The organism is Pseudomonas sp. 25 R 14 (genome assembly GCF_900004755.1).
GTDB classification, from domain to species: Bacteria; Pseudomonadota; Gammaproteobacteria; order Pseudomonadales; family Pseudomonadaceae; genus Aquipseudomonas; species Aquipseudomonas brenneri.
In genome coordinates this window covers 102,507-156,467 of sequence record NZ_CVTS01000066.1, presented here as the reverse complement: position 1 = coordinate 156,467, position 53,961 = coordinate 102,507, and the positions used below count along the sequence as shown (strand labels likewise).

Annotated in this window: 59 protein-coding genes, 2 tRNA genes and 1 pseudogene (2 of these 62 running past the window's edge); 25 read left to right on the top strand and 37 right to left on the bottom strand. The window is 59.2% G+C overall.

Going from position 1 to position 53,961, the window contains the following annotated elements; translation table 11 throughout:
• Both BFQ03_RS29395 and BFQ03_RS26150 read right to left on the bottom strand, forming a co-directional pair.
• On the bottom strand, window positions 1-358 hold the 5' portion of the coding sequence (locus BFQ03_RS29395) for a GFA family protein (protein ID WP_082445565.1). Its footprint begins 44 nt before the window's first position; only the first 358 of its 402 coding nucleotides appear in the window; the start codon lies at window positions 356-358; the stop codon falls past the left edge of the window.
• Between the two features lie 120 nt (window positions 359-478).
• A complete protein-coding gene (locus tag BFQ03_RS26150; protein WP_065944323.1) occupies window positions 479-1,363 on the bottom strand; it encodes a LysR family transcriptional regulator in 885 nt (294 codons plus the stop codon).
• Window positions 1,364-1,476: 113 nt separating this feature from the next.
• Between BFQ03_RS26150 and argC the strand changes: the two genes are divergently transcribed.
• The gene (gene argC / locus BFQ03_RS26145; protein WP_065944322.1) at window positions 1,477-2,406 is read left to right on the top strand and encodes an N-acetyl-gamma-glutamyl-phosphate reductase; all 930 of its coding nucleotides are present in this window, start codon (window positions 1,477-1,479) and stop codon (window positions 2,404-2,406) included.
• Between the two features lie 177 nt (window positions 2,407-2,583).
• A complete protein-coding gene (locus BFQ03_RS26140; RefSeq protein WP_065944321.1) occupies window positions 2,584-3,624 on the top strand; it encodes a DMT family transporter in 1,041 nt (346 codons plus the stop codon).
• A 194-nt stretch (window positions 3,625-3,818) separates the two neighbouring features.
• Here the strand turns inward: BFQ03_RS26140 and BFQ03_RS26135 are convergent.
• Window positions 3,819-3,895, bottom strand: a tRNA-Met gene (locus BFQ03_RS26135).
• Between the two features lie 270 nt (window positions 3,896-4,165).
• Entirely contained in the window at window positions 4,166-4,486 is a 321-nt protein-coding gene (locus BFQ03_RS26130) for a DUF6124 family protein (RefSeq protein ID WP_065944320.1), read from the bottom strand.
• 427 nt (window positions 4,487-4,913) lie between these two features.
• Between BFQ03_RS26130 and BFQ03_RS26125 the strand changes: the two genes are divergently transcribed.
• Complete coding sequence (locus tag BFQ03_RS26125; RefSeq protein WP_032857819.1) at window positions 4,914-6,131, top strand: MFS transporter; 1,218 nt, start codon at window positions 4,914-4,916, stop codon at window positions 6,129-6,131.
• 37 nt (window positions 6,132-6,168) lie between these two features.
• Here the strand turns inward: BFQ03_RS26125 and BFQ03_RS26120 are convergent, their stop codons facing one another.
• Entirely contained in the window at window positions 6,169-6,720 is a 552-nt protein-coding gene (locus BFQ03_RS26120; RefSeq protein ID WP_032857816.1) for an RNA polymerase sigma factor, read from the bottom strand.
• A 261-nt stretch (window positions 6,721-6,981) separates the two neighbouring features.
• On the opposite strand from BFQ03_RS26120, the gene sctW reads away from it, so the two are divergent.
• From sctW to sctU, 11 genes are all read left to right on the top strand, one after another.
• Complete coding sequence (sctW, locus tag BFQ03_RS26115) at window positions 6,982-8,073, top strand: type III secretion system gatekeeper subunit SctW (protein ID WP_065944319.1); 1,092 nt, start codon at window positions 6,982-6,984, stop codon at window positions 8,071-8,073.
• Window positions 8,070-10,166, top strand: a complete 2,097-nt coding sequence (gene sctV, locus BFQ03_RS26110) for a type III secretion system export apparatus subunit SctV (protein WP_032857813.1) — start codon at window positions 8,070-8,072, stop codon at window positions 10,164-10,166. Before sctW ends, sctV begins: the two co-directional genes overlap by 4 nt.
• A 69-nt stretch (window positions 10,167-10,235) precedes the next feature.
• A complete protein-coding gene (locus tag BFQ03_RS26105) occupies window positions 10,236-11,141 on the top strand; it encodes an FHA domain-containing protein (RefSeq protein WP_032857811.1) in 906 nt (301 codons plus the stop codon).
• Window positions 11,138-12,496: a FliI/YscN family ATPase gene (locus tag BFQ03_RS26100; protein WP_065944318.1), complete on the top strand. Its 1,359-nt coding sequence runs from the start codon at window positions 11,138-11,140 to the stop codon at window positions 12,494-12,496. The genes BFQ03_RS26105 and BFQ03_RS26100 overlap by 4 nt, the downstream gene beginning before the upstream one ends.
• Window positions 12,483-12,908, top strand: coding sequence for a type III secretion system stalk subunit SctO (locus tag BFQ03_RS26095; RefSeq protein ID WP_032857808.1), 426 nt, complete (start codon window positions 12,483-12,485; stop codon window positions 12,906-12,908). The genes BFQ03_RS26100 and BFQ03_RS26095 overlap by 14 nt, the downstream gene beginning before the upstream one ends.
• Window positions 12,905-13,363, top strand: coding sequence for a type III secretion system HrpP C-terminal domain-containing protein (locus BFQ03_RS26090; RefSeq protein WP_065944317.1), 459 nt, complete (start codon window positions 12,905-12,907; stop codon window positions 13,361-13,363). The genes BFQ03_RS26095 and BFQ03_RS26090 overlap by 4 nt, the downstream gene beginning before the upstream one ends.
• Window positions 13,360-14,382, top strand: a complete 1,023-nt coding sequence (locus BFQ03_RS26085; protein ID WP_065944316.1) for a FliM/FliN family flagellar motor switch protein — start codon at window positions 13,360-13,362, stop codon at window positions 14,380-14,382. The genes BFQ03_RS26090 and BFQ03_RS26085 overlap by 4 nt, the downstream gene beginning before the upstream one ends.
• On the top strand, window positions 14,379-15,032 hold the full coding sequence (sctR, locus tag BFQ03_RS26080) for a type III secretion system export apparatus subunit SctR (protein WP_032857804.1): 654 nt from the start codon (window positions 14,379-14,381) through the stop codon (window positions 15,030-15,032). Before BFQ03_RS26085 ends, sctR begins: the two co-directional genes overlap by 4 nt.
• Before the next feature lie 7 nt (window positions 15,033-15,039).
• Window positions 15,040-15,303: a type III secretion system export apparatus subunit SctS gene (gene sctS, locus BFQ03_RS26075; protein WP_032857802.1), complete on the top strand. Its 264-nt coding sequence runs from the start codon at window positions 15,040-15,042 to the stop codon at window positions 15,301-15,303.
• Between the two features lie 10 nt (window positions 15,304-15,313).
• A complete protein-coding gene (sctT, locus tag BFQ03_RS26070; RefSeq protein ID WP_065944315.1) occupies window positions 15,314-16,102 on the top strand; it encodes a type III secretion system export apparatus subunit SctT in 789 nt (262 codons plus the stop codon).
• Window positions 16,099-17,196 carry a type III secretion system export apparatus subunit SctU gene (sctU, locus tag BFQ03_RS26065; protein ID WP_065944314.1) on the top strand — a complete coding sequence of 366 codons (1,098 nt, stop codon included), beginning with the start codon at window positions 16,099-16,101 and terminating at the stop codon, window positions 17,194-17,196. Before sctT ends, sctU begins: the two co-directional genes overlap by 4 nt.
• On the opposite strand, the gene BFQ03_RS26060 is transcribed toward sctU, so the two are convergent.
• The 19 genes from BFQ03_RS26060 to BFQ03_RS25980 form a co-directional block, all read right to left on the bottom strand.
• Window positions 17,193-17,555 (bottom strand): hypothetical protein, encoded by a 363-nt coding sequence (locus BFQ03_RS26060; RefSeq protein WP_032857798.1) that lies wholly within the window; start codon window positions 17,553-17,555, stop codon window positions 17,193-17,195. The genes sctU and BFQ03_RS26060 overlap by 4 nt on opposite strands.
• Window positions 17,556-17,560: 5 nt before the next feature.
• Window positions 17,561-17,764, bottom strand: coding sequence for an HrpT family type III secretion system protein (hrpT, locus tag BFQ03_RS29390; RefSeq protein WP_083204915.1), 204 nt, complete (start codon window positions 17,762-17,764; stop codon window positions 17,561-17,563).
• On the bottom strand, window positions 17,761-19,902 hold the full coding sequence (gene sctC / locus BFQ03_RS26055; RefSeq protein ID WP_032857797.1) for a type III secretion system outer membrane ring subunit SctC: 2,142 nt from the start codon (window positions 19,900-19,902) through the stop codon (window positions 17,761-17,763). The genes hrpT and sctC overlap by 4 nt, the downstream gene beginning before the upstream one ends.
• Before the next feature lie 14 nt (window positions 19,903-19,916).
• Window positions 19,917-20,309, bottom strand: coding sequence for a hypothetical protein (locus BFQ03_RS26050; protein WP_032857795.1), 393 nt, complete (start codon window positions 20,307-20,309; stop codon window positions 19,917-19,919).
• 1 nt (window position 20,310) lies between these two features.
• Complete coding sequence (locus BFQ03_RS26045; protein ID WP_032857794.1) at window positions 20,311-20,529, bottom strand: hypothetical protein; 219 nt, start codon at window positions 20,527-20,529, stop codon at window positions 20,311-20,313.
• A gap of 96 nt (window positions 20,530-20,625) precedes the next feature.
• Window positions 20,626-21,231 (bottom strand): type III secretion system stator protein SctL, encoded by a 606-nt coding sequence (gene sctL / locus BFQ03_RS26040; RefSeq protein ID WP_345788468.1) that lies wholly within the window; start codon window positions 21,229-21,231, stop codon window positions 20,626-20,628.
• Window positions 21,221-21,799, bottom strand: a complete 579-nt coding sequence (locus BFQ03_RS26035) for a hypothetical protein (RefSeq protein ID WP_032857791.1) — start codon at window positions 21,797-21,799, stop codon at window positions 21,221-21,223. Before BFQ03_RS26035 ends, sctL begins: the two co-directional genes overlap by 11 nt.
• Entirely contained in the window at window positions 21,771-22,580 is an 810-nt protein-coding gene (gene sctJ, locus BFQ03_RS26030; RefSeq protein ID WP_032857789.1) for a type III secretion system inner membrane ring lipoprotein SctJ, read from the bottom strand. Before sctJ ends, BFQ03_RS26035 begins: the two co-directional genes overlap by 29 nt.
• A gap of 6 nt (window positions 22,581-22,586) precedes the next feature.
• Window positions 22,587-22,952, bottom strand: coding sequence for a hypothetical protein (locus BFQ03_RS30885; protein ID WP_223232753.1), 366 nt, complete (start codon window positions 22,950-22,952; stop codon window positions 22,587-22,589).
• A gap of 116 nt (window positions 22,953-23,068) precedes the next feature.
• Entirely contained in the window at window positions 23,069-23,269 is a 201-nt protein-coding gene (locus tag BFQ03_RS30065) for a type III secretion protein (RefSeq protein ID WP_139115738.1), read from the bottom strand.
• Window positions 23,270-23,459: 190 nt separating this feature from the next.
• Window positions 23,460-24,383, bottom strand: coding sequence for a sigma-54-dependent Fis family transcriptional regulator (locus BFQ03_RS26020; protein ID WP_032857785.1), 924 nt, complete (start codon window positions 24,381-24,383; stop codon window positions 23,460-23,462).
• A gap of 402 nt (window positions 24,384-24,785) precedes the next feature.
• Window positions 24,786-25,886 (bottom strand): redox-regulated ATPase YchF, encoded by a 1,101-nt coding sequence (gene ychF, locus BFQ03_RS26015; RefSeq protein WP_032857783.1) that lies wholly within the window; start codon window positions 25,884-25,886, stop codon window positions 24,786-24,788.
• Window positions 25,887-25,908: 22 nt separating this feature from the next.
• Complete coding sequence (pth, locus tag BFQ03_RS26010; RefSeq protein ID WP_032857782.1) at window positions 25,909-26,493, bottom strand: aminoacyl-tRNA hydrolase; 585 nt, start codon at window positions 26,491-26,493, stop codon at window positions 25,909-25,911.
• Window positions 26,494-26,661: 168 nt separating this feature from the next.
• Window positions 26,662-27,258: a 50S ribosomal protein L25/general stress protein Ctc gene (locus BFQ03_RS26005; protein ID WP_065944311.1), complete on the bottom strand. Its 597-nt coding sequence runs from the start codon at window positions 27,256-27,258 to the stop codon at window positions 26,662-26,664.
• Window positions 27,259-27,396: 138 nt separating this feature from the next.
• A complete protein-coding gene (locus BFQ03_RS26000) occupies window positions 27,397-28,338 on the bottom strand; it encodes a ribose-phosphate pyrophosphokinase (RefSeq protein WP_003208392.1) in 942 nt (313 codons plus the stop codon).
• Window positions 28,339-28,383: 45 nt separating this feature from the next.
• Window positions 28,384-28,458 (bottom strand) — tRNA-Gln (locus BFQ03_RS25995).
• Window positions 28,459-28,495: 37 nt separating this feature from the next.
• On the bottom strand, window positions 28,496-29,344 hold the full coding sequence (gene ispE / locus BFQ03_RS25990; protein WP_032857779.1) for a 4-(cytidine 5'-diphospho)-2-C-methyl-D-erythritol kinase: 849 nt from the start codon (window positions 29,342-29,344) through the stop codon (window positions 28,496-28,498).
• Between the two features lies 1 nt (window position 29,345).
• Window positions 29,346-29,963, bottom strand: a complete 618-nt coding sequence (gene lolB / locus BFQ03_RS25985) for a lipoprotein insertase outer membrane protein LolB (protein WP_032857778.1) — start codon at window positions 29,961-29,963, stop codon at window positions 29,346-29,348.
• A 4-nt stretch (window positions 29,964-29,967) separates the two neighbouring features.
• Window positions 29,968-31,692, bottom strand: coding sequence for a tetratricopeptide repeat protein (locus BFQ03_RS25980; RefSeq protein ID WP_032857775.1), 1,725 nt, complete (start codon window positions 31,690-31,692; stop codon window positions 29,968-29,970).
• A 305-nt stretch (window positions 31,693-31,997) separates the two neighbouring features.
• On the opposite strand from BFQ03_RS25980, the gene hemA reads away from it, so the two are divergent.
• From hemA to BFQ03_RS25950, 6 genes are all read left to right on the top strand, one after another.
• The gene (gene hemA / locus BFQ03_RS25975; protein WP_032857774.1) at window positions 31,998-33,287 is read left to right on the top strand and encodes a glutamyl-tRNA reductase; all 1,290 of its coding nucleotides are present in this window, start codon (window positions 31,998-32,000) and stop codon (window positions 33,285-33,287) included.
• Window positions 33,284-34,366, top strand: a complete 1,083-nt coding sequence (gene prfA / locus BFQ03_RS25970) for a peptide chain release factor 1 (RefSeq protein ID WP_029295658.1) — start codon at window positions 33,284-33,286, stop codon at window positions 34,364-34,366. Before hemA ends, prfA begins: the two co-directional genes overlap by 4 nt.
• Window positions 34,367-35,203, top strand: coding sequence for a peptide chain release factor N(5)-glutamine methyltransferase (prmC, locus tag BFQ03_RS25965; protein ID WP_065944310.1), 837 nt, complete (start codon window positions 34,367-34,369; stop codon window positions 35,201-35,203). It abuts the gene before it with no gap.
• Window positions 35,197-35,952, top strand: coding sequence for a molybdopterin-synthase adenylyltransferase MoeB (locus tag BFQ03_RS25960; protein ID WP_065944309.1), 756 nt, complete (start codon window positions 35,197-35,199; stop codon window positions 35,950-35,952). Before prmC ends, BFQ03_RS25960 begins: the two co-directional genes overlap by 7 nt.
• Window positions 35,945-36,739 (top strand): glutamate racemase, encoded by a 795-nt coding sequence (gene murI, locus BFQ03_RS25955; RefSeq protein WP_065944308.1) that lies wholly within the window; start codon window positions 35,945-35,947, stop codon window positions 36,737-36,739. Before BFQ03_RS25960 ends, murI begins: the two co-directional genes overlap by 8 nt.
• Before the next feature lie 112 nt (window positions 36,740-36,851).
• Complete coding sequence (locus BFQ03_RS25950) at window positions 36,852-37,370, top strand: acyloxyacyl hydrolase (protein WP_032857767.1); 519 nt, start codon at window positions 36,852-36,854, stop codon at window positions 37,368-37,370.
• Between the two features lie 73 nt (window positions 37,371-37,443).
• Here the strand turns inward: BFQ03_RS25950 and BFQ03_RS25945 are convergent, their stop codons facing one another.
• The 10 genes and pseudogenes from BFQ03_RS25945 to BFQ03_RS25905 all read right to left on the bottom strand — a co-directional run bounded on the left by BFQ03_RS25945 (window position 37,444) and on the right by BFQ03_RS25905 (window position 45,250).
• On the bottom strand, window positions 37,444-37,749 hold the full coding sequence (locus BFQ03_RS25945) for a YkgJ family cysteine cluster protein (protein WP_032857765.1): 306 nt from the start codon (window positions 37,747-37,749) through the stop codon (window positions 37,444-37,446).
• 190 nt (window positions 37,750-37,939) lie between these two features.
• Window positions 37,940-38,113, bottom strand: a pseudogene (locus BFQ03_RS30060) (SAM-dependent methyltransferase); the annotation flags it as partial.
• A 48-nt stretch (window positions 38,114-38,161) separates the two neighbouring features.
• Window positions 38,162-39,409 (bottom strand): NAD(P)/FAD-dependent oxidoreductase, encoded by a 1,248-nt coding sequence (locus BFQ03_RS25940; protein ID WP_065944307.1) that lies wholly within the window; start codon window positions 39,407-39,409, stop codon window positions 38,162-38,164.
• Window positions 39,406-40,188: an SDR family NAD(P)-dependent oxidoreductase gene (locus BFQ03_RS25935; protein WP_065944306.1), complete on the bottom strand. Its 783-nt coding sequence runs from the start codon at window positions 40,186-40,188 to the stop codon at window positions 39,406-39,408. The genes BFQ03_RS25940 and BFQ03_RS25935 overlap by 4 nt, the downstream gene beginning before the upstream one ends.
• Window positions 40,185-40,607, bottom strand: coding sequence for a nuclear transport factor 2 family protein (locus BFQ03_RS25930; RefSeq protein WP_065944305.1), 423 nt, complete (start codon window positions 40,605-40,607; stop codon window positions 40,185-40,187). Before BFQ03_RS25930 ends, BFQ03_RS25935 begins: the two co-directional genes overlap by 4 nt.
• Window positions 40,600-42,039: a deoxyribodipyrimidine photo-lyase gene (gene phrB / locus BFQ03_RS25925; protein WP_065944304.1), complete on the bottom strand. Its 1,440-nt coding sequence runs from the start codon at window positions 42,037-42,039 to the stop codon at window positions 40,600-40,602. The genes BFQ03_RS25930 and phrB overlap by 8 nt, the downstream gene beginning before the upstream one ends.
• Window positions 42,040-42,966, bottom strand: coding sequence for a MerR family transcriptional regulator (locus tag BFQ03_RS25920; RefSeq protein WP_065944303.1), 927 nt, complete (start codon window positions 42,964-42,966; stop codon window positions 42,040-42,042).
• A gap of 3 nt (window positions 42,967-42,969) precedes the next feature.
• A complete protein-coding gene (locus BFQ03_RS25915) occupies window positions 42,970-43,941 on the bottom strand; it encodes a YbgA family protein (protein ID WP_065944302.1) in 972 nt (323 codons plus the stop codon).
• A 110-nt stretch (window positions 43,942-44,051) separates the two neighbouring features.
• Window positions 44,052-44,267 (bottom strand): TIGR02450 family Trp-rich protein, encoded by a 216-nt coding sequence (locus tag BFQ03_RS25910; RefSeq protein ID WP_065944301.1) that lies wholly within the window; start codon window positions 44,265-44,267, stop codon window positions 44,052-44,054.
• Window positions 44,264-45,250, bottom strand: coding sequence for an NAD(P)/FAD-dependent oxidoreductase (locus tag BFQ03_RS25905; protein WP_065944300.1), 987 nt, complete (start codon window positions 45,248-45,250; stop codon window positions 44,264-44,266). The genes BFQ03_RS25910 and BFQ03_RS25905 overlap by 4 nt, the downstream gene beginning before the upstream one ends.
• A 196-nt stretch (window positions 45,251-45,446) precedes the next feature.
• On the opposite strand from BFQ03_RS25905, the gene BFQ03_RS25900 reads away from it, so the two are divergent.
• Window positions 45,447-46,346, top strand: a complete 900-nt coding sequence (locus BFQ03_RS25900; RefSeq protein ID WP_065944299.1) for a TIGR01777 family oxidoreductase — start codon at window positions 45,447-45,449, stop codon at window positions 46,344-46,346.
• 14 nt (window positions 46,347-46,360) lie between these two features.
• Complete coding sequence (gene hemH / locus BFQ03_RS25895) at window positions 46,361-47,383, top strand: ferrochelatase (RefSeq protein WP_065944298.1); 1,023 nt, start codon at window positions 46,361-46,363, stop codon at window positions 47,381-47,383.
• A 117-nt stretch (window positions 47,384-47,500) separates the two neighbouring features.
• Here hemH and BFQ03_RS25890 read toward each other — a convergent pair whose 3' ends face one another.
• The 3 genes from BFQ03_RS25890 to algW form a co-directional block, all read right to left on the bottom strand.
• Window positions 47,501-48,220, bottom strand: a complete 720-nt coding sequence (locus BFQ03_RS25890) for a DUF4198 domain-containing protein (protein ID WP_032857743.1) — start codon at window positions 48,218-48,220, stop codon at window positions 47,501-47,503.
• A gap of 12 nt (window positions 48,221-48,232) precedes the next feature.
• Complete coding sequence (locus tag BFQ03_RS25885; protein ID WP_065944297.1) at window positions 48,233-50,338, bottom strand: TonB-dependent siderophore receptor; 2,106 nt, start codon at window positions 50,336-50,338, stop codon at window positions 48,233-48,235.
• Between the two features lie 75 nt (window positions 50,339-50,413).
• Window positions 50,414-51,568 (bottom strand): Do family serine endopeptidase AlgW, encoded by a 1,155-nt coding sequence (gene algW / locus BFQ03_RS25880; protein ID WP_032857740.1) that lies wholly within the window; start codon window positions 51,566-51,568, stop codon window positions 50,414-50,416.
• Between the two features lie 102 nt (window positions 51,569-51,670).
• On the opposite strand from algW, the gene BFQ03_RS25875 reads away from it, so the two are divergent.
• The 3 genes from BFQ03_RS25875 to cysN all read left to right on the top strand — a co-directional run.
• A complete protein-coding gene (locus tag BFQ03_RS25875; protein ID WP_032857738.1) occupies window positions 51,671-52,429 on the top strand; it encodes a Nif3-like dinuclear metal center hexameric protein in 759 nt (252 codons plus the stop codon).
• 260 nt (window positions 52,430-52,689) lie between these two features.
• Window positions 52,690-53,607 (top strand): sulfate adenylyltransferase subunit CysD, encoded by a 918-nt coding sequence (cysD, locus tag BFQ03_RS25870; RefSeq protein WP_032857736.1) that lies wholly within the window; start codon window positions 52,690-52,692, stop codon window positions 53,605-53,607.
• Window positions 53,608-53,616: 9 nt separating this feature from the next.
• Window positions 53,617-53,961, top strand: the 5' end (the start) of a protein-coding gene (gene cysN, locus BFQ03_RS25865; protein WP_032857734.1) for a sulfate adenylyltransferase subunit CysN. Its footprint extends 1,554 nt past the window's final position; only the first 345 of its 1,899 coding nucleotides appear in the window; its start codon is at window positions 53,617-53,619; its stop codon lies off the right edge, out of view.

The following is a 53,961-nucleotide window of genomic DNA, read 5'->3' as shown; positions in this document are numbered from 1 at the left end:
CTGTAGAGTCGATGTGAACGTGTTTTTGCTTTTCAGGCATGAAGGGCGTGTCAAGCGTGCCCAGTGCTATCGAAACCCAGTCGGCAAATTCGCCTTGAGACCGTGACCAGAACAACGTCGAACCACAGTGCGCGCAGAATTCACGTAACACCGTCTCTGAGGATGCATAGGTTTTGATGCTAGTGGCGCCGCCAAGTATTCGTAGCGCGTTGCGGGGAACGCTGCCGTACGAAGCGAATGCTGCCCCGTGAGCTTTACGACACTGGCTGCAATGACAATGACTCACTGCTTTTGGTGTGGCAGATAGCTCGTAACTGACGGCTGCGCATAAGCAGCTTCCTTGGTACATCGCAGCCATACGCTCTTCCGTGCATGCGAAAAATATCAGCTTAACCGTCAGGGCCGGTCTAATCCCAGTCACAGATACGAGAGTTTTCAGCCATACAGGTGGGGCTAGGCGTCGAACTTCGACATCCCCCTAGTCCACGCTCAACCCCCACAACACATCCAGCACATGTTGTGTAGGCCGTTCGACGTCCCCGCCACGGTGAGCAATGCCCAGTTGGCGCCATAGTAAGGGCTGTAATGGTCGCATGACGATCCGGGTATCAGGCAATGGCGTGGAGGCTTCATGCGGCAACAACGTAGCACCATAACCGGCCGCCACTAGGCTTTTGATCGCGTCGTTGTAGTTCAGTTGAATGCGTGGCACGGGCAGCAGTCCTTCGCTGGCGAACCAGTCTGAGGTCAGGCGCGAGAGTCGAGTAGTGTTGTCATTCAGAATTAATCGCTGAGCGGCCAGCCAGCCAGGGGTCACAATATCCGGGCACTCCCAGCGAGCCGGCAGGAAAGCCATGACCGGGTCCCGCCGCCATGGCTCGATCCGCAATTGCTTCACTGGTGTCTGTGGCAGTGCGACCAGACCGATATCCAATGAGCCCTCGACAAGTCTTCCCAGTGTTTCCTGCGACGTGAGCACCGCAACTTGCACATCGATGGCGGGGTGTCTTTGGCCTAATGTTTCTAGGGCTTGTGGCAGTAACTGTGCGATAGCCCCTGTGGAGGCGCCCAGCCGCACACGCCCGGCCAAGCCTAGTACCTGACGCTCCACGTCCTCAAGGGCCTGCTCCGCATCCGCCAACAGGCGCCGCGCACGGGCCACCAATGTTTCTCCAATCGCCGAGGGCTGTACACGCCCACGCGTGCGCGATAACAGCTTGCCGCCAACCCGCGACTCCAAGTCGGCAATATGCAAACTGACCGTAGGTGGCGCGAGGTGCAGTGCCCGAGCCGCTTCGGCAAACGAGCCCAGATCGGCAATGGCAACCAGCGTGCGCAGTCGGTCCAGGCTGATTTCGCGCATACGTCATTCCTTGTTCAGAAAAACTTAACTTCATCGTTTGGAAATTCAACTTTTCCTATCTTAGCTCGTCACTGAAGATTGGAGCTCCTGATTTCCTATACCGAGCGCATTCCATGGCAAGTCCTCTTATATTTATTGATGGCGACCAAGGCACCACCGGTTTGCAAATTCAGCAACGCCTATCCAACCGCAGTGATCTGCGCCTGATGACACTCAGCCCCGAACACCGCAAGGATCCGCAACATCGCGCCGAAATGATCAACGCCTGCGATATCGCGATTCTTTGTTTGCCTGATCAAGCCGCGCGCGACGCTGTAATGAGCATCGAAAACCCCGCCGTTCGGGTGATCGATGCGAGTTCGGCACACCGCACTGATCCAGACTGGACTTATGGTTTTGCGCAGATGAGCCCGCAGCAGGCCAAACAAATCGCCACGGCGCGGCGGGTCAGTAATCCAGGTTGCTATCCCACGGGAGCGATAGGGCTGCTGCGGCCATTGCTAGAGGCCGGGTTGCTGCCCAGGGATTACCCCGTAAACATTCATGCGGTATCGGGATATTCCGGAAAAGGGCGCGTCGGAGTGCAAGAGCATGAGGGCGAGTACGCATCACAAGCGCTCGCATATCAGGTTTATGGTCTGGGGCTGGCGCACAAACATGTTCCTGAAATTCAGCAGCAAAGCGGTTTGACGCAGCGGCCGATGTTTGTGCCGGCCTATGGGGCTTTTCGGCAGGGGATCGTACTCACCATACCGTTACAACTTCGGCTGTTGGCGCCGGGCGTGAACGCGGTGCAGTTGCATGCATGCCTTATGCAGCACTACCGCGATACCGAGCATGTGCAGGTGATGTCGATGCAGGAGGCCAGAGCGTTGACCTACCTTGATCCCCAGGCGCTTAACGGGACGGACAGTTTGCGTTTGGTGGTGTGTGAAAATGATGAGGCGGGGCAGGTTCTGTTGGCTGCCGTGTTTGACAATCTTGGGAAGGGCGCAGCTGGAGCGGCGGTGCAGAACCTGGACTTGATGATTGCAGGAGTATGACGTCGACTAACATTGGCTCTCAGGTGCGGGATGATCCGTTGCTGAATATTTCTCGCCCGCGAGCTACAGAGCCTGTCCAGAATCCAGGCAGTTAAGGGGCTGGCGCTCACATATTTCTTACTAGAGCAACGCTATGATGCTCTCCCGTATGCAGTGAGCCTGATAGGACGACCGATTATGAATGTGAGTGTCCTCTATGCATTAGCTGCTGCGGCGTTGTTTGGCGCCAGTACTCCGCTCGCCAAGCTATTGGGTGTGGATACTCCGCCCATTCTGTTGGCAGGACTGCTCTACCTGGGTAGCGGACTCGGCCTGGCCATTGTTCGTTTTGCTCGCGATCAACGCTGGCAACGGCCCGGGCTTCCTGCTGGAGAGTGGCCCTGGTTGATTGGCGCCATTGTCTTTGGGGGTGTACTTGCTCCCGTGGCTCTCATGTACGGTCTCACTCGGACGGCGGGAGCTACGGCGTCGCTGATGCTCAATCTTGAGTCGGTCCTCACAGCAGTGCTGGCGTGGGTCGTGTTCAAAGAGAACGCAGATCGCCGTATCGTTATCGGCATGATCGCTATTGTTTTGGGTGGGATTGTTCTGTCGTGGCCGCAAGGGCAGGCGACGACTCACGATTGGACTGGGCCGCTGGCCGTGGCTTTCGCCTGCCTCTGTTGGGCCATCGACAATAACCTGACCCGCAAGGTCTCTGCCTCCGATGCGCTTTTTATAGCGGGGAGCAAAGGCTTGGTCGCGGGCGTGGCCAATTGCTGTTTGGCGTTTGCCATTGGGTCACAACTGCCAGCCTTGGCGACGTTAGGGCCAATCATGATGCTTGGGTTTCTTGGGTATGGCGTGAGTTTGGTGTTGTTCGTTCTTGCCCTCCGGGGGCTTGGAAGCGCGCGCACCGGCGCATATTTTTCCACTGCTCCCTTCCTCGGCGCGGTCATCTCGATCCTAATCTTGGGCGAGTCGGTATCGCTGATGTTCTTGCTTGCTGCTGCATTGATGGCCATCGGTGTCTGGATTCACTTGATGGAAAATCATGCTCACGAGCATCAGCATGATCCCCTCAAACACGGCCATCGCCATACACACGACGAGCACCACCAACATGAGCACAGCTTTGAGTGGGACGGTACTGAACCGCATAGTCATCCGCATGAGCACGCACCGATCCAGCATAGCCATGCTCATTTCCCCGATATACATCACCGGCACAAACACTGATCTGGCTTTAGTGGATCACTGATCCCGCAGGCTGCAGGCGACGGTCAGTTCGGTATCGGAAAGGGGGCGGCGTTTTATCTCGGATCGCTTCATTTGGGCTTAGCGGGGATGATAGCCAGAAACAAGAAAGCCCGCACGAGGCGGGCTTCTTGAGGTGATTCATAGACTGCTGTAGACATCTATGGATCGGTACTTGGTGGCTACACAGGGACTTGAACCCCGGACCCCAGCATTATGAATGCTATGCTCTAACCAACTGAGCTATGTAGCCAAGTGGCGCGCATTATTCGCTCAGAACGAAGAAGCGTCAAGCGCTTTTTTTGAAAATTTATCTACGCTATCAACTGTTTAAGCAAAAACGCCGGGTGAGGCGACCAGTGGCTGGGGGTTTGCCCAGTTCTCCAGGCCGCGAAGATCTGAGTGTGGGAGCGGGCTTGCTCGCGAAGGCGGTGGGTCAGTCAACTCATGTATTGGCTGATCCACCGCCTTCGCGAGCAAGCCCGCTCCCACATTTGATCTGTGGTGTTCTACCGTCGGCGTACTAGGTTGCGCGCGGGTGCAGGCAGGTGATCGAGCGGTCGACCATGGCCTTGGCGATTTCCAGCAGGTGCCACACGGCGAGGACTTTGGCGCGTTCGGCGCTTTGCAGGTGCTCGCCACAGTCCATGGCGGTGGCCGAGGCGCTGTGCAGCAGGTCGGCGGTGTAGAGCAAGGCGTCTTCGAAGCTGATGTCGTCGCTGACGGTGTAGACGTGAGGTGACGGTTGCGGTGGGTCGGTGGGTAAGTAGTGGTCGAGCGCGCGGTTGAAGGCGGCGCGGTCTTTGGCTTGGTCACGGGGTGGGTCGGGGACAATCTTGAACATGGCATGGCTCCTGATTAATTTGGAGCCGACGCCCTTCGCGACTAAACGAATGGGTGGCGGCTGTACGCAGGTTAGTCGACCGGTTAATCAGGAACCCGGCGCACCCGGAGGTGCCCTGCGCACAGCCACCATGAAACCTCATGAGACCATGCGCCTGATATAAGTCCGGGCGACTAAACCCGATCACTGAAAACCAGCGACGGACCGAAGACTAGCCACCGACCCCACCAGGCACAAGGCCGAAAGATTCTCTAGGAAACGTCCCTCAAATTAAAGGGATTCATCTTGCTGGCCCTTTACAAGGCATGACCGCTGCATCGATTCATCTACTCGTTAGCCTCCTAACGGGATAGCCTTCCTGCCCCATTAAGTGGCACATTGTCACACCTGCACCTGTGCATCCATCTGCTGTACGGAAACGTTCCTCATGGCTCTTACCAATTCCCAGCCTTCAGTGGCTACGACACCGGCCGCCGGGCAATCGAGCCCCTTGGTCATGTCGATCATCGGCGCCGTGGCGCTGGCGCACTTGATCAATGACCTGATCCAGGCGGTGTTGCCCTCGATCTATCCGATGCTCAAGGAAAGTTATGGCCTGACCTTTACCCAGGTCGGCCTGATTACCCTGACGTTCCAGCTCACGGCCTCGTTGCTCCAGCCGTGGGTGGGGTATTACACCGATCGCCATCCCAAGCCATTCCTGCTGCCCTGCGGGATGATCTGTACGCTGATCGGCATTCTGATGATGTCCCAGGTCGGCAGTTTCCCGCTGATTCTGCTGGCGGCGGCGCTGATCGGCATTGGCTCCTCGACCTTCCACCCGGAGGCGTCCCGCGTGGCGCGCCTGGCGTCTGGTGGGCGCTATGGCCTGGCGCAGTCGACCTTCCAGGTGGGCGGCAACGCAGGTTCGGCATTTGGCCCGTTGCTGGCGGCGGCGATCATCATTCCGTTTGGCCAGGGCAATGTCGCCTGGTTCGGTTTGTTCGCGGTGTTTGCCTTGGGGGTGCTGTATGCAATCAGCCGCTGGTACCGCAACCATTTGAACCTGTTCAAACTCAAGCAGGGCCAGGCCGCCACCCATGGCCTGTCGAAAAACCGCGTACTGGGGGCGCTGGTGGTGCTGGGGCTGTTGGTGTTTTCCAAATATTTCTACATGGCCAGCTTCACCAGTTACTTCACCTTTTACCTGATCGAGAAGTTCGACCTGTCGGTGGCCAGTTCCCAGTTGCATCTGTTCCTGTTCCTTGGGGCGGTGGCGGCGGGGACGTTCTTTGGTGGGCCGATTGGCGACAAAATCGGCCGTAAGGCGGTGATCTGGTTCTCGATCCTCGGCGTTGCGCCGTTCACTCTGCTGCTGCCCCATGTCGATCTGTTCTGGACCAGTGTGCTCAGTGTGGTGATCGGTTTTATCCTGGCCTCGGCGTTCTCGGCGATTGTGGTGTACGCGCAGGAATTGGTGCCAGGCAACGTAGGGATGATCGCCGGGGTGTTCTTCGGCCTGATGTTCGGTTTTGGCGGTATTGGCGCGGCGTTGCTGGGCTATCTGGCAGATATCCACGGCATTGAGTACGTGTATACGCTGTGCTCGTTCCTGCCGCTGCTCGGGGTGCTGGCGATTCTGTTGCCACGTTCGAAAAAAGCCTGAAGCCGGGAGGGTAGCCCTATCCCTGGGCGATCCTCTCCTACTGGAACGGGTGAGATTTTGTCGCGCGTTTCAACTGCTCCCGTGCCCGTGACAGGCGGGAGCGGACGGTGCCAATCGGGATTGCCAGGGCATCGGCGGTGTCCTGGTAGCTGCCGTCGGTTTCCAGTGAGGCATACAAGGTGTTGCGCATTTCCAGCGGCAGGTGCTGGATCGCATTGAGGGTGTTTTCCAGTCGGCGGCTGATCTCGAATTGGCGCGCCAGGTCCTGCTCTTCGTTCTGTCCATGGGACAGTGATTCGTCGAATTCGCAATGCACCGGCTTGGCATAGAGACGGCGAAAGTGATTGCGGATCAGATTTAGTGCGATCCCGCACATCCAGGTGCTCAGTGACGCTTGTGCGCTGAAGTGATGCCGGTTGCGCCACGCCTCCAGGTACGTCAGTTGCAGGATATCGTCCGCATCCTCTGGGTTCAGTACGCGTTTATGAATGAACCTGCGCAGGCGTTTGTGGTGGTCGTCGGACAGATCTTGGATGGATTGGCTAGGGTCACGTGGAAGGTTAACTAAAACACTGATAGGGATATCCATGATTTTTCCTCAGGGTATAAGCAGTCGAAATGGTTTCGACGAGAACCCTGTTAGCACCGCTTGTGCCAAACGGAAATTATCGATATCTATTTGAAAAATATAAGGAAATATCTTGTTTTAGGTGTTTTTTTTGCAATGACTTGCACAAAGCACCATGGGTTTGTGCCGTTATTTTCATCATTCATACGAAGAGGATGAAGATGGAACCGTATCGAGCGTTCCAGCCACACAAGGATACGAATCTCTTGTTATGGCATTCCCATGAAAGTCGATCCCAACCTTGATGTGCAAACCCCCGCGCCGCTGAATCAACCGGCACCTGCCCGGATTGAAAGTGGGCCGGCAACTCAGATAAGCCCCCCCGTAGCTGATGACCTCAGTGCGCTGTTCACCCAAGAAGTCGAACTCAACACCAGGGCGCTGGGTCAGCGGCAACTGGGTTTGCGCACACCACCGGCCGAGCAGTTGACTCAACTCTATGAGCAGTTGGGGCATCCAGCCCAGGCGAAAATGGCGACCATCGCCCGTAATGTCAGGGTGCAACTGCTGCTCGGCGCCGGCGTCGGCAAGATGATGGATATCACCGGCAATGACCCTGCACGGGCTTATGTGGTGCTCAAGCACGTGGCGCTTCAGTCGGATGCTGAGGGGCGTACCGCAGAGGCGACCCTGGCACGCAGTTCCCTGGCTGACCTGGAGGCCCATTACAAGCCGCAGATCCAGGCAGGCCTGAACACCGCGTTGGCGCTGCAGGCGGGCAGTGATGATCCGCATCTGCGCCAGGCTGTGCGCAGCATGTATTACACCAGCGTGGTCACGACCCAATCGCTGGCGACCCTGATGCAGTCATTGCTGGGGCTGTTCGGTGAAGGAGACTTCGCGTCCGGGTTGAAGTTGATCCGCCGGGCCCTGGCCGATGATATTGCCGCGCAGACCTCGTCAGTCGACCGGGGCCAGTTGCGTACCTTGCTGTTGGGCCTCAACGACTGCAGTCGATTGAGTGGCGTGCTCTCGCGTTGTAAGGAACTGATCGGGCAGTCCCTTCTTTTGTACCCCGAACTGCACCTGGATCCGGTGGGCTTGTTGCAGCGCTTGCTGGGGTATGCGGCCAGCGGTCTTACGCCCCATGAAGTCAAGCACCTGGCCAGGGACTTGGGGGGAGATGAGCAGGCTCACCAGTTGAGCTCCCTCAGCGCTTTTTTCCCGGAGCTCAAGGCCCTGCCCCTGGCCTGGTGGAGTGATGCAAGACGGCGCGAAGAGGCGCTGAACAGCTACAAGCAGGTGTTGTTTGAATACGCTACGCAGGAGCGAGGCTCGCGGCACACCCACACTTGGCCGGGAATCAAGGCATGAGTGCCTTGCGGGCAATCAACGCGGTGCTGTTGAAAGTTGCACAACGCGCCGAGGTGCTGGGCGCGGTGGTGGTCATGGCCATTGTGTTTATCTTTATCGTGCCGTTGCCCACCTGGCTGGTGGATATCCTGATTGCTCTCAATATTTGTATCTCGTGCCTGTTGATCGTGCTGGCGTTGTACTTGCCGGGACCTTTGGCTTTTTCCTCGTTCCCGTCGATTCTGCTGCTGACCACGATGTTTCGCCTGGCGTTGTCGATTGCAACAACGCGCCTGATCCTGCTGGAGCAGGACGCCGGTGACATAGTCGAGGCGTTCGGCAACTTTGTGGTGGGTGGCAATCTGGCAGTGGGTTTGGTGATTTTCATGATCCTGACCCTGGTCAACTTCCTGGTGATCACCAAGGGTTCGGAGCGGGTCGCGGAAGTGGCGGCGCGCTTTAGCCTGGACGCGATGCCCGGCAAGCAAATGTCCATCGACAGCGACCTGCGCGCCGGCCTGATCGATGGTAACCAGGCCCGGGACAAGCGTGAGCAACTGTCGCGCGAAAGCCAGTTGTTCGGGGCAATGGACGGGGCGATGAAGTTCGTCAAGGGTGACGCCATCGCAGGGCTGATCATTGTGGTGATCAACTTGCTCGGTGGTTTTGCCACCGGCATGTTCCAGCATGGCATGAGTGCAGGCGACTCGATGGCGTTGTACTCGGTGCTGACCATCGGTGATGGCCTGATCGCGCAGATTCCGGCCCTGCTGATCTCGCTGACGGCCGGCATGATCATCACCCGCGTGGCCCCGTCCGGCCGCAATAAAGGCAGCAACAATATGGGCGCCGAGATTGCCCGGCAGATGACCAGCGAACCCAAGAGCTGGATGATTGCGTCGGTGGGCATGCTCGCTTTCGCGGCGCTGCCGGGGATGCCCACGGTGGTGTTTATCCTTATTTCGCTGATGACCGGCAGCCTGGGTTACTACCTGATGCGCCAGCGTCAGCGTGAGGAAAAAACGCAGGAGCCTGTCGCCGATAGCGTCCCGCCAGAGCAGAACGGGGTGGAGGACCTGCGTGGTTTTGACCCGTCGCGGCCGTACCTGATGCAGTTCCCAGTAGCCCTGCAGGATAGCCCGCTGGTGTCGGAAGTCATCCACGGGGTACGCCAGAGCCGCAATAGCCTGGTCACCCAGATTGGCTTGACGCTACCGCCGTTTGAAGTCGAGTTCGCGCCTGCGTTGGCCGACGATGAGTTTCGCTTCTGTGTGCATGAAGTACCCATGTTGAAGGCCACGCTCGGCCATTGGGTGGGCGTGGAGCTTGCGGCACTGCCGGACGAGCCTGAAGGCGGGAGCAGGGGCCTGGCTGAGCGCGACGAACAGGACTGGGTGTGGTTTATGCCCGAAGACCCCGTGCTTGCCGATGAACACCTGGCGCGCTCGACGGCGTACAGCTTGCTTTTGGAGCGGATGACGCGGGCGATGTTGCTCAGCGGCCCGCAGTTCCTCGGGATCCAGGAGAGCAAGGCGATTCTCAGTTGGCTGGAATTCAACCAGCCGGAGTTGGTGCAGGAACTGCAGCGAATCATGCCGCTTTCGCGGTTTTCGTCGGTGTTGCAGCGCCTGGCTGGTGAAGGCGTACCACTACGGGCCGTGCGGCTGATTGTCGAGGCTCTGATCGAGCACGGCCAGCATGAGCGTGAACCGGATGCCCTGGCCGACTATGCGCGCATTGCCCTCAAGTCGCAGATCCTTTACCAGTACAGCGAAGCCGACGGTCTGCATGCCTGGCTGTTGTCTCCGCATACCGAAAACGTGTTGCGCGATGCCCTGCGCCAGACCCAGACGGGGGTGTTTTTTTCCCTGGATAACGAAAGCAGTGCAGCGCTGATCAGCCTGCTCAAGCAAGCCTTTGCCGTGCGCCCCAAGAGCAAAAGCGTGTTGCTGGTGGCGCAGGATTTGCGTAGCCCCCTGCGCACTTTGCTGTTGGAGGAGTTCAACCATGTGCCGGTCCTGTCGTTCGCCGAGTTGAGTGCTTCGTCCAAGGTCAAGGTGATGGGGCGCTTTGATCTTGCCCAGGACAATCTGTTGCGTGAGGAGGTGGCATGAGGCGGTTATGGGGGCTGGCACAGAGTCCTGAGCGGGGCGTTTTCGTTGTAGCGGTAATGAGGCCAGGCGATGTTTGAGCTACGAGTGCTGGATGGTTCGCGCCAGGGGGCGGCGTTGCCGTTGTTTGGCGGGCAATGGAGTATTGGTGCGCATCCGGATGCCGACCTTTCGCTGTATGACGAGGGGATTGCCGAGCGCCACGTGGTGTTGCGGTGTATCGAGCAGCGCTGGTCGGTGCAGGCTCAAGAGGGGTTGGTGCGGGCCAATGACGGTCAGCTCCTGGCACAGATTGCCGACCTGGCACTGGACGTGCCTTTTTCGATTGGCAGTATTCGACTGTGCGTCACCCTGGCCGACCAGCCTTGGCCGCAAGCCCCGGTTGTCGCGCCCATTGCTCCACCGGTCAGGCCGGTCAATGAAGCGGTACCGACGCTGATGTTGTCCTCGATATCCGGGACGCAACAGAAACGGTTGATCAGCCTGGTGGTGGTCATCGCGGTCATCATCATGGCGGTGGGCCTGGCCACGACGGGAGAGCACGAGGCCCAGGCGTCGTTGATGCCGGTGCCAAGTCAGAAAAACGAGCTGGACTCACCCTACGAAGTCCGCCAACAGTTGCTGAAAATGCTCAACGAGCGTGAGTTGGGGAATCGGATTCGCCTGCAGGTGATCAATGGCCAGGTGACGCTCGACGGGGATGTTGCCCAAGAGGAGGTGGGACTGGTGTCGCGCATGCTCAGTCGTTTTGGCGAGCAGTTCGATACTCCCGTGCCGGTGATCAGCCGGGTCAAGGAACGTAGCGCTGTATTCCCTTTCAAGATTCTGCAGATCGTCGGTGGGCCCAATGGCCATGTCGTCCTGGATGAAGGCAGCCGGCTGTTTGTCGGGGATGAAGTGGATGGCTTGCGACTGGTCCTGATTGATAACAGCAAAGTGGTGTTCGACGGTGTACAGCGCTATGAGGTGCGCTGGTGAGTGCCGACCTGCAGGCACGCCTGGAGGCCTGGCAGCAGGCCCGATCACAGGCGCTGGCCAGTTTTGCGCCGGTCTCGGTGCGTGGACGTATCCAGCGCGTCAACGGCATGTTGCTGCAATGCCGTTTGCCTCACGCGCGTATCGGCGATTTGTGCCAGGTTGAAAAGTCCACCGGCGATTACATGCTGGCCGAGATCATCGGTTTCGATCAGCAGGACGCGGTGCTCAGTGCCTTGGGCAATCTTGAAGGCGTGCGGGTGGGTGCCAGTGTCGAGCAGTTGGGCGTATCACACCGGGTGCGTGTCAGTGATGACCTGTTGGGCCAGGTACTGGACGGCTTTGGTCGCCCTATAACGGGAGAGGGGGCCAGCGCCTTTGTCGAGGCGCACGCCGAGGATACCAGCCTGGTGTTGTGCGAGGCGCCCTTGCCCACCGAGCGGCCCCGGATCCATCGGGCACTGGCCACCGGGGTACGTTCGATCGATGGTCTGCTGACCCTGGGCGAAGGCCAGCGTGTTGGCCTGTTTGCGGGCGCCGGTTGTGGCAAGACCACCTTGCTCGCGGAGATCGCCCGTAACGTTGACTGTGATGTGATTGTGTTCGGCCTGATTGGTGAGCGAGGCCGCGAGTTGCGCGAGTTTCTCGATCACGAATTGGATGAGCAACTGCGGGCCAAGGCGGTGCTGGTGTGTGCGACTTCCGACCGCTCAAGCATGGAGCGCGCCCGTGCAGCCTTCACCGCGACAGCCTTGGCTGAAGGTTACCGGCGCAAGGGCAAGCGGGTCCTGCTGTTGATCGACTCCCTGACCCGTTTTGCCCGGGCCCAGCGTGAGATCGGCCTGGCGGCCGGCGAACCGCTGGGGCGCGGCGGTCTGCCGCCTTCGGTGTACAGCTTGCTGCCGCGCCTGGTGGAGCGTGCCGGGTTGACCCGCGAGGGGGTGATCACGGCGATCTATACCGTGCTTATCGAGCAGGACTCCATGAGTGATCCCGTGGCCGATGAAGTGCGCTCGTTGCTCGATGGCCATATCGTTTTGTCGCGCAAGTTGGCTGAGCGCGGCCACTACCCGGCGGTGGATGTACTGGCCAGCCTTTCACGGATTCTGAGCAACGTCGCCGAGCCTGTGCATATCCAGGCCGGCACAGCACTGCGCCGCTTGTTATCGGCGTACCAGCAGATTGAATTGATGCTCAAGCTGGGGGAATACCAGCCCGGCAGCGATGCCCTGACTGACCTGGCGGTGGACAGTCGCCAGGCGGTGGATGGGTTTCTGCGCCAGGACTTGCGCGAGCCCGCGCCGATGTCCATGACCCTCGACCAACTGATGAGCCTGACCACCCATGTCCCTTTCTGAAATCGACACCTTGCGGCGCCTGCGTCGGCATCGGGCGGACCGTGCCGAGCGTACGTTGCGTGAGGCCAAGCGGCACCAGCAAGCCTTGTTGGCAAAAATCCAGCAGGCTCAGGAAGAGCTTGAGCAAACCCGCCTGCAGGAAATCCAGAAAACCGCAGAGCTGTTGGAGAAGCACCAGGGGCAGGTGCTCTCGTTGTCCCAGCTCAAGGCCTGGGGGACCCAGGAGCGCAGCTTGTCCGCCGGGACCCGGCGCGAAGAAGGGCAGTTGCATGAACTGCATGGCCAGCGGGAGAAACAGGTGGTGCATATCGCCAGTGCGCAGAAACAAGTGAGCCAATGCCTGCGGGAGGTCGAGAAACTACAGGAGTTGTCCGTTTTATTGGCGCAGGAAGAGACACAGGAAGACATATGACGCAAGTCCAAGCAAGCAAGCCCGAACGCCCGCGTCCGCGTGAGCCGCGAGCGGAACAGGAACCTGCACTGTCGGGTGTCGTGCCCTGGGAGCAGGGGCGGTTATTTGCCCAACTGCTGGACAGTGATGCCGAGGGTGCAGGCTACGGCACTTCTGCGTCGGGAGCCGGGGGGGCAGCCGATACCTTGATGATCGAGGCGATGACGGCGCAATTGGTACCCAGGATCCACGGGAGTGCGCAATGGCCTCTGCAGGCGATGCTTTACCTGCCGCGCCTGGGGCGGATCAACGCCAGTGTGCGACGTGAGCAGGGTATGTGGCACATCGAGCTGGCGGCGGAGCAAGAGCTTGCCGCGCGTTGGTTGGGGGGCGTGCGGCAAGGCTGCCAGGACCGTTTGGCCGAGGCTCTGGGCCAGCCTGTCGAGCTGCATCTGGTCCATGTGGGCGCGGCATGATCATGCCTGCTCTCGCTATACCTTTGGTCAAAAGTGCCACGGTTGCGGCACGCCTGCGTCTGGGGCGAGGCTTGCGCATGCCGTTTCAGGTGGCAGACCAGCACGGTGAGCTGCTGCTTGAGCCTGGGCGTGCGCCCAGGAGCGCCGCCCCTCTGTACTTCGAAAGCGCCTGTGGGCTGTTGGCCTTCAGCGAGCCAGGGCCCATGTTCAGCCTGCTGGGGGAGTGCCCGGTGACGCTGGCAGATACAGGTAATGATCCGGACTCTTGGTTCTGGGAGCTGTTTCAACATCATTTGAGCCCTCAGGTTCGAGCACTGTTTGGCTACCTGCGGCTAAGGGCATCCCCTGGAAAGCTGAATTTCGGTTGTCGGCTCACGGTGACGTTGGGAGCCTCTAGGGTGGTGGGGTACCTGTTACTGGCGCCCGAGAGTTTGTTGGGACTGTGTGATGCGGGGCGCTGGCAACCGACAGCCTTGCCATTGCCGTCCTCGTTTCAACTGACGGTTGCCGTGACGTTGGGACGCTTGCAGCTAGCCCTGAGCCAGGTTCGCAGCCTGCGCGCCGGTGACGTAGTGATGCTGGAGCAGGCCTTTTTTGACGTGCAGGGCAGCGGTCGGTTGCGGATAGGAAAGCATCGCCTGCATGGGCGCATTGACGATGAATCGGGGCCGGTGCTCCTGACACTTATATCTATCGAGGAAACGTCTGTGGACGAGGATCTTTCAGCGCAACACTACTCGGGGTATGAAGAGCATGACCTTGATGAGCCTGTAGTAGATGTTTTTGGCCATGAGCCTTTCGATGAGTTGAGCATGGCCTTGAATGTGCGCTGTGGAACGCTGAACCTGACCCTCGGGGAACTGCGCAATCTTGCCCCCGGCGCGGTGTTGAGCATCTCGGGCTACGCCCCCGGCATGGCAGGGCTCTACTATGGTGATCGGCCGATTGGCCAGGGCCAGTTGGTCGAGATGGATGGACGCCTGGGCTTACAGTTGTCCCGTGTGATTTTCGCACGATGACATTCCAGGGGGTTGAACCTCTTATTCTGGCGCTTTTCATCGCCGCATTGGCATTGATGCCGATGTTGTTGATCGTGTGTACGGCCTTTTTGAAAATCATCATTGTGCTGATGATCACCCGTAACGCCATTGGCGTGCAGCAAGTGCCACCCAGTATGGCGCTGAACGGCATCGCGCTCGCGGCGACCCTGTTTATCATGGCGCCGGTGGGGTATGCCATCGCCCAGAATATCGAGCAAGCACCGGTGGACCTGAGTAGCGTGCAACGCCTCCAGGAGACGGGGCTTGTAGCCATACAGCCGCTGCGCCTGTTCATGACTCGCAACACCGACCCGGACATCCTCACCCATCTCGTGGAAAACACGGCGCGCATGTGGCCGCCGGAGATGGCGCAGAACGCCCACCGCGACGATCTCATGCTGCTGATTCCGGCTTATGTGATTTCGCAATTGCAGGCCGGGTTCGAGATCGGCTTCCTGATCTATATCCCGTTCATCGTCATCGACCTGATTGTCTCCAACCTGCTGCTGGCCCTGGGCATGCAGATGGTCTCGCCGATGACCATTTCCCTGCCGCTCAAGTTGCTGCTGTTTGTATTGGTTTCCGGGTGGTCGCGGCTGCTCGACAGTCTGTTCCTTTCTTATCTGTGAGTGGCTTATGGAACCGATCGTACTGTTCAAGCAAGGCATGCTGCTGGTGGTGGTGCTCTCGGCGCCACCGTTGATCGTCGCGGTGATCGTTGGGGTGATGACATCCCTGGTGCAGGCCCTGATGCAGATACAGGACCAGACGTTGCCCTTCGGGATCAAGCTGGTGGCCGTTGGTATCACCCTGATCCTGACTGGGCGCTGGATTGGTGTGGAGTTGATCCAGCTGATCAATATGACATTCGACATGATTGCCCGCTCGGCACTGAACTGAGGAACGACGCGTGCTCCTTTACCTTGAGTTTTTGCCCAGCTTGTTGATCAGCATGGCGCGTATCTATCCGTGCATGTTCCTGGTGCCGGCGTTTTGTTTCCAGCATGTGCGCGGGATGACCCGGCACACGGTCGTGATGGTCGTGGCCTTGTTCCCCACGCCCGGCATTCATGCTGCATTGATGGGCAAGGATTACTCTGCGCTGATGCTCGGCGGGCTGGTTTTCAAGGAGATGGCCCTGGGGTTCTTGTTGGGGGTTTTGCTGTTCATGCCGTTCTGGATGGTCGAGTCGGTAGGCGCGTTGCTCGATAATCAGCGTGGAGCCTTGGCGGGCGGGCAACTCAACCCCTCGCTGGGGCCGGATGCGACACCGGTCGGGCATTTGTTCAAGCAGTTGGCGATTTTTCTATTGATAACAACCTTCGGGCTGGGCGCGTTGACGCAGGTTATCTGGGACAGCTATCTGATCTGGCCACCCACCGCTTGGGTGCCACTGCCAGCGGTCAACGGCTTCAGTGTGTTCCTGGGCCTGCTTGGTGATACCTTCGTGCACATGATGCTCTACGCGGCACCGTTTATTGCGGTGTTGTTGCTGCTGGAATTCGGCTTTGCCTTGCTCGGGCTCTACAGCCCGCAGTTGCAGGTTTCTACCCTGGCAATGCCGGCCAAGAGCCTGGCTGGGTTGGCTTTTCTGCTGCTGTATTTCCCGCTGTTGGAGGATTTGATCGCTGGGCGCATGGGTTTGCTGATGGACCTTAAACATTTCCTTGGCCTGATGTTTCGGGGCCCGGGGCAATGAGTGATTCGGGCGAGAAAAAACACGCGGCGACCCCCAAGAAACTCAAGGACCAACGCAAGAAAGGCCAGGTTGCGCAAAGCCAGGACGTGGCCAAACTGCTGGTGCTCACTGCGATCAGCGAGATCGCCTTGTTCACCGCCGAAACCAGTATGCAACGCTTCCAACAATTGATGGCGCTGCCTTTTTCGCGCATGGGCCAGCCGTTTATCCGCGCCCTGGAAGAAGTGTTGATGGACGGCCTGATCGTGTTTTTCTCGTTCGGCCTGCTGATGTGTGGGGTGGCGATCGTGGTAAAGCTGATGAGCAGTTGGATGCAGTTCGGCTTGCTGTTCGCCCCGGAAAGCCTGAAGCCGGATTTCAACCGCCTCAACCCGCTCAACCAACTCAAGCAGATGTTTTCCGCCCAGTCTGTGATCAACCTGCTGATGGGGCTGGGCAAGGCATTGCTGCTCTCGCTGATCCTGTATGTGGTCATCACCCCTTCATTGCAGGTGCTGATCAACCTGGCCACCAGCGATCTGCAGAGCTATATCGTGGCGCTGATCGCCTTGTTCCGCCACTTGCTGCATGCCTGCCTGGGGTTGCTGCTGGTGCTCGCGCTGATCGATTTGTCCATGCAGAAGTATTTCTTTGCCAAGCGCATGCGCATGACCCAGGTGGAGGTGGTCAAGGAGTACAAGGACATGGAGGGCGACCCTCACGTCAAGGGCCAGCGCCGCTCCCTGGCCTACCAACTCGCCCAGGAAGAGCCGAAGGTCAAACTGCCCAAGCTGGAAGAGTCCGACATGCTGGTGGTCAACCCGACGCACTTTGCCGTGGCGCTGTACTACAGGCCTGGCAAAACGCCTTTGCCGATGCTGGTGGACAAAGGCACGGACACCCAGGCCCGCAAATTGATTGGCCGGGCCAAGGCCGCCGACGTACCGGTGATCCAGTGTGTGTGGTTGGCGCGCATGTTGTATGAGCGAAAGTTGGGTGCGCCGATTCCGCGGGAGAGCTTGCAGGCGGTGGCGCTGATTTATCGCACCCTGCGTGAACTGGATGATGAGGCCAAGCGCCAGACCCTGGAGTTACCGGAGCTTGCGCGCCGCTAGGACACGCGATGTACATCCAGTGCATCGAGCATGGCCAGCGAGAGCATGCGACTGATGATGTCATCGAGCGCATGGACGTTTGGCGTCAATGCATGCCAGATCACCAGGCTACCCTTGGCATCCAGATAGACAAAACACCCATCGAACCCCCTTGCGTGGGCAAAGCGCCGTTCCAGCACTCGTTCCAACTGGCCGGCTTGCAATGCCTCTGGCGCAATCTGCAAGGCCAGGCCAAGCTTCTGGCCTGCATTCAAGCGGCACAGGCCAATCCCTGGGCACAGAGGCTGGTAAGCGACGTTGCCGCTCACCAGGTTGTCCAGAAATACCTGGCGACGCGAATCATCGTCGGGTAATCCCATGGCCGTCATTGCTCCAGCGAGATCGTCTGATAGTCCGCCCTTTCGCCCGATGGGCCGGGTTCGACACGCATTTGCGGTGGCCACCAGACCACCAGCTTGCCAGTACTCGATTGCGGGCGTGAGCAGGAGTCACCCTTGCACGTCGGTGTACACCCAGCCATAAGCAGCGCCAGGCCAAGGAGTGTGATGCAGGAGAGTCGCTGTTTCATGGCGCGGTCTTCCGTGTTGGGGTGAGCAGGGAGGGGCGGGACACACCGATATGTTCATCCTTGACCACCGGGCGCATGGCGATGAACACCTCCGCCTCTTCACCTGGCTTGAGCCAGGCCCGTGGCCAGACGCTGACGGCCAGGGTCTGGGAGTTGCTGCATTCGTTCTCATCGATACGTACGTTGCGATTGAACTGGTTACGCATCACGACCACTGCCACGTTGAACTGTGGGCCTGCATACCATTGGCTGCGTTCGCTATTGAGCGCCAGCAGGTTGCGTGGGTTGCACAAGGTGTTCAGGCCCAGGGGCATGGGCGCGGCCTTGAAGGTGTCAGGTACTTGTCCGGTCACGAGGTGGGCGAGAGCGCTGGTGATATCGCTGCGCTTGATCACTGGTTGGTGCCCGGCATAGCGCCTGGCCAGGGGTTTGAGGGCTGCCTGGAGTTCCACCTGGTCGTCCTGGGGTAAATAGCGTGACGGGTCGGCCTGGTCGCCGATCACCCGCGGGGTCAGGATAAACAGGCGTTCGCGACGGTTGTTCTTGCGCTCCGTGGAAGAGAACAGCGTCTTGCCCAGTAACGGGATGTCGCCCAGTACCGGCACCTTGTTGCGTCTATCGGCGCTTTCAGTGACATGGAACCCGCCGACCACCAGCGAGCGTTTTTCCGCCATCACCGCTTGGGTACTGACTTTGCCTCGGCGTACATCGGGGCCGATGCGTTCGGGGTTGGTTTCGTCGAAGTTGCCATCTTCAATATCCACCGCCAAATGGACTTGGTGATGGCCACGCGTGGTGATGACCCGCGGCACCACCTGGAAACTGGTGCCGACGGTAATGGGCAGGATGGTCGCGTTTTCGACACCGGCGGTCAGGTACTGAGTACGGTTGAAGTCAATGACGGCGGGTTGGTTTTCCAGGGTCAGCACCGAAGGGTTGGACACCATGGTCGCCAGGCCCTTGGCCTCCAGGGCCCGGATATCGGCATAGAAACGGTCGCGGTTTTCAATCGATATTTGCGCGGAGGTGCCCGGTGCCATATTTACACCGCCACGAAAGCGGCTGTTCTGAAAGCCCCAGTTAACACCGAACTCGCGCAATTGCGTGCGCTCGATATCGAGGATGATGGCGTCGATCTCCACCAGCTTGCGTGCCACATCGAGCTGGGCGATCAGCTCGCGGTACATTGCCTGGCGCTCTGGCAGGTCGTAGATCAGCACGGCGTTATTGCGCACATCCGCTTCGACACGGATCTTGCCTCTTGCAACGGGTGCCCTGGCGGTGAGCGACATGCTTGGATTCATCGGCCCGAGGGGCGCCTGTGAGCCGAGCATCTGGTCCAGCATCGGATTGCCCAGGCGGGGCAGGATCGGGGTGACAGGCGAGGGCTGCGATGATGAGGCAGGGCGCGGGCTCATCGACGACAGCCCTGAGTTGTCCCGAGGTTCCAATAACCCTCGCAGCATGCTGGCAACCCCTGCAATGACCAGCTTTTCGCCACGGTAATCAATCGGGCGGTCCACTGCGTTGGCGAACTTCAGCGGGAACGTCAGCACACTTTGTTTCTCATCGGGAGATTTACGCTGGCTGCTGAACTGCTTGATCTGGTCGATATAGCGCTTGGGGCCTGACACCAGCACCACGCCATCATCGGGCAGTTCCCCCCAGCCGAAACGGCTATCGAGCAGTCCAATGTCCGTCAATGCCTGTTTCAAGTCGGCAACGGTTTCGGATGAGACCTCCAGGCGTGCGGACTCCTGTTGATCCAGGGTGCTGATGTACAGCGTGTTGTTGTACATGTACCACTGGAAGCGATGCTCTACTCCCAGCCGGTCGAGTAACGACTGCGGGGTATTGGCGCGTATCTTGCCATTGACGTTGCCTTCCAGGAGGCCGTCGATCTGCAATTGCGTGCCAAAGGTCTGGGCGAAATCCTCCAGCACATCACGCACTTGCTTATGTTCGGCTTCATAGGCATAGGCGGTATTTTTCCATTCGGCGGGAATAGCGGCGAGCGGGCTTTGCAAGGGCAAAAGCAACCAAGGCAGCACCAGCAGGTAGCGCCAATGGGCGCCTTTTTGGAGAGCAGTAGGCGAGACGGCGCGCAAGCGAGTGCGCTTGTGTTTCTTGTTATACATTGGGCGTTCTCTGATTAGTGCGGCAGCGAGCGGAGTGACGTGGGTTGGAACCGTTGGGCCGGTTTTGCAAGGCGTGTGATCATTGCGCGCCAGGTATCGCGCTGGTTGAGCAGGGCTTCGAGACTGTCCAGCAGATGCTTCTCGCCGGCGTTTTCCTGTAGACACTGAGTCAACCAGAGCGCACCTGTTGCAGGCGCCTGGGCGAGTGCGCCCTGAAAGTGACTCAGACTTGCGTTACCCAGGCGCATCCAGGTTCTGAGGTGTGATTTATCAGGTCGGTCTGGAGTCAGTTGGACCTGCAATAACAAGGTGTTAGAACAATGACGCAAGATTATTTCGTCATTGTTTTCGATGAGTGTTAGTTCTTCGGTGCGGTTATTCAACCAGTTGCTAAGTAGTGCCTTCAATTTATTGTCCGCTGTCCAGGCCAGACTTCAGTAGCATATGCCTTGCTCTGATATGTTCAGTGAAAACATATTCGGACTTACGATTAGTCATCAAGAGTTCATAGAACAAAGCCATATCCTCCTCAGATCCAGAGTTTTCTTCCATCAAGTCGTAGACATCGCGTTTGCTGCGCTTCGCATCGCTTAGAAGCCGCTCTCTGTAACCTTCGTAGTAGCTCATGGCTTTGCTCCTTTTGTGTTTCCTCTCTGTGGTTTGTATTTCGAATTGGTTCCATGTGTAGCAGTTTATTTGAGGGGGCATGTGCGTGTTTAAAAATCAGTCGTCCACCCGCTTTTTGCTTTGGTCTAGAAAGGTGCCATGCATAGCGGCCCAATCAATACAGAAGTCCCCCTCTTCGGTCTGTAATAGCAGTGTCTGGGGTTTGATTGTGTCGTCGGCGCGTAGTACCCAGAGCGTATTATTGTGGACGGTGAGATACTGTCGGGCGGCCTCCTGCTCAAGTGGATGGCACAGCAATGTCGCCTTGACCACTGGCATCTGGCTGGCCATCAGTTGTTTGAGCAGGGCTTCCATGCGTTGTGGCGGGGGAGTCTCTTCCAGCAGGAGATGAATCGCCTGGTTGGCGATTGAGGAGGCATAGCGCTCAAGGTTGTCGTACATCGCCTGGCGTTCGACTTCCCAGCGCTTGAACTGGGCATCGGCACGTCGCCAGATTTCAAGGCCTGCGTTTTCCAGAAGTTTTTCACGCTGCTTTTCTGCCAGCTTCAGCAATTGTCTGGCCTGGGCCTTTGCGTGCTCCAAAGCATGATTGGCCTGTGTGTAACCTGCCAGTGTTTCGCGGGGGATCAGGGTTTCGGGAAAGGGACCGGTGCCTTTGGGCAAGTCGATTTTATGTCGGCAAAACATCGTTTCAGTCTCCATGGTCCTTGGCGTAAGGCGCTTTACCGTCGCTGTTGATCGTCGCAATACGCCAGACTACGGCGTGCCATAGGGTATCGAGGCGGCTATACGAGTCTCCGAGCGCAAGGCTTTTTTTCTCCAGGTCCAGAACGCGCCGTCGAGGGAATCTCAATCTGATGCGTTGCCAGGTGGCAGGGTTGACCCAGGTACGTAGCAACTGCAAGGGGTCGTCATCGGGCAGCAGCATATCCGGGGGCAATGCCTTGGAGAGTCTGTTGCACCACTGCTGGAGGTTTTCATTTAATGCACTGGCATAGGTCGGGCGACACGTGCTGTCGATCAATGCAAGTACCAGGTCAAGTTGGTCTGGCGATGCGAGAGCCAGTTGAAGCAGTGTGGGCTGAGGCGTTGGAGGCAGGCAGGGGGCGACGCCGTAGATTTTGCCCACCCGTAAGTGTCGACTGTGATAAAGCATACTCAGCGCAGCGTGTTCATCAACCGTTCGCCAGTCTTCGCTCGAATACAGCCAGGGTGTTGCCCACCACTGGACCCATGCCAGGTTACTCATCGTACGGGTGGATTGGCGCATCAGGGGATGGGCCGGCCGATTGGGCATGCGGCAGCGCTCGCTGTCCTCTGATCCGCCAGAACGTTACGGCGATAATGAGCAGCACTAAAATGATCATTGTGAAGCTGACACTGGCCCGCCAAAAACCAATGTCATCTCCCGGCACCAGGAACGGACCGAAATAGGCCAGGCGTTGCTGCTCCAGATAGGCTGTCGCCGGGACGAATACCACCGTTAATTTTTGCGGGTTTTCGACGGCGTTGGTCATCCCTGGAATGCTGCTGGCGACCATCCGGCGAACACGGGCCTGGATGTTGTCGGGGTCAAGCCGAGGATCGTGCTTGATGAACACGGAGGCGGAGGCGGGTTGTACCGGTTCGCCCGGTGCCACACGCTCGGGCAGCACGACGTGGACTCGGGCGACGATCACCCCATCGATGTTCGATAACGTTGTTTCCAGTTCCTGGGACAAGGCATAGATGTAGCGCGCTCGCTCCTCAAGCGGGGTCGAGATGACCCCTTCCTTGCGAAAGGTGTCGCCCAGGGTAGCGCGGGCTGCCTTGGGCAGTCCGACGGCGTCCAGGGTGCGTACGGCACGCCCGATATCGGATGCGTTGACCACAACCACAACACCGTCTTTGGCCGGAACTTTGCTGGCGCGTATGTGTTTGTCTGCCAACTCGGCGATGACCTCATTGGCCTCCTGCTCGGAAAGTTGACGATGAAGTTCGACACGCTCACTACAGGCATGCAGCATGAATGACAACGCTAGAGTTAATATAATACGCAGAAAGCGAGTCATTGTTATCTACTGAAGGTTGCTGATTTTATCGATGCATTGTGCGGTCTTACCGACACTCTTAACGAGAATGTGCGTCAGCAATAACGTATCGGAAAGTTGGTCCGGATATTTTCGCGCTTCGTCAAACTTATTGTCGCCGCTCAAGGCGCGCAGGCTTTTGGTCATGCGCTGGGTCACGGAAGCCAATTTGCCTGATGCGTCGGAAAGCATGCTCTGTGGCGTAGTGTAACTTGGCGCCGCACTGGCAAATGCCGACGGGTCCATGAGTGAGGCAAAATAGTTGACGTCGGTGCGAGAGATTGATGATTCCTGTGCGCTAGAGGAGCCATTGAGATCATCATGTTCGACAGAACGTACTCTTCCTATAAACATATGGCGCCTTTTACATAAATACTTAGGGTTGGGGACGTGCTTCTTGTTATTGATGAGGCGGTGAAGTGACCTTCCCGCTACTGAATTCCGGGAAGGTCAGGGGGGGCTAGACTTGATTACAAGCGGAGTGCATCAGAGGCTGTTTTTATACCCGTGGTATTTTGGTTTTCCGCAGTTTTCCATGCGTTTTTTACACCATCCGCCCTCTTTTTTGCTTCTGCCGCTTCAATGCCTGCGTCCGCCTGTTCTGCACTCATGCCACCAGCGCCGCTACCGAAAGGGCTAGAACCGGAAGAGCCAATTGAACCAATACTCATATTTTTTACTCCGTACTTGACGTTAATCTCACCGGACTTAAGCGATACTGAGATATGGGTGTGTCACATCCAATTTCGCTGTTCCACAATTTATGTGGCTCAGGAAATGTATGCGTTCCAAATGCACCTGAGGGGTATGTTTCAAAAAGTGTAATTATTTCAGAGCGTTGCTGGTGGGGGTGGAATGTACTCAGGTCAGTGATATTGCCAATTGCTTCATCCGGTAATAGAGCGTGCGCTTGGCAACACCTAACTCAACGGCTACGACGTCTACGTTGTGGGCATGACGGTTCAGCGACGCTTCAATCAGCGATTTCTCGATTTGCTGTAGTCGTTCCTTGAGAGGTATTTCCATCTCTTGGCGCTCTGTTACAGGTACAGAGAGAGGAGGGAGCCCCAGGACGAAACGCTTGGCTGTCGAACGCAGTTCGCGCACGTTCCCCGGCCAGGGATGACACAGCAGCTGCGAAAGCAGGGCGCTGGCAGGGATGGGCACAGGGCATTTGAAGTAGTCGGCCTCCTGGCGGATCATTTTCAAGAACAGAGGGATGATGCGCTCTCGTTGCTCGCGCAGTGGCGGGAGGTTGATATTGACGACGTTCAGGCGAAAGTACAGATCGCGCCTGAAGGCGCCTTGCTCGACCATCTCATGCAAGGATTGCTGGGCAGACGCGATCACTCGCATGTCTACGGGGATAAACCGCGTCGAGCCCAAGCGTTCGACCCCTCGGGACTCCAGTACCCGCAGCAACTTGGCTTGCAGAGGGAGCGGCATGCTGTCTATTTCGTCCAGATACAAGGTGCCCAGGTGCGCAGCTTCGACAGAACCTGCACGTGACTGCATGGCCCCGGTGTAGGCGCCGCTGTTGACGCCGAACAGTTGGCTCTCGGCAAGGCTCTCCGGTATCGCGGCACAGTTGACCGCGACGAAATTGCCTCGTCGCCTTGATAGGCAATGAACACGTTGCGCCAAGGTGTCCTTGCCGGTACCTGTTTCCCCGAGTAACAGAATGTCGATGTTGAGCGGGGCGGTGTTAATGATGGTTGTTTCTATGTCTGGGCATTCGTTGAACGGTGTATCTGTTTCAATTTCATTCTGATAGGAGGCCGACATGTTGCTATTACTCCAATAGAGTTGTCGCTCGCTATTATTTGAATTAGCTAGTGATATCGGCCAGTAGACCGGAAATTATCCAGGTTGTCATCGCGAAAGGATGCTGGGGCTGGCCCTTGTTTTACTTGAGATGTTTGAGATGCTTAAACTTAAAATATATTCAAGTTTCTGTAGGAGTGGTATTTGCACTTCCGCGTAGGATGAGTCCTAAAAATTTTGTGAATATTATTAATGATGCGGGATGTAGGCTTGTAGTGTTTGTTTTATAGTTTGTTGCTTGTGTTTTTTTAAAAATTTAACGGTTTCTTAATATTTCATCGAGTGTTCTAACCGTTGGAGCACCCACAAAAAAGCCGATGCAGGGCATCGGCTTTTTGGGCGACAGACGTCGCGAGTGGAACTTTACACGTTGAAACGGAAGTGCATCACATCGCCATCCTTGACGATATATTCCTTGCCTTCCAAACGCCACTTACCGGCTTCCTTGGCCCCAGCTTCACCCTTGAACTGGATAAAGTCGTTGTAGGCGATCACTTCGGCCCGGATAAAGCCTTTTTCGAAGTCGGTGTGGATCACGCCGGCAGCCTGTGGCGCGGTGGCGCCGACCTTGACGGTCCAGGCGCGCACTTCTTCGACACCCGCGGTGAAGTAGGTCTGCAGGTGCAGCATTTCGTAACCCGCACGGATCACACGGTTCAGGCCAGGTTCTTCCAGGCCCAGGGCCTCAAGGAACATGTCCTTCTCTTCGCCGTCATCGAGCTCGGCGATTTCCGCTTCGATCTTGTTGCACACCGGTACAACCATCGCGCCTTCTTCTTCGGCAATGGCCATGACCACGTCGAGCAGCGGGTTGTTCTCGAAACCGTCTTCAGCCACGTTGGCGATGTACATCACAGGCTTGGTGGTCAGCAGGTGGAAGCCCTTGATCACGGCCTTTTCGTCGATGCTCATGTTCTTCATCAGGCTGCGTGCAGGCTTGCCCAGGGTGAAGTGCGCGATCAACTGCTCCAGCAGGGCCTTCTGGACCACTGCGTCCTTGTCGCCGCCCTTGGCGTTGCGCGTGACCTTTTGCAGTTGCTTCTCGCAGCTGTCGAGGTCGGCGAAGATCAGTTCCAGGTCGATGATTTCGATGTCGCGCTTTGGGTCGACGCTGTTGGAGACGTGAATCACGTTCTCGTCTTCAAAGCAGCGGACTACATGAGCGATGGCATCGGTCTCACGGATGTTGGCGAGGAACTTGTTGCCCAGGCCTTCACCTTTCGACGCACCGGCTACCAGGCCTGCGATGTCGACGAATTCCATGGTGGTCGGCAGGATGCGCTTGGGATTGACGATGGCCGCCAGTGCGTCCAGGCGCGGATCGGGCATCGGCACGATACCGGTGTTGGGCTCGATGGTGCAGAAGGGGAAGTTCTCCGCCGCAATACCGGACTTGGTCAGGGCGTTGAACAGGGTGGACTTGCCGACGTTAGGTAGGCCGACGATGCCGCAATTGAATCCCATGGTGTTTCCCCTCGGAAAAAAGTCAGGCCTTCTGGCTGTGCAGGTTTTTCATCGCGCGGTTCCATTCACCGGCGAAGATATCCGGCAGCACGCCGAGGGCAAAATCGATGCTTGCATCGAGTTTTTCCTGTTCGGCGCGTGGCGCACGACCCAGGACGAAATTTGAAACCATACTGGCAACGCCTGGGTGGCCAATGCCGAGCCGCAGGCGGTAAAAGGTATTCTGATTGCCCAACTGCGCGATGATGTCGCGCAGGCCATTATGACCGCCATGGCCGCCGCCTTGCTTGAGCTTGGCAACGCCGGGTGGCAGGTCCAGTTCGTCATGGGCCACCAGGATTTCTTCGGGTTTGATCCGGAAGAAGCCCGCAAGCGCCGCGACAGCCTGGCCGCTGCGGTTCATGTAGGTGGTGGGAATCAATAGACGAACATCCTGACCCTGATGCGAGAAGCGTCCGGTCAGGCCAAAATATTTGCGATCGGCCACAAGATTGATGCCTTGGGCGTGGGCGATGCGCTCAACAAAAAGGGCCCCCGCGTTATGCCGGGTCTGTTCGTATTCGGCGCCTGGATTTCCCAGGCCAACGATCAGTTTGATGGCAGTCACGACAGGGGCCCTTCCTTTGGAGTTGTGGATAACATCGCCGCAACCTCGTTGCGGCGAAAGTGGACGACAGGAGCTCACTTATCCAGAGATAAACTTCGCGTTATCGCCCGCTTTCTCGCTACGTTTCGGTCCGCGATGTTTCCTCAAGCTCCGACATTACAGAGTGAATTACTCTGCAGCGTCTTCTGCTTCTGGTGCAACGCGTGGAGCGTGTACGTTTGCAACAGCTTTGTCATCACCGTGAGCCAGTGCAACAAACTCAACGCCTTTAGGGGCCTTGAGGTCGGACAGGTGGATGATCGCGCCGATTTCAGCGTTGGTCAGGTCGACTTCGATGAACTCAGGCAGGTCCTTCGGCAGGCAGGAAACTTCGATTTCCGAAGTCACGTGCGAGATCTCGCCGCCTTTCTTGATCGGAGCTGCTTCGCCAACGAAGTGGACTGGAACGATAGCGGTCAGTTTCTGACCAGCGATTACGCGTACAAAGTCAGCGTGCAGTACGTGACCCTTGGACGGGTGGCGCTGCAGGGCCTTGATGATAACGTTCTGCTTTTTGCCGCCAACGTTCAGTTCGATAACGTGGCTGTAGGCCGCTTCGTTTTCGAGCAGTTTGGCAACTTCTTTAGCCAGCATGCTGATGGATTCAGGGGCTTTTTCGCCACCGTAAACTACAGCTGGAACCAGGCTTGCGAGACGACGCAGGCGGCGGCTCGCACCTTTCCCCAGGTCGGAACGCACTTCAGCATTCAGAGTAAAATCGTTCATGTTGTATCTCCAAAATAACCACATTCGCCCCAGCGTTTGCGACCAGCGCTAAAGGCGATATGGGCAAAAAAGCCCCGCCCCAACAATATGCTGGGGCGGGGCGCTTTTCGTCAGGTTGATGCCGCGAAGGTTTGACCCTTAGCGGAACATCGCGCTGATCGATTCTTCATTGCTGATGCGGCGAACCGCTTCGGCAACAACCGGTGCGATATCCAGTTGACGGATACGCGAACAGGCTTGAGCAGCTGCGGACAACGGGATGGTGTTAGTCACCACCAGTTCGTCCAGCATTGAGTTCTCGATGTTCTCGATCGCTCGGCCCGACAGCACAGGGTGTGTGCAGTAGGCGAAGACTTTTGCTGCACCGTGCTCTTTCAAGGCTTTTGCCGCATGGCACAAGGTGCCGGCGGTATCAACCATGTCATCGACCAGAATACAGGTACGCCCTTCGACATCACCGATGATATGCATCACTTCAGAGTGATTGGCTTTCTCACGGCGTTTGTCGATGATCCCGAGGTCCACGCCCAGGGACTTGGCAACAGCCCGTGCACGCACGACGCCACCAATGTCCGGGGACACGATCATCAGGTTTTCAAAGCGCTGGTCTTCGATGTCATCCACCAGGACGGGGGAGCCGTAGATGTTATCTACCGGAATATCGAAGAACCCCTGGATTTGGTCAGCGTGCAGGTCAACCGTGAGAACACGGTCGATACCTACCACGGTCAGCATGTCAGCGACGACTTTCGCGCTGATAGCCACACGCGCGGAACGCGGACGGCGATCCTGACGGGCATAACCAAAGTAAGGGATTACAGCTGTGATTCGAGTCGCTGAGGAGCGGCGGAAGGCATCAGCCATCACGACGAGTTCCATCAGGTTATCGTTGGTCGGAGCGCAAGTCGGCTGAATAATGAAAACATCTTTACCGCGGACATTTTCATTGATCTCGGCTGTAATTTCGCCGTCGGAAAACTTACCGACAGAGATGTCACCGAGAGGGATATGCAGCTGACGTACAACACGCCGAGCCAGATCGGGGTTAGCATTCCCCGTAAAGACCATCATCTTGGACACGCGCAGTACCTAGAGGCTGAGGGTAACCTGGATGAGTATAGAAAATGGCAGGGGCGGCTGGATTCGAACCAACGCATGGCAGGATCAAAACCTGCTGCCTTACCGCTTGGCGACGCCCCTGTATCTGTTGCAACGAGTACCCAGTACTCGATTCCTTTTAGAGCAGACTTTGCAGCTTGCGATGCAACATCGAAACGTTGCTTCCCTTTGCTACAAACCCTGTAAGGGTCTCTGTAAGAAGGGCCGAGACTTTATCAGCTTCAGCTTTGTTTGGGAAGCCCCCAAACACACAACTTCCAGTTCCGGTGAGTTTTGCTTCGGTAAATTTACCTAACAAATTCAATGCGTTACGTACATCTGGGTAACGCCTTGCTACCACCGGTAAGCAGTCATTTCGACTGTTTCCCTTGGGAACGGGGCGCACTTTAATGGGAGAAGAGTTACGTGTCAACAACGGATCTGAAAAAATTTCTGCTGTACTTACAGATACTTGCGGAACAAGCACGACATACCACGGCTCTTCGGGGTCTACAGGGGTGAGTTTTTCCCCGACACCCTCAGCAAATGCGGCGTGTCCACGCACAAAAACCGGGACGTCGGCGCCCAGCGTCAGGCCCAGCGCGGCCAGGCGATCTTCATCCCAACCCAGTTGCCACAAGTGATTGAGACCGAGCAGGGTGGTCGCGGCATTCGAGCTGCCGCCGCCGATGCCGCCGCCCATGGGCAGGATTTTATCGATCCAGATATCAATGCCGAGGGGGCACGCGGATTGTTCCTGAAGTTTTTTGGCTGCCTTCACGATCAGATTGCTGTCGTGAGGCACACCTTCGAATTCGGTGTGCAGGCGAATCACGCCATCGTCGCGCACGGCGAAGGTCAGTTCATCGCCGTAGTCGAGGAATTGAAACAGCGTCTGCAACTCGTGATAGCCGTCTTCACGGCGACCGAGGATATGCAGCATCAAATTGAGTTTGGCCGGGGAGGGCAGGGTCAGGCGTTCGCTCATGTCACTGCCCCAGCTTGCGTGGTTGCCAGTCCTTGATCACCAGCGTGACGTCAAGGTTGCTGCCGTGCAGTTTGATGCGCTCGGGTAGCCAGTAGCCGCTTTGTTCCACGTAGCTCAGGTATTCGACCTGCCAGCCATCCTGTTCCAGAGTGGCCAGGCGGCTGTCGCCATTGAGGCTCAGGCGGCTCTTGCTGTCAGGCGCGGGCAGGCCGCGAACCCACCAGACCAGATGCGAGACCGGCAGCTTCCAGCCGACCTGCTCTTCGAGCAAGGCTTCCGGTGATGGCGCTTCATAGCGGCCCTGGTTGGCCACTTCGAGGCTCACTTGCCCCGGGCGCCCGGTCAGGCGTGCAGCGCCACGGCCCAGGGGGCCAGAGAGGCGGATATCGTAATAGTCCTGGCGTTGCAGCCAGAACAAGGTGCCGCTGCCCGAATCCTTCGGTGCACGCACCCCGATCTTGCCTTCGATCTGCCAGCCATCAATGCTGCTGAGCTGATCCTTGTGTTGGCGCCACTGCGCCGGGTTGCCCTGGCCTTCGACGGACTCACGGGCGCCGAAGCCCGCACAACCGGCGAGCAAGGCGATAAGACTAAAAACGATGGCGTGGCGCAAAAACATAGAATTAAAGAGTCTCGGATCCGGTCAGGCGCTTGATGGTGCTGCGCAGGATAGGGCTGTCGGGTTGTTCCTTGAGGAACTTGCCCCAGATTTGTCGGGCTTCGCGTTGTTTGCCCTGGGCCCATAGCACTTCGCCCAGGTGAGCGGCGACTTCCTGGTCGGGAAACCGCTCCAGGGCCAGGCGCAACAGGCGTTCGGCTTCATCCAGGTTGCCCAGGCGGTAATTCACCCAACCCAGGCTGTCGAGTACTGCCGGGTCTTCCGGGTTGAGCTGGTGGGCCTGCTCGATCAGGGCCTTGGCCTCGGCATAACGCGTCGTACGGTCTGACAAGGTGTAGCCCAGGGCGTTCAGTGCCATGGCATTGTCCGGGTCGCGCTTGATGATCAGGCGCAGGTCCTTTTCCATCTGGGCCAGGTCATTGCGTTTTTCGGCCTGCATGGCGCGGGTGTACAGCAGGTTCAGGTCGTCGGGGTATTGCAGCAGGGCCTGGGCGAGGATTTTCCAGGCGCGCTCCCCCTGATTGTTGGCCGACAAGGTTTCGGCCTGAATCAGATACAGCTGGATGGCGTAGTCCGGCTCGGCATCGCGGGCAGCGGCCAGTCGTTTTTCGGCTTCGTCGGTGCGGCCGTTGTTCATCAGGATATCGGCCTGGCGCAGTTGGGCTGGCAGATAGTCGTTGCCGGGGCCGACCTGGGCGTATTCGATCAGCGCGCCTTGCGGGTCGTTGCGTTCTTCGGCGATGCGTCCCAGGTTCAGGTGGGCCGAATCGACATGGCTTTCGCGGGCGATCAGGTCTTCCAGATAACCCTTGGCCTCTTCCCAGGCCTTGGCTTCCAGGCACACCAGCGCCAGGGAGTAGCGCAGTTCGTCGTCATCCGGGTATTGCTGGACCAGGCTGGCAAACTCCACCTTGGCGTCTTCCATGCGGTCCTGTTCCACCAGCATGCGCGCGTAGGTCAGGCGCAGACGCTTATCGTCCGGATACTTCTTGATGCTTTTTTGCAGCAGCGGCAAGGCTTCCTTGCCGCGGTTGAGACTTTGCAGCAGTCGCGCACGCAGCAGCAGCGGGGCGATCTCACCTTCTTCCGGCGGGTTTTGCTCCAATAGTTTCAGGGCGGCCTGTGGTTCGTCATCCTGTTGCAGCAGCAATGCCTTGCCAAACACCAGTTGGCTATTGCTCGGGTGCTTTTGCAGCAGGCGGTCGAAACTCTTCATCAGGCCGTCGCGGGTGTCCTGGTCGGTATCGGCGGCCGACAGGGCGAGGAAGTCGAAATGGGTATCGCCCTTGCCCTGCAAGACTTTCTCCATATAGACCATGGAGTCGTCGTAGCGCCCGGCGCGTGCCAACTGGATGGCTGCGGCGCGCTGGGCTTCGAGGTCATCCGGCGCGTTCTTCGCCCAGATCATCGCCGTATCCAGCGCAGCTTGATCGGCGCCAAGGTATTCGGCGATGCGAAATGCGCGCTCGGAAATCCCCGGATCCTGGGTGTTGATGGCCTGGGTTACGTAGTTATCCAGGGCAATGTCGAAACGATTGCGCTGGCCGGCGAGCTCCGCGCTCAGCAGGCTGAAGATCGTTTCTTCACTGAACGAGGAATAAACCTTGGGTTTTTCAGGGGCGGGGGTGCTGTCTTCCACCGGCGCAGGACTCTGCGACGATACGGGGGCCATGGACTGGCAGCCGCCGAGGAAGGCAAGGGCAAGGAGCAACGCGGAAGATCTATTCATATAGGAAGAGGACGACACTAACCTGCGGTCGGATCATCATGACACAAGCCCTCGGCCAAACATAACCGGGGCACTCCGATTGCCTTAAATGCTCCCCCTGTAGGAGCGAGCTTGCTCGCGAAAAACGCAAAGGCGCCGCGTTTGCCCGGGGTGGCAGCGTTATCGTTGACGATTTTCGCGAGCAAGCTCGCTCCTACAACGGGCCTTTATAGGCATAAGGCATTAGGACAATAGACGACGGTGGTTGTTCTGAGTCAGTCGAAGTAGGACAATTGTCGGCTTCTCGACATCATCAGCGATATTGAATGGCCTTCCTTGCTCTGGGTATCAACCACAAGACTGCTTCTGTAGACGTCCGCGAGCGCGTGGCGTTTACCCCGGAGCAGTTGGTTGAGGCCTTGCAGCAGCTGTGCCGGCTCACCGACAGCCGCGAAGCTGCGATCCTTTCCACCTGCAATCGCAGTGAGCTCTATATAGAGCAGGAACATCTTTGTGCGGATGTCGTGCTGCGCTGGCTGGCTGACTATCATCATTTGAGCCTGGATGACCTGCGCTCCAGTGCTTATGTGCACGAAGATGATGCGGCAGTTCGTCACATGATGCGCGTTGCGTCGGGGCTTGATTCGCTGGTGTTGGGTGAACCGCAGATCCTCGGCCAGATGAAGTCGGCCTACGCCGTGGCCCGCGAAGCCGGGACCGTGGGGCCGCTGCTGGGGCGTTTGTTCCAGGCCACCTTCAATTCGGCCAAGCAGGTACGCACCGATACGGCGATTGGTGAAAACCCGGTCTCCGTGGCATTTGCCGCCGTCAGCCTGGCCAAGCAGATCTTCAGCGACCTGCAGCGCAGCCAGGCCCTGCTGATCGGCGCGGGTGAGACCATCACCCTGGTCGCCCGGCACCTGCATGACCTGGGCGTCAAGCGTATCGTGGTGGCCAACCGAACCCTGGAGCGCGCCAGCATCCTGGCCGAAGAATTCGGCGCCCATGCAGTATTACTGGCCGATATCCCGGCCGAACTGGTGCGCAGCGATATCGTGATCAGCTCCACTGCCAGCCAGTTGCCGATCCTCGGCAAGGGCGCGGTGGAAAGTGCCTTGAAGCTGCGCAAGCACAAACCGATTTTCATGGTGGATATCGCCGTCCCCCGGGACATCGAGCCCGAAGTCGGTGAATTGGACGACGTTTATCTATATAGCGTCGACGATCTGCACGAAGTGGTCGCCGAAAACCTCAAGAGCCGCCAGGGCGCTGCCCAGGCTGCCGAGGAAATGGTCGCGGTCGGTGCCGATGAATTCATGGTGCGCCTGCGCGAACTGGCCGCCGTGGATGTGCTCAAGGCCTATCGCCAACAGGGCGAGCGTTTGCGCGACGAGGAATTGATCAAGGCCCAGCGGCTGCTGGCCAATGGCGCCAGTGCTGAAGATGTTTTGATGCAATTGGCCCGTGGCCTGACCAACAAGCTGTTGCATGCTCCCAGCGTACAGCTTAAAAAACTGACTGCCGAAGGCCGCCTCGATGCGCTGGCCATGGCCCAGGAACTCTTTGCCCTCGGTGAGGGCGCGCCAGACAGCTCTTCGGATAAAAAACCGCAATGAAAGCGTCACTGCTCAATAAACTGGACGTGCTCCAGGACCGTTTCGAAGAACTGACCGCCTTGCTCGGCGACGGCGAGGTCATTTCCGATCAAACCAAGTTCCGTGCCTATTCCAAGGAATACGCCGAAGTTGAACCGATCGTGACCACCTATTCGCAACTGCTCAAAGTGCAGGCCGACCTCGAAGGTGCCCAGGCACTGCTCAAGGACAGCGACCCGGACATGCGTGAAATGGCCGTGGAAGAAGTCCGTGAGGCCAAGGAAAAGCTCGTCGAGCTGGAAGGCGACCTGCAACGCATGCTGCTGCCCAAAGACCCTAACGATGGGCGCAACGTGTTCCTCGAAATCCGCGCCGGTACCGGTGGCGACGAGGCGGCGATCTTCTCCGGCGACCTGTTCCGCATGTACTCGCGGTATGCCGAGCGTCGCGGCTGGCGCGTGGAAATCCTCTCCGAGAACGAAGGCGAGCACGGCGGCTATAAGGAAATCATTGCCCGGGTCGAAGGCGAGAACGTCTACGGCAAGTTGAAATTCGAATCCGGCGCCCACCGCGTACAGCGCGTCCCAGCCACCGAATCCCAGGGCCGCATCCACACCTCGGCCTGCACCGTGGCGGTATTGCCCGAGCCGGACGAGCAGGAAACCATCGAAATCAACCCGGCAGACTTGCGCGTCGACACTTATCGTTCGTCGGGCGCGGGTGGCCAGCACGTCAACAAGACCGATTCGGCGATCCGCATCACTCACTTGCCGTCCGGCATTGTGGTGGAGTGCCAGGAAGAACGTTCCCAGCACAAGAACCGCGCGCGAGCCATGTCCTGGCTGTCGGCCAAGCTCAACGACCAGCAGACCAGCGCCGCCGCCAACGCGATTGCCAGCGAGCGCAAGTTGCTGGTGGGGTCGGGCGACCGCTCCGAACGTATCCGCACCTACAACTATGCCCAGGGCCGGGTCACCGACCACCGGGTCAACTTGACCCTGTACTCCCTGGACGAAATCCTTGCCGGTGGCGTGGACGCCGTGATCGAGCCGTTGCTGGCCGAATACCAGGCCGACCAACTGGCGGCGATAGGTGAATAAATGACCATTATTGCCAGCTTGTTGCGCGCCGCCGACCTGCCCGACTCGCCGACCGCGCGCCTGGATGTGGAGTTGCTGCTGGCGGCTGCCCTGGGCAAGTCCCGCAGCTACTTGCACACCTGGCCAGAAAAAATCGTCAGCAGCGAGGACGCCCTGGTGTTTGCCGACTACCTGCAACGGCGCCGCAGCGGCGAGCCGGTGGCCTATATCCTCGGCCAGCAAGGCTTCTGGAAACTTGACCTGGAAGTCGCGCCGCACACGCTGATCCCGCGCCCGGACACTGAGTTGCTGGTGGAAGCGGCCCTGGAACTGTTGCCCGCCACCCCGGCGACTGTCCTCGACCTGGGCACCGGTAGCGGCGCTATTGCCCTGGCCTTGGCCAGTGAGCGCCCGGCCTGGAGCGTGACCGCTGTTGATCGCGTGCTGGAGGCCGTGGCGCTGGCCGAACGCAATCGCCAGCGCCAGCGCCTGCACCTGGACAACGTCACGGTGCTCAACAGTCACTGGTTCAGTGCCCTGAAAGATCACACCTACCACCTGATCATCAGCAACCCACCTTATATAGCCGACAACGATCCACACCTGGTGGCCGGCGATGTGCGCTTCGAACCGGCCAGTGCGCTGGTTGCAGGCCAGGATGGGTTGGACGACCTGCGCTTGATCATCGCCCAGGCGCCCGCGCACCTAGAGGCCGGCGGCTGGTTGTTGCTCGAACACGGTTACGACCAGGCTCCCGCCGTGCGCGACCTGCTGCTGGCGCAAGGTTTTGACGAAGTCCACAGCCGTATCGACCTCGGTGGCCATGAGCGCATCAGCCTGGGACGCCGGCCGTGCTGACCGATCAGGAGCTGTTGCGCTATAGCCGACAGATTCTGTTGCAACAGGTCGACATCGAGGGCCAGTTGCGCCTGAAAAACAGCCGTGCGTTGATCGTCGGTCTTGGTGGCCTCGGTGCTCCGGTGGCCCTGTACCTGGCGGCGGCCGGTGTCGGCGAGTTGCATCTGGCAGACTTTGATACCGTCGACCTGACCAATCTGCAACGCCAGATCATCCACGACACCGACAGCGTCGGCCTGAGCAAGGTCGATTCAGCTATCAAGCGGTTGAGTGCGATCAACCCGGAGATTCAACTGATTGCCCACCGCACGGCGCTGGACGCTGATTCGTTAGCCGCCGCCGTGGCCGCTGTGGACCTGGTGCTCGATTGCTCCGATAACTTTTCCACCCGTGAGGCAGTGAATGCGGCGTGCGTGGTGGCTGGCAAGCCACTGGTCAGCGGCGCGGCGATTCGCCTGGAAGGCCAGCTCTCGGTGTTCGACCCGCGGCGCCCGGAAAGCCCGTGTTACCACTGTTTATATGGGCATGGCAGCGACACCGAACTGACCTGTAGCGAAGCCGGCGTCGTTGGCCCGCTGGTAGGGCTGGTTGGCAGCCTGCAAGCCCTGGAAGCCCTGAAGCTGCTGGCCGGCTTTGGCACACCGCTGGTCGGGCGCCTGCTGTTGATCGATGCCCTGGGCACACGTTTTCGCGAGCTGCGGGTCAAGCGTGATCCAGGCTGCAGCGTTTGCGGTAGCCAGCATGGTTAAGGATGCACCGATTGGTGTGTTCGACTCCGGCGTCGGCGGCTTGTCGGTGCTGGATGAAATTCATCGTTTGTTGCCCCATGAGTCGCTGCTGTACGTGGCGGATTGCGGGCATATCCCCTACGGCGAGAAAACCCCGGCATTCATTCGTGAGCGTTCGCGGGTGGTCGCAGAGTTTTTTCGCGAGCAGGGCGCCAAGGCCTTTGTGATTGCCTGTAATACGGCTACCGTGGCGGCGGTCGCTGATCTGCGCAGTGATTATCCGGATTGGCCGCTGGTGGGCATGGAGCCGGCGGTCAAGCCCGCGGCGGCCGCGACCCGCAGCGGTGTGGTCGGGGTGCTCGCCACCACGGGCACCCTGCAAAGCGCCAAGTTCGCCGCGTTGCTGGATCGCTTTGCTACCGATGTGCGGGTGATTACCCAACCTTGCCCAGGGCTGGTGGAGCTGATCGAAGCCGGCGACCTGAACAGCCCGGCGCTGCGCCAGATGCTGCAAGGGTATGTCGCACCATTGGTCGAGGCCGGCTGCGACACCATCATCCTGGGCTGCACCCACTATCCCTTCCTCAAGCCATTGCTGGCGACGCTGCTGCCACCGACGATCATCCTGATCGACACTGGGGCGGCGGTCGCGCGTCAGTTGCAGCGCCTGCTGGACGAACGCCAACTGCTGGCCGAGGGCCCGCCTCGGATTGCACAGTTCTGGACCAGCGGTGATCCGCAACACCTCAGAAATATCCTACCCACACTATGGAGATTCACTGGCGTTGTGCGAAGCTTCGATCGGTAAAAAATCGTGAAATAGTCGGTTTTTTAGCTGAACTTCTGCGTAATCCAGGATTTCTATAGCTGTTGATACGTATCAAAAAACATACAACTTCGTTTGGTAAAGGATGTTTCTTATGAAGCGCTTGTTCTGTGTGGCTGCGATTGCAGCCGTAGTGGTGGGACACTCGGTTTCGGCCCAGGCTGCCGGCCTGGAATTTGGGGTGGGGCATACCAGTGATTCGACCATGACCTATCGTCTGGGCCTGCAATCGGACTGGGACAAGAGCTGGTGGCAGAGCGATGTCGGTCGCCTGACCGGCTACTGGAGCGGCGCTTATACCTTCTGGGATGGTGACAAACGCGCCAGTGTCAGCAGCCTGTCCTTTTCGCCGGTGTTTGTGTACGAGTTCGCCGGCGAGTCTGTCAAACCCTACATCGAAGCGGGGATTGGCGTGGCGCTGTTTTCACGCACCCGTGTCGAAGACAGCAACATTGGCCAGGCTTTCCAGTTTGAAGATCGCCTGGGCTTTGGCCTGCGCTTTGCCGGTGGGCATCAGGTGGGGATCCGTGCCACGCACTATTCCAATGCGGGCATCAGCAGCCATAACGATGGTATCGAGAGCTACTCGTTGAACTACACAATGGCGCTCTGATATTCCCCAGGCACATGCACAACCTATGTGGGAGCGGGCTTGCTCCCACATTTGATCTTCACCGTTTGCAGAATCAGCGGTAGACCGTCGCAATCCCCTGGCGCTCTTCAATGCACTCCGGCGCGCCCATCTCGAACTCCCGGCAAATCAACGGTCGCTTTTCATAGATGGTGCACATCATCGTGTCGCGATCCAGCGCCGCGCACCAGCCATCGTCCAGGCGCAGCATGACTTCGCCACCCCAGTCGTCGGTATCGATAAAGCGATCAGGCACGCCGGTGTCGGTGATCAGCATGACTTCCAGCTGGCAGCAGCAGGCTGCGCACGTGGCACAGGTGACGGCGGGTTCGGTGATTTGGGTGTGGGGGATGGTGGTCATGGGGCGCAGCTTCAAGCTTCAAGCGTCCAGCTGCAAGCTAAAGCCGACCGGTTTCAGTTTTTTTGCTGTTGCGTCGCTTGCCAACCCCTGTAGAAGCGAGCTTGCTCGCGAAGGGCGCCAACGATAACGCAGGTTTTCTGGTTAAACGCGGTGCTCTCAAGTTTTTCGCGAGCAAGCTCGCTCCTACGGTTTAAGCACTGAAACGCCCCAGCAGCAATTGCGCGGTGCCGATAGTGCGTTCCATAAAGCCACCTTCGCAATAGCACAGGTAGAACTCCCACAAGCGCAGGGTTCGCGCGTAATACAGGCCGAAGTCTTCCATGTGCAGCAGGTTCATATCGGTGTCGCGGCTGACGATCTGCAACTTGGCAGCACATAGTGATAGCGCTCGCGCCACGGGGTGTTGGTCACTTCACAGGGTTTCCCCAAAGGCCTGGGCCACGCGCAGGGCGCTGACCACACCGTCCTCATGAAAGCCGCTGGCCCAGTAGGCCCCGCAGTAATAGGTGTGCCGGGCGCCATGCAACTCTTCCCAGCGCGCTTGTGCCGCTACCGCCGCCAGGCTGTATTGCGGATGGGCGTAGGTGTAGCGGGCGAGGATTTTCAGCGGGTTGATAATCGCGGTCTGGTTAAGGCTGACGCAAAAGGTGGTGGCGCTGTCGATGCCTTGCAGGATGTTCATGGCGTAGGTGACGGCTGCCGGTTTGTGCGTGCTGGCGTCCAGCCGATAGTTCCAACTGGCCCAGGCCAGCGGGCGGTCGGGCAGCAAACGGGTGTCGGTGTGCAGGGCCACGTCGTTGTCGGCGTAGGTCATCGCCCCAAGGATCTGTTGCTCGGCCAGGCTCGGATCCTCCAGCAGGGCCAGGGCCTGGTCGCTGTGGCAGGCGAAGATCACCTTGTCGAAATGTTCACGGCCATCGGCACTGTGGATCACGACCCCCTCAAGCGTACGCTCGACCTTGTGCACCGGGCAGTTGAGGCGGATCTGCTGGCGAAACGAGCGGGTCAGCGGCTCGATATAGCGGCTGGAACCTCCTTCAATCACGCACCATTGCGGCCGATTATTCACCGATAGCAAACCGTGGTTCTTGAAGAAGCGCACGAAGAACTGCAGCGGAAACTCCAGCACGTCCGCCAGCGGCATCGACCAGATCGCTGCGCCCATGGGCACGATGTAGTGGCGGATGAAACGCGGGCCATAGTTGCCCGCCTGTAAGTATTCGCCCAGGGTCATCTGCGCGCTGATGCGTTGTTCCTGCAAATCCAGGGGCGCCTGGCGATTGAAGCGCAGGATGTCGCGCAACATGCCCCAGAAACCCGGGGACAGGATATTGCTGCGCTGGGCGAACAGGCTGTTGAGGTTGTTGCCGTTGTACTCGACATTTTCCTCGGGAGCGCACACCGAAAAACTCATCTCGGTCGGCTTGAACGGCACGCCGATCTGCCCCAGCAGGCGGATGAAGTTGGGGTAGGTCCAGTCGTTGAACACAATAAAGCCGGTGTCCACCGCATACCGTTGGCCCTCGACCGTCACGTCGATCGTGTGGGTGTGGCCGCCAATCCGGCCGCCGGCTTCGAACACGGTGATGTCATGGCGGCGGCTGAGCAGATAGGCACTGGTCAGCCCGGAAATTCCGCTGCCGACAATGGCGATCTTCACAGGTTGTCCTTGTGCGGCGGCGGGCTGCGCAGCATGCGCTTGCCGATGATCAACTGCGCGCGGTTCGGCAGTTTCGACAGCGGCCACAGGGTGGCGATAAACAGCGCCGGGAAGGCGATCTCCAGTGGGCGCTTTTGCAGTTTGTCGAAAATATGCCGCGCGGCCTTATCGGCCGGCCAGCTCAAGGGCATCGGGAAATCATTGCGTTCGGTCAAAGGCGTATCGACGAAACCGGGGCTGACCACGGTCACATCTATGCCTTCGGGAGACAGTTCGATGCGCAGGGATTCGAACAAGTAGCGCAGGCCGGCCTTGGATGTGCCGTAGGCTTCTGCGCGGGGCATCGGCAGGTACGTGACGGCACTGGCGACGCCGACCAGGTGCGGGGTTTGCCCGGCACGCAGCAGCGGCAAGGCGGCCTCGATGCAATAACTGCTGGCCAGCAGGTTGGTGCGCACCACGTGTTCGATAATCGAGGCATCGAATTGCCTGGCATCCACGTATTCGCAGGTACCGGCATTCAAAATCACCGTGTCCAGGGCGCCCCAGGCTTGCGTGATGTGCTCGCCGATTTCGCGTACCACCTGGCTGTTGGTCAAGTCGCCGGCTACCACCAGCACTTGCCCCGGATAACGTTGGGCAAGCTGCTCCAGCGGTGCCTTGGAGCGCGCGCTCAGCGCCACCTGTGCGCCGCTGCCGAGCAACTCTTCGGCCAGTGCGGCGCCAATACCACTGCTTGCCCCCGTCAGCCAGTAACGGCGTGGCGATATCAGGCTCATGCCATTTTCCCTTTTAACCAACGAACAATTGGGCCCAGTACCGGCAGGTGTTCGTAAAGCAGCGCTCCGGCATCAAAATAGTCGCGGTGCCGGTAAACCTTGTCGTGCCATAACAGGTGGGAGCAGCCCTCGACCTGAATCTGCTGGCCGCCCGCCAGTCGCGGGTGGCAAAAGCTCATGGTCCAGCGCAAATAACCCTCGCCTTCGGTCACGTGGTCGAAGCCGTGGAAGTCAAAATGCAGTTGGCTGATCTTGATGTAAAGCTCGGCGAAGTACGCTTTCAGCGCGCTGATGCCGTGGATCTGGTGCAGTGGATCAGTGAAGTTGATGTCCTGGCTGTACAAACGGTCAAGCAGGTACAGGTTGTGTTTGTCCAGAGTAGCGAAGGAATTGGCAAACTGACGCAGGAAATCACTCATACACGCCTCCCGCCTGGCGCGAGGGCAGGGCGCGAAAGGCGGCCAACGCGCGCTCACGGGAACGCTTCAGATCGACGATGGGCCGTGGGTAGTCGGCCACGCCAAACAGGCCGGCGGCGTCGGGGTTGTGCACGTCCTTCTTGTTCAGACCCGACAGTTGCGGCAGCCACTGCTTGATGAAACGCCCTTCGCCATCGAACTTCTCGGACTGACTCAGCGGGCTGAAAATCCGGAAGTATGGCGCCGAGTCGGTGCCGGTGGACGAACTCCATTGCCAGCCGCCGTTGTTGGCTGCCAGGTCGCCGTCGATCAGGTGACGCATAAAGAAGCGCTCGCCTTCGCGCCAGTCGATCAGCAGGTTTTTGGTCAGGAACATCGCCACCACCATGCGCAGGCGGTTATGCATCCAGCCGGTTTCCAGCAACTGGCGCATCGCAGCATCAATGATCGGCAGACCGGTACGCGCCTCCTGCCAGGCGGCGAGGTCCTCGGGCGCGTGACGCCAGGCCACGGCTTCGGTTTCCGGGCGAAAGGCACGATGGCGCGACACCCGTGGGTAGCCCACCAGGATGTGTTTGTAGAACTCACGCCACAGCAGCTCGTTGATCCAGGTGACGGCACCGGTGTCGCCACTTTCGAATTCACCCTGGTTGCTTTGCAATGCGGCATGCAGACACTGGCGCGGCGAAACCACGCCAGCCGCGAGGTACGCAGACAACTGGCTGGTGCCGGGCTTGGCCGGGAAGTCGCGCTCGTCCTTGTAGTAGCTGATCTGCGCGTCGGCAAATTGCCCAAGGCGTCGGTGCGCCTCGTCTTCTCCCGCCGGCCAGAGTGCGCGTAGGGTGTCGCTGGGTGGGGCAAATCCCTTGACCTGCTCGGGAACGGCATCGCTGGCCAATGGCAGTGTGGCCTGGGCCTTGGGTGTCGGTATCCGGCGTGGCAGGGTGCTGTGCAGGCGGTTGTAGCAGACCTTGCGAAACTGGCTGAACACCTGGAAGTAGGTGCCGGTCTTGGTCAGCACACTGCCGGGTTGGAACAGCAGTTGGTCCAGGTAGCGGTGAAAGCTCACGCCTTGTGTTTCCAGGGCCTGGGCCACGGCGGCATCGCGTCGGCTTTCGTGGATTCCGTATTCGTCGTTGACGTGAACCGTCTCGACCGACAAGGCCTGGCATAACTCGACCAGCACCTGTGGTACCTGATCCCAGGTGTCGGCATGGCGGATCAGCAGGGGAATATTCAGTTGGCCCAGGGCTTGGCTCAGCGTCTTGAGGTTGCGCAGCCAGAAGTCCACCTTGCACGGCGCATCGTCATGGGCCAGCCACTGCTCGGCAGTGATCAGGTACACCGCCGCCGTCGGGCCGCGCTGGCAGGCGGCCGCGAGGGCGGTGTTGTCATGCAGGCGCAGGTCGCTGCGCAGCCAGATCAGATGCATTTAGAGAAGCCCGCGCTGGGTCAAGAGCTGGTGGGCCGACAACGGGTCTTCGGCCAACAACAGTTCTGGGATGTCCTGGGTTAATACCGCCAACTCGGCCTGATGGATGCACACCGTTGGTCCGGCGATGAGGATTGGGCAACGGGTGCCGCTCAAGAGTTTCGGCAGGGCCGCCAGATTGATGGCCTTGCTTGAGTACAGCAACACGGCCCGCGGTTGCAGGTGTTCGACCGCCAGGGCCAGTTCGCCGGTGGGCAGCGGCCAGTCGAAGACCTCCACCGGACAATCGGCGCTGCTGGCCAGCCAGGCGCTCAACCACAGGTGGGGCTCAAGTGGCAGGTCGGAATGATTGATCAGCAATAAAGGGCGGCCATTAAGCTGGCGATTGTTGTGATACATCCGCGCGCCGAATTTGCTGCGCAGCCAGGAATGGAAAAACACCCGCTCCATTTGCGCGCCGAATTGGCCCTGCCAGCGCTGCTCCAACTCCTTGAGCAGCGGCAACAACAGGTGTTCGCACAGGGTGCGCGGTGGGTAGAGGGCCATGGCCTGGTTGAACACATCATCCACCCGGCGCTCGGCCAGTTGGCTGATCGCGTGTACCAGAGTCTGGCGCAGGTCCTGCCATTCGTTTTCGGCGCTGTTGTCCACCGGCTGGGCGTTGTCGATCAACTGCTTGACCTGGCTGACCGGCACGCCGCGGTTGAGCCACGTCAGGATGGTCTGGATGCGCTGCACATGCTCGGCGCTGAACAGCCGATGGCCCTTGGGCGTGCGCTGCGGCACGATCAGGCCATAGCGACGCTCCCAGGCACGCAGGGTCACCGCGTTGACCCCAGTCTGGCGGGCCACTTCGCGGATCGGCAGCCAGCCTTGCTCCAGGGCCAGGGCCAAGTCTTCGGCGGGGTGTTGCGTAGAAACGTTCATGGGTTAAATCGCATTGCGCAGGCTGAGGTTTTCCGGATGCGGTTGCAGGTACGCCTGCTGCGCGATGTAGCGGTCCGGGTGTTGGCGAAAGTGATGCTTGAGCAGGGTCAGCGGTACCACCAGCGGCACGATGCCGTGACGGTATTGGCCGATCAGGGTCTGCATTTCCTGTTTGTCTTCAGCGCTGATGACCTGCTTGAGGTAACCGCTGATGTGTTGCAGCACGTTGGAGTGGGTGCCGCGGGTGGCGCACTTTTTCAGTGCGCTCATTAGCTTGCTGAAATAGTCAGCGGCAAGGGCTTGCAGGTCGCAGCCCTTGCCCATGCTGCCCAACAGGTTGCCCAGGCTTTTGTAGTGGGCCGGGCTGTGGGCCATCAACAGGTATTTGTAGCGCGAGTGGAAGGCCAGCAGACGGTGACGGGTCAGCCCTTCAACAAGCAATTGCTGCCATGTGGCGTAGACAAACACCCGGGTCAGGAAATTTTCCCGCAACACCGGGTCGTGCAGGCGGCCATCTTCTTCCACCGGCAGGTTGGGGTGGCGGGCGCAGAATGCCTGGGCATAGATCCCACGCCCGCCACCATCGACCGGGGTGCCGTTGTCGCGGTAGACCTTGACCCGCTCCAGGCCACAGGACGGTGACTTCTGCATGAAAATGTAGCCGCACAGGTCGGTATGCTCGGCGGCCATGTCCTGACCATAGGCGTCCAGTGCGCCGGTCACGTTCAAGTCGCGGTGGACGGTACCCACGGCTTGCGGTTGTTGCGGGTCGCCCACCAGGCGAATCGGCTCGCGGGGGACGCCCAGGCCGATGGCGACTTCGGGGCACAGAGGCACAAAGTCGAAGTAGTCGGCGAGTGCCTGGCTGCACAGGGGCGATTGCTTGTGCCCGCCATTGAAACGCACGTTCTCGCCGAGCAGGCAGGCGCTGATGGCGATCCTGGGTTTGCCGGTGGTGGGCGCGGGGCTGGGCATGGCAAACCTCTGCAAAATTCCTGTACAGGGATTATTTCCTGTACAACTAATCTCATCATAGGTTTTGATGTGTACAAGTCAAATATTTTGTACAGGTTTTTCGGTCGAGGTTACTTCCAACCCATTTTCCAGTGCTCGGCATCTTGCAGGTTGTGCCAGGCCAGGCGTTCTGCCCGTCGGGTCAGCACGGCCTGTAGTTCAATCTCCAGTACCGTGCCTTGTTCATCGCGGAACAGCTCGGTGACCAGGAAATGCTTTTCCTTGTGCCGAGGGCGGGTTGCTGTCCATTTTGATAACAGCAACTTCGCCGGATTGATGCGCTTCATTGCAGGTGTTCAAGCAGGCGCCGCGCCGCTTCCTGGCCGCTGAGCCAGGCACCTTCGACCCGGCCCGACAGGCACCAGTCGCCACAGACATACAGGCCCAGGTCGGCATCGGCCAATACTCCCCATTCATGGCCGCCAGCAGGCCGGGCATACAGCCAGCGGTGGGCAAGGCTGAAGGAGGGTGCCGGCATGCTGCAGTGCAGCAGTTCGGCAAAGGCGCCGTGCAACAACTCGATGATGGCTTCCTTGGGCAAGTCCAGGTGCTGTTTGCTCCAGGCACTGGTGGCGTGCAGGATCCAGATGTCCGGCGTGGCGTCACGCCCTGGTTTGCTACGGTTGCGGGCCAACCAGTCGAGGGGGCTGTCTTGTACGAAACAGCCTTCCATCGGGGTATCCAATGGCGTTTCGAAGGCCAGGGCGACGGCCCAGGTCGGGTCCATTTTCACCCCGGCCGCCGTGCTCGCCAGTTTGGGCGCCGCAGCCAGCAGGGCTGTGGCCTGGTGCGCCGGTGTGGCAATAATCACATGGCTGAAGGGGCCATGATTGTCGCCGTCGGCGTCCAGCAGGTTCCAGTGCTGCTGGCCCTGGAACACTTCGGTGATACGGCAGCCAAACTCCACTGGCAGGTCATCGAGCAGTGCGCGGGTGATAGCGCTCATGCGCGGGGTGCCGACCCAGCGGGTCTGTTCGTCAGGGGAGGGGCTCAGTTGTCCGGATTGGCAGTTGTAGAGCTGCGGCTCCCACTCGGCAGCCCAACCATTGGCTTGCCAGCGTTGCACTTCATTGACGAAGCGTCGGTCGCGCGCGGTGAAATACTGTGCGCCCAGGTCCAGTGCGCCGGCCTCGGTGCGCTTGCTGGACATGCGCCCGCCACTGCCGTGGCTTTTATCGAAGAGTTGTACAACGTGCCCGGCATCGTTTAACGCTCGGGCGGCCGAAAGTCCGGCGATGCCGGTACCGATGATCGCGATGGGAACAGTCATGGGAGGCCTCGTTTTACCTTTGGGTACAGACTACGCCGACACCAATAGCTGTACAATATTGTTTTTTGGTATAAGTTTCGGCATGCCTTAACGTGTGGCGTGACCTATGGTTAAGCCTAGGTCTGGCCAATTAAAAAGATCCCTGCATATAAAATAGACCAGCGATGCCCGGCCAACGCTACAGGAGGAAGATCTCATGCATATTTTGCTGACCGGCGGTACGGGTCTGATCGGCCGCCAGCTCTGCCAGCACTGGAGCGCCCAGGGGCATCGGTTGACGGTCTGGAGCCGCAACCCCGCGCAAGTCGCCAGGTTGTGTGGTGAGCAGGTGCAGGGTGTCGCCCGTTTGCAGGACATAACGCAGCCGGTGGACGCGGTTATCAACCTGGCGGGTGCGCCGATTGCCGATCGTCTCTGGACGCACAAGCGCAAGGCGTTGCTGTGGAGCAGCCGGATCAGTCTGACGGAAACCTTGCTGGCCTGGCTTGAGGGCCTGGCGGTGAAACCTGCGCTCTTGATTAGCGGTTCGGCGGTGGGCTGGTACGGCGATGGCGGTGAGCGTGAGTTGACCGAAGCCAGCGGCCCGGTGCAGGACGATTTCCCCAGTCAGTTGTGCATCGCCTGGGAAGAAACCGCCCAGCGCGCCGAGGCATTGGGCTTGCGGGTGGTTTTGGTGCGTACTGGCCTGGTGCTAGCGGCTGAGGGCGGCTTTTTGTCGCGGCTGGTGCTGGCGTTCAAACTGGCCCTGGGCGGGCCTATCGGCAGCGGTCGGCAGTGGATGCCGTGGGTGCATATCAAGGATCAAATCGCCCTGATTGATTTTCTTCTGCACAAACCTGATGCCAGCGGTCCTTATAATGCCTGCGCGCCGCATCCGGTACGCAATCGCGAGTTCGCCAAGACCCTGGGCCAGGTCCTGCACCGCCCGGCGTTCATGCCCATGCCGGCGTTTGTCTTGCGGGTAGGGTTGGGAGAGTTGTCCGGCCTGTTGCTGGGCGGGCAGAAGGCGCTACCCGAGCGGTTGTTGGCTGACGGTTTCACTTTTCAGTTCACTGAGTTGCACGCGGCCCTGGACGACTTGTCCAGCCGCCTCTAGAGATAGGATGTTGCATGACGGATCACGCGTTGTTACTGGTCAACCTGGGTTCACCGGCGTCCACTTCGGTGGCCGATGTGCGTAGCTACCTCAATCAGTTTTTGATGGACCCGTATGTGATTGACCTGCCGTGGCCGGTCCGGCGCTTGCTGGTGTCGCTGATTCTGATCAAGCGTCCCGAACAGTCGGCCCATGCCTACGCCTCGATCTGGTGGGACGAGGGCTCGCCGCTGGTCGTGCTCAGCCGGCGCCTGCAACAGCAGATGACCGCCCAGTGGACCCAGGGGCCGGTGGAGCTGGCGATGCGTTATGGCGAGCCCTCGATCGAGAGCGTGCTGAGCCGCCTGGCCGGGCAGGGCATCCACAAGGTCACGCTGGCGCCGTTGTACCCACAGTTCGCCGACAGCACCGTGACGACCGTGATTGAAGAAGCACGGCGAGTGGTGCGGGACAAGCAGCTCGACCTGCAGTTCTCGATCCTGCAACCGTTCTACGACCAGCCGGAATACCTCGACGCCCTGGTGGCCAGTGCCAAGCCACATCTGCAGCAGGATTATGATCACCTGCTGTTCAGCTTCCACGGCCTGCCGGAGCGGCACCTGAACAAACTCAACCCCGGGCATTCGCTCGAAGGCGCGGGTGACTGCTGCGCCAATTCCTCGCCTGAAGTGCGCACCACCTGTTATCGCGGGCAATGCTTCAGCGTCGCCCGCGACTTTGCTGCGCGCATGGGCCTGCCGGACGATAAATGGTCGGTGGCGTTCCAGTCGCGCCTGGGCCGGGCGAAATGGATCGAACCCTATACCGAAGCCCGCCTGGAAGCGCTGGCCCGGCAGGGTGTGAAGAAATTGCTGGTGATGTGCCCGGCGTTTGTCGCCGATTGCATCGAGACCCTGGAAGAGATTGGTGATCGCGGGCTGGAGCAATTTCGCGAAGCCGGGGGCGAGGAGTTGGTATTGGTACCGTGCCTCAATGATGATCCGCAGTGGGCGGCGGCGCTCAATACCTTGTGTGAAAGAGCCCCCGTCAGCCTCTAACGTGGCAGCGGGCTTGTGTGGGAGCTGGCTTGCCTGCGATAGCATCACCGAGGTGTGACTGACACACTGAGGTGCCTGCATCGCAGGCAAGCCAGCTCCTACAGGGTTCAGTAGTGTTTATTCGTGGTGCGGTTGGCCAAGGAAGGTCAGTGAGCTGAACAGCGCGCGGGTCTGAATCTCGCTATCGCCTTTGACCGGTACTTCCACCTGCGCCGCAATCACATTCAACGCCTCGTTGCGCACCAGTACCTGGGCCCGGCCATCCTGGTCGGTCTCGGTGCTCAAGGTGTTCGGCGCGCTGCGGTAGTCGCCAATCAATTTGATCCCGGCCGCAGGCTTGCCATCGATCAGCACGCGCACGGGCAGCAGCTTGCCTGGGCCGACAGTCAGTGGGTCGACCTCGGGTACGATCACCATTTTCAACTGATCCAGGCTGGGCAGCTTCGCCCCGGCCTGATAGATCGCCAGGCTGTACTTCAGGGCCTGGGTGGTTTCGATGGCGCCGGGGACCTGGCTGCGGCCCTGGTTCACCCATTTCTTGTCCGGGGTTTGCGACCACAAGCCATTATCAAACGCCACGGCCAGCACGGCAGGGGACTTGAGCGGCTGCAGGCGCGCCTGGTCGTTGAGGCGCTGCACGGTCACCGGGATCATCCGTCCACTCGCGTCATAGGCCCAGGCACCGCTGACCTTATTCGCCTTGAAGGCTTCGTCCTCGGCACCGTGGCCGTAGACCACTTCGATATGCCCACGGCGTTGCTCGGTCCACAAGCCATGGGCCGATACCTGGGTGGCGAACAGCAGGCCGAGCACGGCCAATGATTTGAGCGCTTGCATGGTGAGGTCCTTTTACAGGTTGAGGGTCAGGCTGACGGTGAAGTTGCGCGGCTCTCCGGGGGTGACCCAGTAGTTGCTGTAGGAGCGCTCGAAGTACTTCTCGTCGAACAGATTGTTGAGGTTCAGGCCAACGGTTACGTTATCGCTGGCCTTGTAATGGGCCAGCAGGTCGACGGTGTGGTAGGCCGGCAATTCAAAGCTTTTGCCGGCTTCGCCGGAGCGGTCGCCGACATAGGTAAAGGCGGCGCCAAGGTCAGAACCGCGCAGGGCGCCATCCTGGAATTCATACACGCCCAACAGGCTGCCACTGCGCTTGGCCACGCCGAGAATGCGGCTGCCGGTGGGGATATCTTTGTCACCCTTGGTCACTTCGGCGTCGATATAGGCAAAGGCGCCAATCACTCGCACGGCGTCAGTCAGTTGCCCGGTCAATTGCAGGTCGAAACCCTGGCTGCGGGCCTTGCCGATGGCGCGTTTGGTGTCGGTGGCCGGGTCCGTGGCCAGGGTGTTTTCCTTGTCGATATGGAAGGCGGCGAGGGTGGTGCTCAAGCGGTCGTCGAACAGCTCGCTCTTGATCCCCACTTCATAACCGACGCCCTCCTCGGGCTTGAGGAAATCCCCGGCCGCGTCCAGCTCGCTTTGCGGTTTGAATGAGGTGGAGGCGTTGGCGAACACCCCCACTTGCGGCGTCAGTTGGTACAGCAAGCCGGCGCGCTGGGTTATGACGTCGTGGGTTTTCTGGCTTTTTTTACCGTTGGTGAAGTTATCCGAGCTTTGTTCAACGTGCTCCAGGCGCGCACCGAGCATGCCGCGCAAGCGGTCGGTAAAGATGATCTGATCCTGCAGGTTCAGCGCCTGGCTTTTGGTCTGGGCAAGGAAGTCACTGCCCGAGCGCTGGCCATTGGGCTTGGCCAGGCCGTAGATCGGCTTGTAGATGTCGATGGGATAGCTGCCGGCGATGGCGGTGACGCGCTCTTTCTTGCGGTAGTCCTCGTACTCGGTGCCGATCAGCAACTCATGCTGCCAACTGCCGATATCGAACCGGCCACGCAGTTCCAGTTGGGTGATGCTGTCATGCCAACCCATGGAGCGCTCGCGGTAGCGGCGGTTGATGGTATGCCCGTCGGCATTCAGTGCGCGGTTTTCCGAGGCGTAGCCCCACAGGCTGCCTTGTTTGTAATGGCTGGCCAGGCGCAGTTGCCAGGCATCGTTCAGGTGATGTTCGAGGGTGGCTTGCAGGCGGTTGTTGTGGTTGTCGATATCACCGTCGTTGGGCTCGCCGAGGAAGGTCGAGCGGGACATGCCGCTCCAACGGTTATTCGGCGCGACGATGCCACGGTCGAAGGTCGAGCTGTGGCGCACGAATTCGCTTTCCACCAGCAGGCTAGTGTCCGGGTCCAGTTGCCAGCTGAAAGACGGCGCGACAAACACTCGCTTGCTCTGCACGTGGTCGCGGAAGCTGTGGTTGTCTTCCACCGCCAGGTTGACCCGCGACAACACGGTGCCTTCGCTGTCCAGCGGGGTGTTGATATCGAGGGCGGTACGGTAGCGGTCCCAACTGCCAGCGCTGGTCTGCACAGTGGTGAAGGCTTCGGGCTGGGGTTTCTTGGTGACGATATTCACGGTGCCGCCGGGGTCGCCACGGCCATACAAACTGGCGGCAGGGCCCTTGAGCACTTCGATGCGTTCGATATTGGCCGTGTCCGGGGTGCTGGGGTAACCACGGGCGGCGCTGAAACCGTCCTGGTAGAACTCCGAGGTGGTGAAGCCGCGCACGCTGTATTCGTAGAGCGTCAGGCCACCAAAGTTGTTCTGCTTGGACACGCCGCCAGCAAATTCCAGGGCGCGTTCGACGTTGTTGCTGCCCAGGTCCTTGAGCACTTTGGCGGGGATCACACTGATCGATTGTGGAATATCCCGCAGGGCGGTGTCGGTCTTGGTCGCGCTGGCCGAACGGGTCGCGCGATAGCCCTTGACCGGGCCGGTGGCGGACTCATACGCCTCGCCGGTGATGCTGGTGGTGCCCAGTTCAAGGGTGTTGGTGTCTTCTGCAAACACCGGGTCCACCAGCAACCCCAAGGCGAGACCGGCCAGGGGGGCAAACTTTCGAGACGTCATGGTCTAACATTCCAATATCAATATTGAAATAATATAACATGACCATTGAGAATATATCTCTTTAAGGTGAGGCCTTTATTCTTGCTCTTTCACCGGTGCAGGCGGTGGACGCAGGCCCACTTCGGCCAGCAACTTGATTTCCTTGCCGTTGCGCATCACCTGGATCGCGACCTTTTCCGTCGGCTTGATCCGCGCCACCTGGTTCATTGACCGACGGCCATCGCCAGCCGGTTCGCCGTCGATGCTGAGGATCACGTCGCCGACCTGCATCCCGGCCTTTTCCGCCGGGCCGCCGCGCAGGATGCCGGCGATCACGATGCCTGGGCGCCCGGTCAGTCCAAAGGACTCCGACAACTCCTTGGTCAGCGGTTGCACTTCAATCCCCAGCCAGCCACGGATTACCTGGCCGTGCTCGATGATCGACTTCATCACTTCCATCGCCAGCTTCACCGGGATCGCAAAACCGATGCCCTGTGAGCCGCCGGACTTGGAGAAAATCGCGGTGTTGATGCCCGTCAGGTTGCCACTGGCATCCACCAGCGCGCCGCCGGAGTTACCTGGGTTGATCGCCGCGTCGGTCTGGATGAAGTCTTCGTAACTGTTGAGGCCCAACTGATTGCGCCCGGTGGCGCTGATGATGCCCATGGTCACGGTCTGGCCGACGCCAAACGGGTTGCCGATCGCCAGGGCCACATCACCGACCCGCAGGCCTTCGGAGCGGCCGATGGTGATGGATGGCAGGTTCTTCAGGTCGATTTTCAGCACCGCAAGATCGGTTTCCGGATCGCTGCCCACCACCCGCGCCAGGGTTTCGCGGCCATCACGCAGGGCCACCACAATCTGGTCGGCGCCGGTGCTCACGTGGTTATTGGTCAGGATGTAACCTTGCGGGCTCATGATCACCCCGGATCCGAGGCTTGATTCCATGCGCCGCTGCTTGGGCGAGTTGTCGCCGAAAAAACGCCGGAACTGCGGGTCTTCGAACAGCGGGTGCGCCGGTTTGTTGATGACCTTGGTGGTGTACAGGTTGACCACGGCGGGCGCCGCAACCACCACCGCATCGGCATAGGTCACCGGGCCTTGTTGCACCGCGCTGGTTTGCGGTGCTTGTTGCAGGTTGACGTCCAGGCTTGGCAGGCCGACCCATTGCGGATAACGCTGAATGATCAGCATCGCGATCAGCACGCCGGCCAACAATGGCCATCCAAAAAAACGCAGCGCCTTGAGCATCAAGTAAGTCCTGACAGGTTGCAGGGGGCGTGGGAGCGCCCATAATGTCGCGCATTATACGAGGCCGCGAGCGCCTCTGAACGGGATATTTAGGAGTCTTTTATGGCCGTCGCCCTGAGCACCCTGGTTGAAGAAGCGGATCGCTACTTGAACAGCGCGAAAATTGCCGACTACTGCCCCAACGGCCTGCAGGTCGAGGGCCGGCCGCAAGTGTTGCGCATTGTCAGTGGCGTGACCGCCAGCCAGGCGTTGCTGGATGCCGCGGTGGAAGCCGAGGCGGACCTGGTGCTGGTGCACCATGGCTATTTCTGGAAGGGCGAAAACCCTTGCATCACCGGCATGAAACAGCGCCGGCTCAAGACCCTGCTCAAGCATGACATCAGCCTGCTGGCCTATCACCTGCCGCTGGACCTGCACCCGGACGTGGGCAACAACGTGCAGTTGGCCCGCCAGTTGGACATCACCGTCGAAGGCCCGCTGGACCCGGACAACCTCAAGGTCGTCGGCCTCGTAGGCTCCCTGGCGGAACCGCTGTCGGCGCGGGATTTCGCCCGCCGCGTGCAGGAAACCATGGGCCGCGAGCCGCTGCTGATCGAAGGCAGCGCCATGATCCGCCGCGTCGGTTGGTGCACGGGCGGCGGCCAGGGTTATATCGACCAGGCCGTGGCGGCCGGGGTCGATTTGTACTTGAGCGGCGAAGCGTCGGAGCAGACTTTCCACAGCGCGCGGGAAAACGACATCAGCTTCATCGCTGCCGGCCATCACGCCACCGAGCGTTATGGCGTGCAGGCCCTGGGGGATTACCTGGCCCGACGCTTTGCCCTGGAACATCTGTTCATCGACTGCCCCAACCCGATCTGACAGATACCACCGAACAAATGTGGGAGGGGGCTTGCTCCCGATTACGGTGGTTCAGTCAACCAATCTGTTGAATGACACACTGCAATCGGGAGCAAGCCCCCTCCCACATTTGTCCGCGTTCCACGCCAAACTCGGCGGCATATTCATATACCGTTTCGATCTATCCAGCTCCCTGAATAGAAGAAGGTGCTGTGCTAGCATGCCTCGCTCGAACACGGCCCGCAGGCCGTCCAAAAAGAATCGTTTTCCCGTGAGTAGCCATGGTCGACAAACTGACGCATCTGAAACAGCTGGAGGCGGAGAGCATCCACATCATCCGTGAGGTTGCCGCTGAGTTCGACAACCCGGTAATGCTCTACTCCATCGGCAAAGACTCCGCCGTGATGCTGCATCTGGCGCGCAAGGCATTCTTCCCGGGCAAGCTGCCGTTCCCGGTGATGCATGTGGACACCCAGTGGAAATTCCAGGAAATGTACAAGTTCCGCGACCGCATGGTCGAGGAACTGGGCCTGGACCTGATCACTCACGTCAACCCGGACGGTGTGGCGCAGGGCATCAACCCGTTCACCCACGGCAGCGCCAAGCACACCGATATCATGAAGACCGAAGGCCTCAAACAGGCCTTGGACCAGCATGGTTTTGACGCAGCCTTCGGCGGCGCCCGTCGCGATGAAGAGAAATCCCGTGCCAAAGAGCGCGTGTACTCGTTCCGCGACAGCAAGCACCGCTGGGACCCGAAAAACCAGCGCCCGGAGCTGTGGAACGTCTACAACGGCAACGTCAACAAGGGCGAGTCGATCCGTGTGTTCCCGTTGTCCAACTGGACCGAACTGGACATCTGGCAGTACATCTATCTGGAAGGCATCCCGATCGTGCCGCTGTACTTCGCCGCCGAGCGTGATGTGATCGAGAAGAACGGCACGTTGATCATGATCGACGATGACCGCATCCTCGAACACCTGTCCGACGAAGACAAAGCCCGCATCGTCAAAAAGAAAGTACGTTTCCGTACGCTTGGCTGCTACCCGTTGACGGGCGCGGTGGAGTCCGAAGCCGAGACGCTGACGGACATCATCCAGGAAATGCTCCTGACGCGAACTTCCGAGCGCCAGGGCCGGGTCATCGACCACGATGGCGCAGGCTCCATGGAAGATAAAAAACGTCAAGGCTATTTCTAAGGGGCTGTCATGTCGCATCAATCTGATTTGATCAGCGAGGACATCCTCGCCTACCTGGGCCAGCACGAACGCAAGGAAATGCTGCGCTTCCTGACCTGTGGCAACGTCGACGACGGCAAGAGCACCTTGATCGGGCGCCTGTTGCACGACTCCAAGATGATCTACGAAGATCACCTGGAAGCCATCACCCGTGATTCGAAGAAAGTCGGCACCACCGGTGACGACATCGACCTGGCGTTGCTGGTCGACGGCCTGCAGGCCGAGCGTGAGCAGGGCATCACCATCGATGTGGCCTACCGCTATTTCTCCACCGCCAAGCGCAAGTTCATCATTGCCGACACTCCAGGCCATGAG

What these genes read in the sequence shown, in the direction of transcription:
- BFQ03_RS26150 (WP_065944323.1), bottom strand. Translation starts at nt 1,363, where the DNA reads ATGCGCGAAATCAGCCTGGACCGACTGCGCACGCTGGTTGCCATTGCC.
- argC (WP_065944322.1), top strand. Translation starts at nt 1,477, where the DNA reads ATGGCAAGTCCTCTTATATTTATTGATGGCGACCAAGGCACCACCGGT.
- BFQ03_RS26140 (WP_065944321.1), top strand. Translation starts at nt 2,584, where the DNA reads ATGAATGTGAGTGTCCTCTATGCATTAGCTGCTGCGGCGTTGTTTGGC.
- BFQ03_RS26130 (WP_065944320.1), bottom strand. Translation starts at nt 4,486, where the DNA reads ATGTTCAAGATTGTCCCCGACCCACCCCGTGACCAAGCCAAAGACCGC.
- BFQ03_RS26125 (WP_032857819.1), top strand. Translation starts at nt 4,914, where the DNA reads ATGGCTCTTACCAATTCCCAGCCTTCAGTGGCTACGACACCGGCCGCC.
- BFQ03_RS26120 (WP_032857816.1), bottom strand. Translation starts at nt 6,720, where the DNA reads ATGGATATCCCTATCAGTGTTTTAGTTAACCTTCCACGTGACCCTAGC.
- sctW (WP_065944319.1), top strand. Translation starts at nt 6,982, where the DNA reads ATGAAAGTCGATCCCAACCTTGATGTGCAAACCCCCGCGCCGCTGAAT.
- sctV (WP_032857813.1), top strand. Translation starts at nt 8,070, where the DNA reads ATGAGTGCCTTGCGGGCAATCAACGCGGTGCTGTTGAAAGTTGCACAA.
- BFQ03_RS26105 (WP_032857811.1), top strand. Translation starts at nt 10,236, where the DNA reads ATGTTTGAGCTACGAGTGCTGGATGGTTCGCGCCAGGGGGCGGCGTTG.
- BFQ03_RS26095 (WP_032857808.1), top strand. Translation starts at nt 12,483, where the DNA reads ATGTCCCTTTCTGAAATCGACACCTTGCGGCGCCTGCGTCGGCATCGG.
- BFQ03_RS26090 (WP_065944317.1), top strand. Translation starts at nt 12,905, where the DNA reads ATGACGCAAGTCCAAGCAAGCAAGCCCGAACGCCCGCGTCCGCGTGAG.
- BFQ03_RS26085 (WP_065944316.1), top strand. Translation starts at nt 13,360, where the DNA reads ATGATCATGCCTGCTCTCGCTATACCTTTGGTCAAAAGTGCCACGGTT.
- sctR (WP_032857804.1), top strand. Translation starts at nt 14,379, where the DNA reads ATGACATTCCAGGGGGTTGAACCTCTTATTCTGGCGCTTTTCATCGCC.
- sctS (WP_032857802.1), top strand. Translation starts at nt 15,040, where the DNA reads ATGGAACCGATCGTACTGTTCAAGCAAGGCATGCTGCTGGTGGTGGTG.
- sctU (WP_065944314.1), top strand. Translation starts at nt 16,099, where the DNA reads ATGAGTGATTCGGGCGAGAAAAAACACGCGGCGACCCCCAAGAAACTC.
- BFQ03_RS26060 (WP_032857798.1), bottom strand. Translation starts at nt 17,555, where the DNA reads ATGGGATTACCCGACGATGATTCGCGTCGCCAGGTATTTCTGGACAAC.
- hrpT (WP_083204915.1), bottom strand. Translation starts at nt 17,764, where the DNA reads ATGAAACAGCGACTCTCCTGCATCACACTCCTTGGCCTGGCGCTGCTT.
- sctC (WP_032857797.1), bottom strand. Translation starts at nt 19,902, where the DNA reads ATGTATAACAAGAAACACAAGCGCACTCGCTTGCGCGCCGTCTCGCCT.
- BFQ03_RS26045 (WP_032857794.1), bottom strand. Translation starts at nt 20,529, where the DNA reads ATGAGCTACTACGAAGGTTACAGAGAGCGGCTTCTAAGCGATGCGAAG.
- sctL (WP_345788468.1), bottom strand. Translation starts at nt 21,231, where the DNA reads ATGGAGACTGAAACGATGTTTTGCCGACATAAAATCGACTTGCCCAAA.
- BFQ03_RS26035 (WP_032857791.1), bottom strand. Translation starts at nt 21,799, where the DNA reads ATGCGCCAATCCACCCGTACGATGAGTAACCTGGCATGGGTCCAGTGG.
- sctJ (WP_032857789.1), bottom strand. Translation starts at nt 22,580, where the DNA reads ATGACTCGCTTTCTGCGTATTATATTAACTCTAGCGTTGTCATTCATG.
- BFQ03_RS30885 (WP_223232753.1), bottom strand. Translation starts at nt 22,952, where the DNA reads ATGTTTATAGGAAGAGTACGTTCTGTCGAACATGATGATCTCAATGGC.
- BFQ03_RS30065 (WP_139115738.1), bottom strand. Translation starts at nt 23,269, where the DNA reads ATGAGTATTGGTTCAATTGGCTCTTCCGGTTCTAGCCCTTTCGGTAGC.
- BFQ03_RS26020 (WP_032857785.1), bottom strand. Translation starts at nt 24,383, where the DNA reads ATGTCGGCCTCCTATCAGAATGAAATTGAAACAGATACACCGTTCAAC.
- ychF (WP_032857783.1), bottom strand. Translation starts at nt 25,886, where the DNA reads ATGGGATTCAATTGCGGCATCGTCGGCCTACCTAACGTCGGCAAGTCC.
- BFQ03_RS26005 (WP_065944311.1), bottom strand. Translation starts at nt 27,258, where the DNA reads ATGAACGATTTTACTCTGAATGCTGAAGTGCGTTCCGACCTGGGGAAA.
- ispE (WP_032857779.1), bottom strand. Translation starts at nt 29,344, where the DNA reads ATGAGCGAACGCCTGACCCTGCCCTCCCCGGCCAAACTCAATTTGATG.
- lolB (WP_032857778.1), bottom strand. Translation starts at nt 29,963, where the DNA reads ATGTTTTTGCGCCACGCCATCGTTTTTAGTCTTATCGCCTTGCTCGCC.
- BFQ03_RS25980 (WP_032857775.1), bottom strand. Translation starts at nt 31,692, where the DNA reads ATGAATAGATCTTCCGCGTTGCTCCTTGCCCTTGCCTTCCTCGGCGGC.
- hemA (WP_032857774.1), top strand. Translation starts at nt 31,998, where the DNA reads ATGGCCTTCCTTGCTCTGGGTATCAACCACAAGACTGCTTCTGTAGAC.
- prfA (WP_029295658.1), top strand. Translation starts at nt 33,284, where the DNA reads ATGAAAGCGTCACTGCTCAATAAACTGGACGTGCTCCAGGACCGTTTC.
- prmC (WP_065944310.1), top strand. Translation starts at nt 34,367, where the DNA reads ATGACCATTATTGCCAGCTTGTTGCGCGCCGCCGACCTGCCCGACTCG.
- murI (WP_065944308.1), top strand. Translation starts at nt 35,945, where the DNA reads ATGGTTAAGGATGCACCGATTGGTGTGTTCGACTCCGGCGTCGGCGGC.
- BFQ03_RS25950 (WP_032857767.1), top strand. Translation starts at nt 36,852, where the DNA reads ATGAAGCGCTTGTTCTGTGTGGCTGCGATTGCAGCCGTAGTGGTGGGA.
- BFQ03_RS25945 (WP_032857765.1), bottom strand. Translation starts at nt 37,749, where the DNA reads ATGACCACCATCCCCCACACCCAAATCACCGAACCCGCCGTCACCTGT.
- BFQ03_RS25935 (WP_065944306.1), bottom strand. Translation starts at nt 40,188, where the DNA reads ATGAGCCTGATATCGCCACGCCGTTACTGGCTGACGGGGGCAAGCAGT.
- BFQ03_RS25930 (WP_065944305.1), bottom strand. Translation starts at nt 40,607, where the DNA reads ATGAGTGATTTCCTGCGTCAGTTTGCCAATTCCTTCGCTACTCTGGAC.
- phrB (WP_065944304.1), bottom strand. Translation starts at nt 42,039, where the DNA reads ATGCATCTGATCTGGCTGCGCAGCGACCTGCGCCTGCATGACAACACC.
- BFQ03_RS25920 (WP_065944303.1), bottom strand. Translation starts at nt 42,966, where the DNA reads ATGAACGTTTCTACGCAACACCCCGCCGAAGACTTGGCCCTGGCCCTG.
- BFQ03_RS25915 (WP_065944302.1), bottom strand. Translation starts at nt 43,941, where the DNA reads ATGCCCAGCCCCGCGCCCACCACCGGCAAACCCAGGATCGCCATCAGC.
- BFQ03_RS25910 (WP_065944301.1), bottom strand. Translation starts at nt 44,267, where the DNA reads ATGAAGCGCATCAATCCGGCGAAGTTGCTGTTATCAAAATGGACAGCA.
- BFQ03_RS25905 (WP_065944300.1), bottom strand. Translation starts at nt 45,250, where the DNA reads ATGACTGTTCCCATCGCGATCATCGGTACCGGCATCGCCGGACTTTCG.
- BFQ03_RS25900 (WP_065944299.1), top strand. Translation starts at nt 45,447, where the DNA reads ATGCATATTTTGCTGACCGGCGGTACGGGTCTGATCGGCCGCCAGCTC.
- hemH (WP_065944298.1), top strand. Translation starts at nt 46,361, where the DNA reads ATGACGGATCACGCGTTGTTACTGGTCAACCTGGGTTCACCGGCGTCC.
- BFQ03_RS25890 (WP_032857743.1), bottom strand. Translation starts at nt 48,220, where the DNA reads ATGCAAGCGCTCAAATCATTGGCCGTGCTCGGCCTGCTGTTCGCCACC.
- BFQ03_RS25885 (WP_065944297.1), bottom strand. Translation starts at nt 50,338, where the DNA reads ATGACGTCTCGAAAGTTTGCCCCCCTGGCCGGTCTCGCCTTGGGGTTG.
- algW (WP_032857740.1), bottom strand. Translation starts at nt 51,568, where the DNA reads ATGCTCAAGGCGCTGCGTTTTTTTGGATGGCCATTGTTGGCCGGCGTG.
- BFQ03_RS25875 (WP_032857738.1), top strand. Translation starts at nt 51,671, where the DNA reads ATGGCCGTCGCCCTGAGCACCCTGGTTGAAGAAGCGGATCGCTACTTG.
- cysD (WP_032857736.1), top strand. Translation starts at nt 52,690, where the DNA reads ATGGTCGACAAACTGACGCATCTGAAACAGCTGGAGGCGGAGAGCATC.